The following is a 47,268-nucleotide window of genomic DNA, read 5'->3' as shown; positions in this document are numbered from 1 at the left end:
CTCATCGGCTTCTATGGCGCGCTGCTGCTGTTCTTCCCCGTCTTCCTCATCGTCAGGGCAAGGGCCGGTGTGCTCGCAACCCTGCTGATGACCGCAGGGGCCGCCGGCGTCATCCTCACCCTCGCATGGGCCCTCTCCCTCAACTTCCCGTCAGGCATGCTGCAGGACGCAATGGACCTGCCCTGGCCATTCCGCTAAGCAAAACCTGACCCGCCCAGAACAAACGGGCGGGTCATACCAAGGCTTTCGATGCTGACGCATCACACCTTGGAAATGCTCAAACGCCGCACGGGCTTAACCAGTCTTCGGCTTCAGGAGATCAAGATGGCGCAGACAGCCATTCCCTTCCATTTTTTCCGTGGCGGCACCTCGCGCGGCCCCTATTTCCGGCGGGAAGACCTGCCGCAGGACCGCGAGACGCTGGCGCGGGTTCTCGTGGCGGCGCTCGGCTCCGGGCACAAGCTGAACATTGACGGCATCGGCGGCGGTGCCGCGGTGACGACCAAGGTCGCCATGCTCTCCCGCTCCGAAACGAGCGGCTGCGATATCGACTACTTCTTCGCTCAGGTCAGCGTCGAGGACGGTCTCGTTGATTTCAAGCCCACCTGCGGCAACATCCTTTCCGGCGTCGGCCCAGCCGCCATCGAGATGGGCCTGATTGCCCCTCAGGGTGATGAAACCCGCATCCGCATCCTCTCGGTCAACACCGGCGCCAAGGTGGAGGCCGTTGTCCGCACCCCCGGCGGGCAGGTCGAATATGCGGGCGATGCCGCGATCGACGGCGTTCCGGGCACGGCTGCGCCGATCTATCTCAACTTCATGGATGTGGTGGGCTCCGCCACCGGCGCGCTGCTGCCCACCGGCAATCTGCGCGACGTGATTGACGGCATCGAAGTGACCTGCATGGACGTGGCCATGCCGATCGTCATCGCGCGCGCTTCCGATTTCGGCCTGAGCGGCGCGGAGACGGTCGAGGAACTGGACGCCAACCGGGCCTTCTATGACCGGATGGAGCCTATCCGCCGCAAGGCGGGCGAGCTGATGGGCATGGGCAATGTGGAAAAGTCCGTGACGCCGAAGTTTGCCCTGCTGTCTGCGCCGCGCAACGGCGGCACGATCACAGCCCGCTACTTCATGCCCTGGAACTGCCACCCCACCATGGCCGTCACGGGCGCGCAGTGCCTTGCCTCCTGCGTGCTCACCCCCGGCACTGTGGCCGAAGGACTGTTCACCGCTCCGCAGGGCACGCCTGCGCTGGTGCTCATCGAGCATCCCGGCGGCGTGATCGACGTGACCGTCGATTATGAAAACGGCCCCGGCGGCTTTGCGCTGAAGTCAGCCGGGCTGCTGCGCACGGCGCGCCTGCTCGCCAAGGGAGAGGTGATGGTTCCGGCAGAGGTGTGGGGCGGCAAATGAAGGTCCACATTCTGGACGACTGGTCCGATACCCTGCGCCACCTGCCCTGCTTTGGCCGGCTCAAGGGGCATGAGGTGACGGTCTGGACAGATCACGTGGAAGGGCCTGCGCTGGCCGAGCGGCTCAAGGAGGCGGAGGCTGTCTGCCTCTTCCGCGAGCGGACCCGTGTGACCGCTGATCTGCTTGAGGCCCTTCCGGGCCTGAAGCTGATTTCCGGCCGGGGTGCCTGGCCGCATGTGGATGTTGCCGCCTGCACGGCCCGCGGTGTCGCCTTTGCCTCCATGAAGCCGGCTGAGGTTCCCAACCACGCCGCGGCCGAGCTGACCTGGGCCCTCATTCTGGCAGCGCTACGCGGCCTGCCGGAGCAGATGGCAAGTGCCAAGGCCGGCCAGTGGCAGGCCGGGGTCGGCCGCACGCTGCAAGGCAAGACCATCGGCATCTATGGCCATGGCCGGATAGGCCGGCTGATCGCCGGTTATGCCGCGGCTTTCGGTGCCAGAGTGATCTGGTGGGGATCGGAGGCCGGACGGGCGAGAGCGGCCGCAGAAGGCGGAGAAGTCGCGGCCAGCCGCGAGGCCTTTTTCGCCGGATCGGACATCGTGACGCTGCATCTGCGCCTGACGCCGGGCACCAAGGGCATCGTCACGGCCGCAGACCTTGCCCTGATGCAGCCCCGCTCCATTCTGGTGAACACGGCACGGGCCGGGCTGATTGCCCCCGGCGCCCTGCGCGCGGCACTGGACGCGGGCCGCCCCGGACTTGCGGCGCTGGATGTGTTCGACGAAGAGCCGCTGACCGATGCCGGCGACCCCGTTCTGTCGCATCCGCGCGTGATCGCAACGCCGCACATCGGCTTCGTCACGGAGGAGGAGTTCGACCTGCAGTTCGCCGATGTGTTCGATCAGGTCAATGCCTTTGCCGCCGGCAAGCCGGTGCACCTGGTCAATCCGGAGGTGCTTTGACCCCAAAGAGGCGCGCCGCAACCGGCGCGCCCAGGATCACGATGACGATGCGGGTCAGATGGTGCAGGATGACGAAACCAAGATCCGCACCGGCCACGATCGCCAGCACCGTCATCTCCGCCTGTCCGCCCGGCGCAAAGGCGAGGAAGCCTTCCACCGGCTGAGCCAGGCCTGTGAGCGTGACAATTTCGGTGAAGATGGCCGCAAGCCCGGCCAGCAGCACGACGAAGGCAAGGCCGGACAGGATGAAGCTGCGCAGCTCGCGCAGCGTCACCCCCATGTACTGAACACCGATCCCGATGCCGATGAACAGCTGCGCGCCGAGGATCGCTTCAGCGGGCGGGCGGCTGTGAATGAGACCGCTCAACGACAGGACTGCGGTCACGATCATCGGCCCCAGGATCGACGCGCCGAATAGCCCGATCCGCTCCCCGCCTTTCCACCCGATGACGGCTGCCGCTGCCATCAGCAGAAGCTCGATCACCGGCAGATCCCGCATCGGAGCGCCGACGGCGCCCGAGAGACTGGCCCCATAAAGGGTGGTCAGAATGATGGGTGCCAGGGTGACAATGACCAGAACGCGGGTGGCATGAATGAGGGCCAGCGCCCGGACATTTGCCCCGGCCTCTTGACCGAAAATCACCATGTCCTGCAGGCCGCCGGGCATCGCCGCGTACCAGGCCGTCACCGGGTCATAGCCCAGGCGCCGGAAGAAGGGCACGCCGACAGCCCCGATCACCGCCACATATACCGGAACCAGGGCAACGCTGCCGGCCATCTGGGGAATGCGTCCGACCACCTCCGGCGTGATGGAGGCCCCCACGGCAACGCCCAGGACCGTCCGTGCCAGAACAGAAACCGTGCCCATGCCCTTCAGCGGTGCACCGGACAGGGCCGCCAGCAGGCATGCGGCCATCGGGCCAAACAGAAAAGGCAGCGGCAGACCGAGCACATAGAACACCGCCACACCCAGCCCCGCAATGGCGAGCGTCATCATCCTTTTTGTCATGCTTTTTGTCAGGTCCGCCGGCACATCTGCCTCCTTGCGCTTTCTTGTATCCAGATGTATACAGCCGGATACCAAAAGACACAAGCGAGTTCACCCGATGGCTGAAGACAGCGAAATCCCGCAGGGCCAGGCGGCCTACCGCCGCTTGCTGGAAGACATCCGCGATGGCGGCCTGGCCCCCGGCATGCGCCTTCGCGAGACCGAGCTGGCCGAGCGGCTGGGCATCAGCCGCACGCCGGTCCGCGAGGCAATCCGGCAGCTGGAAGCGGACGGCCTCGTCGTTCACCTGCCCCGGCAGGGCGCCTCGATCCGCACGCTGGATCATGCGGAAGTGGTCGAGCTTTATGAAATGCGGGCGGTGCTGGAAGGCACGGCGGCACGGCTGGCCGCACGCGCGGCCTCCAGCATCGAGCTGGCGGAACTCGCCGCCCTCAACAACGAGCTGGCGGCCGCACCGGCTGGTCCGCAGGCCCGCGAGCTGAACCGGCAGTTTCACCGCACCCTGTTCGATGCGGCACGCAACCGGTTTCTGCTGAAGTCGATCAGTGCCCTGCAGAAGACCCTGCTCATTCTCGGCCCCAGCACCCTGTCAGACCCGGAGCGCGCTGCGCTGGCCGTGGCCGAACATGCGGCGGTGCTGGCCGCCTTCGAGGCCCGCGATGGCGCGGGTGCTGAAGCGGCCATGCGTGCGCATGTGGAAGCTGCCTTGTCGGCCCGGATCCGCAGCATGCGCGGCCGCGAAATTCCGCTGGAGGATGACGTATGAAAGACTGGCCCGGCACATTTGACGTTGCTGTCGTCGGCGGCGGCAACGCAGCGCTTTGCGCTGCCATCACCGCTGCGGAAGCGGGCTGCAGCGTCCTGATCCTGGAAGGGGCTCCAAAGCCTTACCGGGGCGGCAACTCGCGCCACACACGCAATTTCCGCTGCATGCACAAGGGACCCGCCTTTCCCCTCACCGGCACCTACGAGGAAGAGGAATATTTCCACGACCTCATGCTGGTGACCAAGGGGAAGACGGATGAAGGCCTGGCGCGCCTTGCCATCCGCACCTCGGAAGAGTGCCTGCCCTGGATGCAGGAGCATGGCGTGCGGTTCCAGCCCTCGCTCTCCGGCACCTTGTCCCTGTCGCGCACCAACGCCTTTTTCCTGGGCGGCGGCAAGGCACTGGTGAACGCCTATTACAACACCGCCAGCGACCTGGGCGTGAAGATCGCCTATGAGGCGCAGGTCAAGCACGTGCATCTGGACGGCAGCCGCATCAGCCACCTGGAGGTGGAGATCGCCGGACAGCCGGTCACCGTTCAGGCCCGCACCTTCGTTCTGGCCTCGGGCGGCTTTCAGGCCGACATCGACTGGCTGGCGCGCGCCTGGGGGCCTGCGGCCCGCAACTTCCTGATCCGCGGCACACCCTATAATCGCGGCACCGTGCTGCGGGACATGCTGGATCAGGGTGCGGAGTCCGTTGGCGACCCGACCCAGTGCCATGCCGTCGCCATTGACGGCCGCGCCCCGAAATATGACGGCGGCATCGTCACGCGCCTCGACTGCGTGCCCTTTTCCATCGTGCTCAACAAGGATGGCGAGCGGTTCTACGATGAAGGCGAGGATGTCTGGCCGAAACGCTATGCCATCTGGGGCCGTCTGGTGGCCGCCCAGCCCGATCAGGTCGGCTATGCGCTCATTGATGCGAAATCGATCGACCTGTTCATGCCCTCCGTCTTCCCGCCGGTGAAGGCGGACACGATCGAGGAACTGGCCGCAAAGATGGGGCTGGAGCCGGAAGCCGTGCGCCGCACCGTCGACACGTTCAACGCCGCATGCCGCCCCGGCCACTTCCACCCGACCGAGCTCGACGGTTTGCGCACGGAAGGGCTGAATGTGCCCAAGACCAACTGGGCGCGGCCGCTGGATACGGCCCCCTTCTATGGCTACGAGCTGCGCCCCGGCGTGACCTTCACCTATCTCGGCCTGAAGGTCGACAGCCGTGCCCAAGTTTACAGCGCAGCCGGGCCCATCAGCAATCTCTGGGCTGCCGGCGAGATCATGGCCGGCTCCATTCTTGGCCAAGGGTATCTGGCCGGTTTTGGCATGACAATTGGCACTGTTTTCGGACGTATTGCGGGCAAGGAGGCCGCCGCCCATGCCGCTTGACACCACATCTTCCTTCGACGAGGCACGCCGTCAGATCGAGATCTGCAACGCCTGCCGCTACTGTGAGGGGTTCTGCTCGGTTTTTCCGGCCATGACCCGGCAGAAGGCCTTTGCTGATGGCGACCTGACGCAGCTGGCCAATCTCTGCCACAACTGCCGGGGCTGCTACTATGCCTGCCAGTACACCGCGCCGCATGAGTTCAACCTGAACATCCCGGCGGCTCTGGCCGAAGTCAGAGTGGAAAGCTGGGAGCGGCTGGCCCGCCCGCAGGCCATCGCACGGCTGTTCCAGACCCATGGCGTCCCCATGGCCGGGCTTCTGGCGGCCGCGCTGGCCTTCTTCTTCTGGGCTCTTACCGCCTGGAAGCCGCAGGATGGCGCGGGCTTCTATGCTCATCTCGCGCATAACACGATGGTGGCAATCTTCGTGCCCGCGTTTCTGGCCCCGCTCGGGCTCATTGCCCTGTCGGTGCGTGACTACTGGCGCGAGACCGGCGGCGGCCGTTTCCGGCTGATCCATGTGCTGCGGGCCTTTGACAATGCCGCGCGGATGAAGAACCTTTCAGGCGGCCACGGCGAGGGCTGCAACTTCGAGGACGGCGACCGTTTCAGCGACCGGCGCCGGGTGTTCCACCAGCTGATGATGTATGGCTTCCTGCTCTGCTTTGCGGCAACCGCCAGCGGAACCGTCATGCACTATGCCTTCGGCTGGGAAGCGCCCTACCCGCTGTTCTCCCTGCCCAAGCTGCTCGGCGTTCCGGGCGGCATAATGATGGTGGCTGGCGCCGCCGGGCTGTCCTGGCTGAAGCTGCGGGCCGACGCCACGCTTGGTGCGGTCCGGGTCTGGGGCGGTGAAATGGCCTTCATCCTGCTGCTGGGAGCCGTGGCTCTCACCGGGCTTGCGCTGTACGCCGCCACCGGCACGGACCTGACCGGACCGCTGCTCGCCATTCATCTGGCCTGCGTGATGGTGCTGTTCCTGCTGATGCCCTTCTCCAAGATGGTGCACGGCTTCTTCCGCCTCGCCGCCCTTGTGGCGGAAGCTGCCAAACCGGCCCCGGCCGGCGGAGAGTGAGAAGGAACGGGCATTTCCAGAGGTGGCCTCAAAACGCACGTTTGGGGGCCACCTCTTGCGTTATCCGTGCGCGAGTTGCACCAGCCGGTTGGCGAGCACCAGCTTTTCGGCAAGGGTGACAGCAAGCAGGCGGTGGAAGAGGAGGGCGAGCTCGCTGTCGGTGCGCTCCAGTTTTTCCAGGCCGGCGCGGCTCAGCCTGTAGACAGAGGCCTGTGTTTCCACCACCACATCGGCGGTGCGCTTGCCGTTGAGGCAGTGGCCGACCTCTCCCACCACCGCACCGGCCGTCATCGTGCGCAGGCGCAGGCTGCGGCCATCGGGAAGCGTCATTTCCACACGCACGCGGCCTTCGCCGACGAGGAACACGTCATCGGCCGGGTCGCCTGCCCGGATCAGTGCCGTGCCCGGCTCCAGCTCCAGCCGCTCCATGGCGCCTGCAAGATCGGCAAGGCGCGGATGCGGTCCCAGGATCGATTCAAGGTGATGGGATATCTCCGCCCCGGCCGGAAGCAGCTTTTCCTGCACCAGCAGCGCGTCCTCGCACAGTTCCAGCGCATGGTCGAGATCGGCCGCACAGGTGACGCAATGCGCGCTGTCTCCCGCTCCGGTTCCCGTATTCAGACCGGAACGGGCCAGCGCTGCGGCAACGCTCTGCGGCATGGCGCTGAAAATCAGGCGCACGCCTGCCCGCTCCGTCATGCCGTGGATCTTGGCAAAACCGGCGGCCGCGGCGGAGTCCATGCCGCTCATGCCGCTGAGATCGATGATGAGAAACCGCAGCGGCGTGCCGGAGGCCTGACCGGCCCGCTTGCGCACGCGGGCGACAACCTGCTCCATCGTACCGAAGAAGAGATAACCCTGCAGGCGCAGCACATGGATCTGCTCCCCTTCCCGGTCGAGCGCGCGCACGGCTTCTGCCGAACGGTCCACGCCGCTGCGCAACTGGCGGCCATCGGCAGCCATGCGCACCACCGGCAGGCGGGCATAATTGTAGACGAACATGACCACCGAGAAGGCCAGCCCCAGCATCAGGCCATAGAGGAAGCCCAGCACGGCGATGGAAGCCAGAATGGCCAGAACGATCAGCCATTCGCCCTGCGGCAGCTTGCGGCGGGCGGCGATGGCCCAGTGGTAAATCAGTTCCGCGCCCAGAAACATCATCAGCCCGGCGGCGAGGAACCCGGGCATGGCGGCAGCGAGCGTTCCGGCAAAGGCAAGGCTGATGAGCAGGATCACCCCGGCAGCAATGCCCGTCAGCCGGGTTGCTGCCTGCATTTTGGCGGCGAGCAAGGTGAGGCTGAGGCCGGTATAGCCCGGCGCGCCACCGAAACACCCGGCCAGAAGATTGGCAACGCCGCTTTCGCGCAGCTCCGCATTGGCATCCACCTCCCGGCCGAAAGCCACCTCCAGCCCGCTGGTGTTGAGCAGCAGGCCAATGATGTTGAGGATGGCGATGCCGATCATCACCGGGATGGCCTGCACGACGGCCGCCCAATCCGCCTGCCCCACGATCCAGAGTGGTGAGGGCAGGCTGACCATGGCATCGGCCGGAATATCCGGCAGCCATGTCCAGGCGCGTGCCTGATCCGCCGAGATGCCGGCTGCGGCCAGCACCGCATAGAATGCGGCAATGGCACCGGCCAGAGCCAGCGGCATGGTCAGCGGATGCGGCAAGCGGACAAGGCTGACCGCAAGCACCAGTGCCATCAGCACGGCAGGCAGCAGGGCGCCGAGGAAGACGGGGTCCTTCACGCTGGCGGACAGATCCGCCGCGAAACCGGCCGCAATCGCGGCAAGGCTGTGCTCCCCCGTAACCATGACGAGCGCGCCCTCGATCAACAGCCAGCCGGTGCCCGAGAGAAACCCGGCGATGACCGGATAGGGCAGAAACCGCACCAGCGTACCGAGCCGCAGCCGCCCGAACAGCAGGAACATCAGCCCGGTCACCAGGGTGCTGGTGCCCAGAATGGCCAGGATGGTCGCAATCTGCCGGTCCGTCTCCTGCCCTTCCATGCCAGCGAGGATGCCCGCCATGGAGGCGGCCAGAATGGCGATGCCGGTTTCCTGCACCAAGGCCACATTGCCCACATAGGGACTGCGCAGCGCGATATAGACCGACAGGATGACGCCGCTGAGCAGCAGCACCGCCACCCCCATGCCAAGCCCGGCGGCCAGCGGCCCGGCAAACAGCAGTGCCGCAAAGGCGACGCCCGTGCCCAGATTGTCGAGACCCGCCGTAAGGCCGGCGGTGATGGACCGCAGATGCTCTTTCATGATCACGCCTGCCCGCCCCGGTCCCTGGCACCTTCAATGAAAAAGGTCATTCTGAGCCGGGAAAGGAACTGGAGCTGAAACTGGCTGAATGTCATGGCAAACCGATGCAGCAAAACTATGAGGCCGGGGTCCTGCCGCTTCCGGAGCAATACACTCCCGCCGCCGCACGCTTCTCAAGGACAGGGCCGCGCAGAGGAGAACCGGTCCCGGTTGAGCGACGCCCTGCACGGCCCCGACGATACAGCATGAAGCTTCCGGCCGAGGCAAACGCATTTTTTCCATGAAATCTGCCGTTTGCAGCCTTAGCCCTGCAAAGTGGCCAATCCTGCGCACCTGCATCAACACCTGTTGAAGCTTGGCGTCATGCGGGACCGTGCCGCCGCCGCCAGCATCACCGGCATGCGGACAGGCAGGCCCGTGCCGGAACATCTCGCCCTGCACAGAATGCAAGCTCCCCGAGAGGCAGGAACGTTGGGAAATCCTTGAATTCTTCAAGTGAATTTACTGAAACTTAGAAGTCACCATATACATCAAGATTGCTAAATTTTGGGAGAAACGGGCTGTGTTCAAACTAGTCATGCTCGTTAAAAACCTCGATCATTGCCCCCTCATCATGCACAAGCTCGGCCAGTTTTATCCAGCCGAGCTGTTTGAGCACGGGGATGCACACCGTGCCGGCCTTTTCGCTGCCGATCTGGTCCTGATTGATCTCGCCGAAGCGGACGAAGCCGACATGGAGACGGTTCGCCAGGCGCTGTCCGAGACGCGCAATGTCACGAGCGTCGCGCTGGTGCGGCCCAACAACCGCCGGGATGAAGTGCAGGCGAATGCGCTTGGCACCACGCTCATATGGTCCCGTATCCGCCCGGTGAGGGCCGTGCTGCAGGAGGTGGAACGCCTGCTCGGCTCCTACAGCATGCCCGCCATTCCGGCAGATGTGCCGCCGGCAACGCGCAAGTCTGTGCAGGCCGTGAGCCGGGCGCTCGGTGATTGCATCACCTCCGCCATTTCGGATGAACCCTTTCCGGTTGCACAGATCGGCCGGGCCGTCGACCTGACCCTGTCGTCCTTCCGTGTGGAGGGGCTGGACGCCTGGACGGCCGCCGTGCAGATGCACCACAGCCACACCTATTGCCATTCCATGCTGGTGACGGGCTATGCGCTGGCCTTTGCCGATGTGATGGGCATGACGGCGGATGAAAGGGCCCGGCTTGGCGCTGCCGCGCTGCTGCATGACGTGGGCAAGGTGTTTATCCCGCTCTCCATTCTCGACAAGCCCGGCAAGCTCACGGATGACGAATTTGCCACCATCAAGATGCACCCGGTCAAGTCGCGCGAACTGCTCACCGGTCAGCCGGGCATTTCTGACGAAGTGGTCGACATCGCCGCCCACCACCATGAATATCTCGACGGCAGCGGCTATCCGGACGGGCTCAAAGGCGACGAAATCAGCCCCAGCGTGCGGATGCTGACCATCTGCGACATCTATGCGGCCCTCACCGAGAAACGGGCCTACAAGCCCGCCCTCAGCCCGCGTCAGGCCTATGGCATTCTGGTCGATATGGGCCGCAAGATCGACCAGAAACTGCTGAAAATGTTCAGGCAGGTTGCCTTTGAAGCTGACAGGGTGGCCAGCGTCAAACGCAAGGTCAGCGGCCTGTGATACCAGTCCCCGAGGGAGTTGGCCCTACGGCCTATTCGAGGGCGTAGAGAGAAACGGTGACAGCCTGGGCATGGCGGGCGCCGGTGCCCACGAACAGGGTGCGGTTGACCCATCCATAGCGCGGATCCCCCGTTTCCAGCCTTGCCTGCGTGCGCATGTAGTAGGACCCCGGCGGCACGCTTTCCCCCCGTGCGACGGCAGCCAGAATCTCCGCCGGACCATGGCGGAAGCCGTAGTTGATGATCTCGATCACCGCACCATCGTCCGTCTCCATCGCATAGCGCGTGTCCAGTTCGGCAAGGCCATCGGTGAAGATCGTCTGCCAGTCGGCTCCCAGGTTCAGGATACGGCCGTTGAGGCGCGGGCCCGTCACCTTTCCGCCAATGATGGGTATGATCCGCCGCTGGCCCGCACGCCCCGCGCCCATCTCCATGATGGGGGCGAGTTCGACCTCCAGATTGCAGACATGAACGAGTTGCGGAACCGGCAGGACAACGGGCGCGCTGGCGGGCTGGGGCATGGACTTTCCTCCGGTGAAGTGTATATTGTTAACCTCATAAACAACATAAGCAGGCGGTGCTTTTTCTTGCAAGACGCAAGGGATGCAGCAGCCCGGGAACCGGAGGAAACCCGCCCCATGGCAGGCGACGGGGAGAACAGCAACGGCGGGGCAGAAACAGCTGCCGTCACCGCCGAGCCGATGGACAAGCTTGACCAGCTGATCGGCTACAATCTGAAGCGCGTTTATATTCTCGTTCAGAATGACTTCCGTCAGGTGCTGACGGATGACGATATTTCCCCACGGATGTTCTCCGTGTTGTCCATGAGCGTGGAATCTGCGGGCATCACGCAGAGCGAAGTCGCCCGGCAACTGGGCATCGAGCGGTCGGGCCTCGTGTCCATCATCGATGACATGGAAAGGCGCGGCCTCTTGAACCGGATGCCGGTGGAGGGCGACCGGCGCGCCCAGGCGCTCCACCCGACAGAAGAAGGCCGGGCGGTCTACGAGCGGGCGCTGACCGCCGTCTTCGGCCATGAGGAGCGGATTTTCTCCGTCCTTTCCCCGGAAGAGCGGGCCAAGCTGCTGGAGCTGCTGATGCGCGTGCGCCGCTCCGTCGAGGGCGGCTGACGGCTTCTTGTCAGCTCCATGGTAGATAAAGACGAACGGCGCGGATCAACTCCGCGCCGTTCGTCTTTGCAAGTCCGGTATGTACCAGCCCGTCAATAAATCAGCCAGACCAGCGCCAGCGTGATGGGCGGGAACAGCACGAGGATGACGGTGCGCACGAGATCGGTCACCACGAAGGGCATGGCACCGCGGAAGGTATCGCCAATCGGGATATCCTTGGCGAGCCCGTTGATGATGAAGAGATTCATCCCCACCGGTGGTGTGATCAGGCCAACCTCGACGACGATCAGCACCAGAATGCCGAACCACAGGCCGAAATCATCGGGCGACATGCCGAAATCAAGGCCAACCATCACCGGATAGATGATCGGAACCGTCAGCAGGACCATGGACAGGGAGTCCATGATGCAGCCGAAGACCAGATACATCAGCAGAACGATGCTGAGCACGAACCACGGCGAGAAGCCCTGACTGCCGACCCACTGCGCCGAAATCTGCGGCAGCTGGGTCAGGGCCAGAAAGCCGTTGTAGACCGCCGCCCCCAGAACGATGAGGAAGATCATCGCCGTGGAGGATGCGGTGGACAGAATGGCCTTGCGCAGCTTCTGCCAGCTCATGCCGCCGGATGCGACGGCCGCGATGCCGGTGCCAGCCGCACCAACGGCGGCCGCTTCTGTCGGGGTGAAGAAGCCCAGATAGATGCCGCCGACAACCACGAAGAAGATGGTCAGCACCGGCCAGACGCTCACCAGCGCCGCAAGGCGTCCGGACCACGGCACCCGGTCCTGCACGGCGGCAGAATTGGGTGACACACGCACCCAGATGGCAATGGCGATGATATAGCCGACAGCAGCCAGAATGCCCGGAACCATCGCCGCGACAAACAGCTTGGCGATGTTCTGCTCGGTCAGGATGGCATAGATGACGAGGATCACCGACGGCGGGATGAGGATGCCCAGGGTGCCGCCGGCCGCCAGCGCACCGGTGGACAGGGAGCCCGGATAGCCATAGCGGCGCAGCTCCGGCAGCGCGACCTGTGCCATCGTCGCTGCGGTGGCGAGCGACGATCCGCAGATGGATCCGAAGCCGGCGGACGCACCGATTGCGGACATGGCAACGCCACCGCGCCGGTGCCCCAGGAAGGAGGCGGCGGCACTGAAGAGCGATGACGACATACCCGACAGGGTCGCAAACTGGCCCATCAGCAGGAACAGCGGCACGATGGACAGCGAGTAGTTCGAGAAGGTGCCGAAAGTCAGGTTCTTCAGCTGGTTCAGCATCATCATGTTGCTGCCCGTCACCATCCAGGCGCCGCCCAGCCCGACCGCCAGCATGGCAAGGGCGATGGGAAAGCGCAGAAAGATCAGGACCAGCAAAACCGGAAAGGACCAGAGCCCCAGCTCAACATTAGACATTTGCCGCTTCTCCCCCTGTCCTGCCCGTCAGCGCCCGGACAGAGCGCAGAACACAGAACACGGCGACATAGATGAAGGCTGCACATCCGGCGACACCGGCCGCATAGGCCTGCCAGACAGGAAACTGCAGAATGAAGGTGGTCTCGGCATAACGCATCTTGTCATGCATGCCGAGCCAGAGGCGCCAGGTGATTACCAGCGCTGCCCCAAGCATCGCCAGGTCGATGAGCACATCAAGCACCCGGTTCATGACCGCCGGATAGACGGGCTGCAGCAGATCGACGCTGGCATGACCCCTCATGAGGTGGCACCAGGGCAGAAAGGCGAAAATGGCAAAGCCGACGCCCATCTCGATCCACTCATAGTCGCCCCTGACCGGCTGCAGGCCGAAAGGGATCAGGATACGGCCGATGATCGAGACACAGGCAAGCACTGTCAGGACGATGAGCACGCCACCGCCCAGATAGGCCATCGCGCGCGCAACCCAGTCAGCGGTTCTGAAGTAGAGAGAATACACGGTGCATCATCCTGCTGGCGGGGGAAGGGCCGGACGGAAACCGTCCGGCCCAACAGATCACTTGGCTGTATTTTCCTCGATCAGCTTCTTGGCCTGATCGATGAGGGCCTGACCGTCGATGCCCTTGGTCTGCATGTCGGCAACCCAGCGGCCGATCACCGGCTGAGACGCTTCCTTCCAGCGGGCAACTTCCGTCTCATCAAGCGTGATGATGTTGTTGCCGGCCTTGACGGCGATCTCACGCGCCGGGGCGTCATACTCATGCATGACCTGGGCCGCGAAAGCCGAAAGCTTGGCGCCGGACTCTGCATCCACGATTGCCTTCAGGTCATCCGGCAGCGCGTCGTATTTGTCCTTGTTCATGGCCAGAACGATGGTCGCGGTGTAGAGCGATTCCTTGCCGCCAAACTCCGTATGGTTCTTGACCAGTTCGGCAAGGCGGATGGACGCGGTCACTTCCCACGGGATCACCGTGCCGTTGATGACACCCTTGGAAAGGGCTTCCGGAATACCCGGCAGCGGCAGGCCGACCGGCGTTGCGCCAAGTTCGGACAGCAGGTCGTTGATGACGCGGGTCGGACCACGCATGGTCTTGCCCTTCATGTCTTCCAGCTTGGCCACCGGCGCGATGGAGTGAATGACGCCCGGGCCATGCACCCATGCACCCAGGATCTTCACATCCTTGTACTCGTTGTTCTGGAAGTCGCTGTCGACCATGTTCCAGAAGGCAACGGAGGTGGCGACCGGATCGGTCATCATGAACGGCAGTTCGAACACTTCGGTCCGCGGGAAGCGGCCCGGCGTGTAGCCGACGACGGTCATGATCATGTCCACGACGCCATCACGCGCCTGATCGATCAGCTCCGGCGGACGTCCGCCCAGAGACATGGCATCGAAATGCTCGATCTTGATGCGCCCGCCGGACGCCTTGGCCAGTTCCTCGCTCCACGGCTTCAGGATCTTGGCAGGAACCGGTGCGGCCGGCGGCAGAAACTGGTGCAGGCGCAGGGTCACTTCCTGCGCCGCAGAGGGCAGAGCCGAAAGGGCCATGAGCCCGGCGGCCATCAATGCAACAAGTCCACGCTTCTTCATGTCTTTCCTCCCGTTTCACCACAGCCGGACCCCGGCTGCGGTGCATTCCTCCTCCAGAACCCTCAGCGGAAGCTGGGGGCCCTCTTTTCAAGAAAGGCCTTCAGGCCTTCCTGCGCATCCGGCGTCGTGACCGACATGGCCGCCGCCAGGCTTTCCACGAACAGGCCGTCGCTTCTCGACATATCATCGATGCGGCCGAGAGCCTGAATCATCAGATAGTTTGAGAACGGCGCATTGGCGGCAACGCGGGCGGCGATTTCCATCGCCTTGTCCAGCGCCTCACCCTCACCCACCACATAATGGGCAAGGCCGAGGGCAAGCCCCTCTTCCGCACCATAGCTGCGGCCGGTGAGCATCATCTCCCGCATACGGTCTGCGCCGATCAGCCGGCCGATGCGCACCGTTGCGCCCCCGCCGACAAAGATGCCGCGGCGGCCCTCCGGCAGCTGGAACCGCACCGAAGGCTCGGCGATGCGCACATGGGTCGAGGCGGCAATCTCCAGTCCGCCGCCAATCACAGCGCCCGTCATCGCCGAGATGACCGGCAGACGGCCATATTCGATGAGATCGGAAACCCGGTGCCAGTTGCGGGAATGATAGACCGTGTCCTCGCCGGAGCGCGCCTTGTGCTCGGCCAGATCAAGCCCGGAGCAGAAATGGCCGCCCGAGCCGGTCAGCACCACGGCCCGGACATGGGCTGGCGGGGCTGAAAAGAACCGGTCCAGCGCATCCACCAGAGCATCGCTCATGGCATTGCGCTTTTCGGGCCGGTTGAATGTCAGAACAGCAATGCCTTCGCGCTCCTCAACGCGCATGACATCCGTTCCATTCACTGCTTCACGCATCGGGTCCTCCCTCCCGATCCATGTGGATCGAGATTGTTATAGCAGTGAACAGTTTATTCTCATAGCGGTTTTTAAGGGTAAATGCGCATGGCCGGACGGGCTCAAAGACTGGAAAGAAGCCAGTCCCGCACCCGGGCGGCAGGGCTGCGTGGTGCCGGGCGGCGGGCGGACCAGAGCCGCAGCCCGCGCCGGAGAGTAACGCGTCCGGCAAAAGGCGCAACCAGCGTGCCTGCTGCCAGTTGCCGCGCCACCAGCGCCTCATGCCCGATCAGAACCCCCGCGCCGTTGATCGCTTCCTCCAGCGCGAGCGCATAAAGGGAAAAGACCGGACCAGCCCGCAAGGGCACATGCGGCGCATGGGCGGAAGCCCAGAGGGTCCAGTCATCCGCCCAGCTGGCATCCTGCAGGCAGGGCACTCCGGCAAGGCTGTCCACCCCCTCAAGTCTCGCGGCAAGAGCGGGCGCACAGACAGGGAAAATCACGTCCCGCGTCAGCCAGCCGCCAGCCTCCTCGCCATAGAAGAGGCACAGATCATAGGGGGCGCGCTTGAGATTGGGCGGCTCCTCCATGGCGGTGATGGAGATCGAGATTTCGGGCGCCGCCGCGCGCAAGGCCGGAAGGCGCGGGGAGAGCCAGAGCTGGGCCAGCGATGGCAAGGTGGCAATATGCACCTGCCGGGGCGCTGCTTCCGCCTGAAGAACGCGGGACGCATCCGCCAGCGCATCAAAGGCCGACGTGAAGGCCGGGCTGACCCGCTCTCCCAGCCGCGTGAGCTTCACCCCGCGCGGCGAGCGCTCGAACAGGTCTGCCCCCAGAGCCTTTTCCAGCGCCTTCACATGGGCGGTCACGGCACCGGGCGTGACACCAAGCTCCTGCGCCGCAGCCACAAAGGAGCCAAGCCGCGCCGCCGCCTCGAAGGCACGCAGGGCATTGAGCGGCAGATCCCGTGGTTTTGGCGGCGCGACAGCCATGCTAAGCCTCAATTTTTCTAAGCCTAGATTTTCCTTGATCTGAGTTGCCGTCAAGCGGCAAGACGCCCTAGCCTCGGGTTACCGAAGCCCCTTCACAGGATATCAGCATGACCAGCCTTGTCCGCCGCCCCTGGGTTCCCGCGCCTTGCGAAACCCGCGTCCTGGAAATCGCAGCCGCCACGGCCGGGGAAACTTCCGCCGGAACGGCAGAACGGATCGAGGCTTTGATCCGCCGCAACCTCACCATCCACGACGAGGAATGCTTCAATCTCAACCCGGCCACCAACGTGATGAACCCGCGCGCGGAAGCCGCTCAGGCCCGCGGCCTTGGCGGACGCCCGTCCCTCGGCTATCCGGGCGACAAGTACGAGATGGGGCTTGAAGCGATTGAGGAGATCGAGGTTATTGCAGCCGAACTCTCCACCGAAATCTTCAAGGCCACCCATGCGGAGATCCGCGTTGCCTCCGGCGCCATGGCCAATCTCTACGGCTTCATGGCGCTGACGAAGCCGGGCGACGTGATCATCGCCCCGCCCGGCTCCATCGGCGGCCATGTCACCCACCACGCGGCGGGCTGCGCCGGACTTTATGGCCTTGTGACCCATGCCGCGCCTGTGCTGGCCGATGGCTACACGGTGGATCTGGAGGCCCTGCGCAAGCTGGCGCTGGAGCTGCGCCCGAAGCTGATCACCATCGGCGGCAGCCTCAACCTCTTCCCCCATCCGGTGAGGGAAATCCGCGCGATTGCCGATGAGGTGGAGGCGCATGTGCTATTCGATGCCGCGCATCAATGCGGCATGATTGCCGGCGGCGTCTGGGCCAATCCGCTGGACGAGGGCGCACATCTGATGACGATGAGCACCTACAAGAGCCTCGGCGGCCCGGCCGGCGGCCTGATCGTCACCCGCGACGCGCAGATTGCCGAGCGGCTGGACCACATCGCCTTCCCCGGCATGACCGCCAATTTCGATGCCGGAAAATCCGCCGCGCTGGCGCTGACCATGCTGGACTGGCGCGACTTCGGCCCTGCCTATACCCGCGCCATGGCGGATCTGTCGCTGGCGCTGGCCACAGCCTTGAAGGCGGAAGGACTGCCCGTGTTCGAAACCCCGCGCGGCATGACGCAGAGCCATCAGTTCGCGCTGGAGGCGGCCAGCTTCGGCGGCGGACAAGCGGCGTCCAAAACCCTGCGCAAGGCAGGCTTCCTTGCCAGCGGCATCGGGCTTCCGGTTGCCCCGGTCGAGGGGGACATGAACGGCCTGCGCTTCGGCACGCCGGAACTGGTGCGCCGGGGCGTGACGCCTGCCACCGCCCCGGACCTCGCAAGACTGATCGCAGCGGCGCTGATGGGCGGCAAACCGGAAACGCTGGCCAGGGAAACCGCTGCCCTGCGGCGGCAGTTCACCGGCGTGCATTACGTGCACGCCTGAAGTGTCCGCCAGTCCGTCAAACTCTCCCGGCAGCGGCGGCGCAGAACTGGCGCAGCATCTGCCGGGACACCGGCGTCTCCGACACGGACGCAAGCAGTCCCTCGACATCGGCTCCCTTCGCCTCGAAAGACGAACGGCGGCGCTCGATGCAGCTGCGCATGAGATCCGGAAAGAACTCCGGATGGAACTGCACCGACAGCGCATTGCGGCCATAGCGCAGGATCTGATGCGGATCATGGGCGGAACGTGCGAGCACTTCTGCACCGGCCGGCAGCTCCAGCACGCTCTGCTCATGGGTAAGGAAAACATCGAACTGCTGCGGCACACCGGCAAGGGCCGTATCGGCAAGGCCTGCGGCCGAGAGCGTCACCGGCAGCTGCCCGACCTCCGGCCCGCCTGGATGATAATCCACCCGGCCGCCCAGCGCATGGGCCATGAGCTGATGTCCGTAGCAGACGCCGAAGAGCGGCAGGTCTTGCGCCATGGCGCTGCGGATCCAGTCCGCCGTGCGCTCGCTCCAGTCCTCGCGGTCGCTCACCATGGACCAGGAGCCGGTGATGGCAGCGCCCCGGACGTCTTCAGGCTCCGGCAGCGCTTCACCCAGATGCGGCTGCACCACGGACACATCCAGCCCCAGCCCTTCCAGCGCAGAGCGGAACCAGTCGCCCTGCTCGCCCCATTGCGTGCGCAGGTCCGCGGGCGGAGTGCCGGTCTGAATGATCAGGATTGAAGACATGCGGGAACGCCCCCTGTTGTGGCAGCTGAAATTAAAGGGGTTTTCCGGAGTTCGCCAGCAGCTGGGGACAACTTGCCAGAAGGCACAAAACTGTTCAGGCCCGCACAAGCTGCGGGCTGCAGATTGCCGTCAGCAACCCGCAGCCCTCAAGCCAGGAAAGGGAAAAGAAGAAAAGTTCAGACGCGTTCCATCGGAGCCGTGGCGCTGCGGCGGGCATCCTGCGCAGGACGGGCAGCAGCTTCCTGAGGCTGAGCCTTGAGCATGTAGCCGATGTAGCGCTTGGATTCGACCGGATCATACCCGAGGCGCGCCTTGAGCTTCTTGCGAAGCTTGGAGACGTGGCTTTCGACAACGCATTCATCGACTTCCTCGTTCATGAGGCCGTAGACGGCGTTGTAGATCTGGGTCTTGGTGACGCGGCGGCCATGGTTGCGCGCAAGATATTCCAGAATGCGGCGCTCACGGCGTGGCAGTTCGAACACATCACCCCCGACGAGGGCGTCCCGGCCATCGAAGAAGACCTTGATGCGGCCGACTTCGAGATTGTCCGCCTCGGTCATGGTGCGGCGGCGGATGGCGCCGACACGGGCGAGGATCTCGCGCACATGGATCGGCTTGCGCAGCACATCATCAACGCCGCAGGCAAACAGCTCCAGCGTCTGATCGAGGCTTGGCCGCTCATCCAGCGCCAGGATCGGAGCCTGATCACAGTATGACCGGATCAGCCGCGGAAAATCGGGCCGTTCCTCACATTCGCCCAAAAGAAAGGCCTCAATTGAGGCGAGGTCATCTTCTGAAGCGGTCTTCACCCATTCCGGAAGCTCGGACGGGGTTAGTGCCATACAGGCGAAACCTTCACGCTCGAAACCGGCGGCATAACCTGCCGTTACGATCTCCCGCGAGTCGACAATCACGAACATAGTGTTTTCCCCAACACAGCCTTGCAACCAACTGGTAGTGGGTAGAAGCGCCTACGTCAAATGTATCGTGCAGTTACAGCCGGAAAAGGTTGTGACTTTGGCGTATAATCCGTAACATCGCGGTTGAATATTTTATATAAATGCCAACTTGCGGCACCAAAGCGGAAAAATCGATAAACTTCAAATCAATCAGATATTGTGATTCGCACCTTCACGTGCCCTCACATCAGGGAACGTGCGTGAAATTATAATGACACAACCTGAGCAACGCAAGAGGCATGCTCACCCTATTCTTCCGTTGCGTCATTTTCTGCTATGAAGAGAGTGCTCTTGCCAGATCGCCGAATGGATCGGGCGATGGCAGGCCCCGTGCGTCCTGCCTCAGGAACTCATAGATCCGCGGAACCAGTTGCACGGCCTTGTCGAGCGCGGGATCACTGCCGGCCTGATATCCCCCCATCAACCGCAGGTCGCGGGTGTCTTCGTAGCGCGAGATCATGGCTTTCAGCCGCATAATCAGCTCACGCTCTTCCGGTGTCCAGGCATGCTGGGACAGGCGGGAGACGGACGACAGGATATTGACCGCCGGATAGCGGCCGGCGTCAGCGATGGCACGGTCGAGAACGATATGCCCGTCCAGCACGCCGCGCATCGTGTCGGCCACCGGATCATTGTGATCATCGCCATCCACCAGCACCGAGAAGACGCCGGTAATCGCTCCCTCCCCTTCTGCCCCGGGGCCAGCGCGCTCCAGCAGGCGGGTCAGGTCGGAGAAAACGCTTGGCGTATAGCCGCGGGCGACCGGCGGTTCGCCGGCGGCCATCGCCACATCGCGGGCCGCATGGGCAAAGCGCGTCGCGGAATCGATGATCAGCAGCACAGACTGGCCGAGGCCCCGGAAATATTCGGCCACACTCATCGCCGTGCGCGGGGCAAGGCGCCGCATCATGGCGCTCTCGTCACCGGTCGCCACGACCACCACGGACCGCTCCAGCGCATCGCCCAGCACGTCCTCGACAAACTCGCGCACCTCGCGTCCACGCTCGCCCACAAGGCCGACGACCACGGTGTCGAAATCGCCCGACCCCGCCAGCATGGCCAGCAACGTGGACTTGCCAACGCCAGACCCGGCGAAGACACCGATACGCTGGCCAACGCAAAGCGGTGTAAACAGGTCAATGACCTTGACGCCCGTGCGCACCGGCTTGCGGGCACGGGCGCGCTCCAGCATCTGCGGCGGCTCGTTGTCGAGGGACATGGCCGCGGCGCTGGTGCGCAAGGGTCCCTTGCCATCGGCCGCCTGCCCCAGCGCATTGACCACACGGCCTTTCCAGGCCTGATGCGGATGCACCGTCAATGCGCCCTTGCGCCAGGCGCGGGCGCCGATGCCGATATCAGCCAGGTTGCCGTAGGGCTTCACATAGACATCATCCTCATCGAGGCGGATGATCTCGCCGCGCCGCTCGCCGCCCTTGCCTTCGAGTGACACAAGATCACCGATGCAGACGGAGCGCGACAGCCCGGTGACGCGAATGACGCCAGGTGTCACCTGAATGACCCGGCCGCCGATGCGGACCGGATCAACTTCCTTGGAAGCTGCAGAAACGGCAAGCGCCAGCCGGTCAAGCGCGGGCATCGCGGATCAGATCCTTATGACGGTTGCGCAAGGTTTCCAGCACATCGAGCGGCAAACGGTTCGCCGGGTGCTGGATAACCGCATCCAGCGCGGCCGGTTGATCCGGACGCTGCGCCTCGCGCGTCCCGGAGCCGGACGACGGTTTGGCCAGAGGCACTGCAACGCTTGCCGGATCTGTGAGCCAGCGCGTGAGGTTCACCGGTGCTGCCGCAGCCTCGTCGCGCGAGCGGGCCACGCGCATGCCCAGCGGATCATCCGTGCCGGTGCCTTGTGAAGACGCAGGAATGGAGTCATTAGCCAGCTCATGAACTTGCGGTTTGGCTGAAGGAATGGCCAACTCATCCGGAGCCCGCGCAACAGCTGCTTCCGTGTTCTCCGTTGTACCCGGCGTTTGCAGGGCGCCTTCCACGGCAGAACCGGCCATGGCGTAACCAAGCATGCCGGCCATGCCAAGCGGACCGCCGAACGCCAGCCCATAAAGCGCGTGACCCGCGTGGCGGGCCCCGTCGGAGATCTGGTCCCCCGTCACATTCCGGTAGATCTCACCGATAACCGGCAGATGCTGGAAAGGATTGATGATATCAACGATATCGCGAAACCCCAGGCCGTTGCCGTCTTCACCGGTTGAAACATCCGCGGTCTGACGGGGTGAATTGACGCTGCCGGCGGTCACTTGCGGCTTGACCGGAGGCACAGCGCCCAGCGGCGTCACGAGGTCGCTCCCAGATCGCGCACGGCCTGCGACTGGGTGTCATTGCTGGTGTCGATCATCTTCGTCGCACTGTCGAAGGCGCGGGTCAGCATGATCAGCTTGGTCATTTCACGGATCGGATTGATGTTGGAGCTTTCCGTGTAGCCTTGCACGATGCTTGCCGTATCAAAGGCCTGCACCGGCTCTGCGGGCTGATCCGGGATGACGCCGGAGTTTTCGAAGCGGCGGAGCTTTGCATCTTCGGGAATGCGGAACAGGCCGACAGCACCGGCGATATCCTCGCCCTGTGTCACCGTTCCATCCGGCCCGATGCGCGGCATGCCCTGATTGAGATCGAGCTGGATCGGCAGGCCGCCGGCATCCAGCAGGTCATGGCCATTCAGCGTGCGCAGAACGCCGTCCACATCGATCTTCATGCGCCCGTCACGGGTGTAGGCAACCGTGTCTCCGGCGCGGATGGCAAACCAGCCGTCGCCATCAACGGCCAGATCCAGAGGATTGTCGGTCTTGCTCACCCCGCCCGCCTGCCGGGAGATATAGGTTTCACCAGCCGTGGCAAAGCTCACCGGATCAGCGCCTGCCTTGGACAGGACTTCGGCGAACTTCACCTCATCCGCCCGGTAGCCGGCCGTGTTCATGTTGGCAAGGTTCCGGGCGACCGTCTCCAGCCGGTTGGAAAGAGCGACCTGAGCCGACAGGGCGACATAAAGTGCGGACTGCATGGATCAAATCCCCCCAAGCTTCAGGCCCTGGATCTGTGCAAGCAGATCCTCGCCAATTCCAATGGTTCCATTCGTTCCGGACAGGATGATGTTCGGCACCGAGTTGACCGCAGGTGACCCGTTCTGGATGTCCCACATGATGGTGAAGCGGCGGAGAAACTCGTCAAGCTTCGCCGGATCCTGAAAGTCGTCCATGTTGAGACGCTGCTTCAGATAGGCGGCCTGCTTGTCGACGTCAGCCATCGCGAAGCTATCAGACAGGCCAAGCGACGTATAAACCACCTTGGCCAGAGCCCTGTCTGCGAGAATGTCATAAGGGCCAGTGATGCTGTCAGCCTTGCGTTCAAAATAAAGCGCAAGCCGGACGGCTTCGTTCTGATTGCCGGAACTCTCCTCAAGCGTCTGCCGGACATAGGCATCCACGACCGCCTGCTTGACGCGCTCGAACTTGGTCGCCGTCTCACCATATCTCTCGAAGTTGAACGTCTTGACGAACTCTGCATACCGCTTGTCGGTCATCTTGTTCGCAAAGGACGTATTGCTGTCGATCCCCTCTGCCAGAGCCTTCCGCATGAAGGCCTTGGCATAATCCATGTCTTCAAGACCGAAGGCTTTCATGGCGAACTTGAAAACCCGGGTGTTGTCCAGAAACTCATCGATGGATTTGATGTCTTCAATGGTCTTGAGATAATACTCGCTTTCCCGCTTTACCTGCGGATCCTTCGCAGTGGTTTCCATCGTGCGGGTGATGTCACGCGTGACCATCTGATATTGCAGCAGGGTCGTCATCATCGGCGCAGCCCCTCCGGAGAGCTTGTGCCCTTTCGCATCCTTCAGATGCGCCCGGACAGCTCGGCAACAGGAATCGGCACGCAGGGCGCACCTCTTGCGGCCAGTCTTGCCCTCAAGGCTTGCGCCGGGCTGACTGACCGCGCCGCAACCTCGCCTTGCAGCGGCATCATGGTTAATCCCGGCCCGCCAAAACCCGGCAAAATTCAACAGCCTCGGGCAAGCCTCGTCTCCTAGCGTGAGGGCATCGACATCCCACACGCACCAAGCAGGAGCTGGCTCGTGACAATCATGCTGGGTCTCATCATCGCAATGGCATCTCTTCTTGGCGGGTTCTACGCCATGGGGGGAAAGGTGCTGGTTCTGTGGCAACCGTTCGAGGTGCTGATCATCGTCGGGGTGGCGATTGGCACGTTCTTCGTCGCCAATCCGATGAAGACCATCAAGGACACCATGCGCTCCGTGCAGGAAGCGGTACTGAATTCGGTGCCGAAGAAGCGCGACTACCTCGACATTCTCGCTCTTCTCTATGCGCTGATGCGCGAGCTGCGCTCCAAGGGCCGCAACGAGGTTGAGCCGCATATCGAGAACCCGCAGGATTCCGAGATTTTCCGCGCATTTCCGACTGTTTACCGCAACAGGAACCTCACCACCTTCGTGTGTGACTACTTCCGCCTGATCATTGTCGGCAATGCCCGCGCCCATGAGATCGAGGCGCTGATGGACGAAGAGCTGCAGACGGTTCACCGCGACCAGATGAAGCCCTATTACGCCCTGTCCGCCGTAGCCGAAGCCTTTCCGGCAATCGGTATCGTCGCGGCGGTGCTCGGCGTGATCAAGGCCATGGGCGCCATCGACCAGTCACCCCAGATCCTGGGCGCCCTGATCGGTGCCGCACTTGTCGGCACGTTTCTCGGCATTTTTCTCTCCTATGCACTGGTGGCGCCTGTCGCCCACAAGGTGAAGGGCGTGCGTGAGGCACGGCTGCGTCCTTATGTGATCGTCAAGCAGTCTTTGCTGGCCTTCATGAATGGCGCGCCTCCGCAGATCGCGCTTGAGCATGGCCGCAAGACCATCTCGGCCTCCGACCGCCCCTCCATCGATGAAGTCGAAAACGAAACCATGAACTCTGGCGGTGTGGGCGAAAGCGCCGCGGAAATGAAGGGAGCGGCGTAAGTCATGCTTGATCACGCTGCCAACTCGTTCCATTCGGAACGCGCCCAGATCACCGACCGGCTGCTGGATGCCGCAGGCATCTCCGTCGACCGGCTGCCGATGCTGCCGGTGCTCTTCGACCGCATGGCCCGCGTCTTTGCCGATGCGATGCGCCAGAAGTCGGCCTCCCCGTCCTACATTTCCGTTTCCGATATCGGCAACGAGCGTATCGGCGATGTTCTGGATGTTTATGAATCCAACGCCCTGGTCGCCGTGCTCTATTCCCCGGAATGGGACACGCGCCTGCTGATCGGGTTCGACCGGGACTTCATCTTCACGATGATCGACGTGCTGTTCGGCGCCGATGGCACCGAGCCGCCGATCGATGAGGAGCGCACCTTCTCCTCCATCGAGACGCGCATTGCCCGCACGGTCTTTGAAGTGGCCGCCAATGCGCTGCAGGAGTCCTTCAGCCCCATCGCCGAGACGACGCTGAAGATCGAGCGCGTCGAAAGCCGCATGGACTTTGCCATCATCGGCCGCCGCAACAATCCGGCCGTTGTCGCACGCCTGCTGCTCCAGGCCATCGGCCGCGGCGGCGAGATCTTCGTCGTCATGCCGCACTCCACCCTCAACCCGCTGCGCCAGCGCCTGTCGCAGGTGCTGTCGGGCGAAATGGCGGGGCGCGACAAGCAGTGGACCCAGCATTTCCAGGCCGAGATCCAGCGCACGGAAGTGAAGCTACAGGCGGTGCTGGAAGAGCGTGAGCTGACGCTGGGCGAAATCGCCAATCTCAAGATTGGCCAGATCATCGAGCTGCAGGCCACCCCCCGCAGCCCGGTGAAGCTGGAATGCAACCAGCAGCCCATCTTCAACTGCCGTCTTGGCCAGCTGGATGGCTCCTACACACTTCAGGTCGAAGACCTGATCCATCTGGAAAAGGACATCGTTGATGATCTCCTATCTCGTTGATGCAGTTCTGCTGATCGCTCTGGCGATCACGAGCTTCAAGATGGTGACCATGTACCGGGAACTGCGCCGGCTGGGATCCTACCATGAAGACTACCAGCGGATCTTTGACCAGACGGCGCTTGCCCTTGATGGCATCGAGGTGTCGGTGAAGGAGCTCAATGTCCGCGGGGCGCAGGTGCTCAACGCACTTGGCGCGAGGATGGATGACGCGAGGGAGCTGATTGCCGAGATCGACGCCCTCACCCGGGAGGCCAAGCGCCAGCAGGCGGTGCTCAAATCCGAGCTGAAGCAGCTGTCGACCGAAGTCGCGATGCGCGCCAAGGCCGGCCATATGGAGCCTCCTGCCAGCGACATGGTGTCCACGGTTGTCGAGACGGTTCTGCGCAACACCGCATCGCCGGCGAGCGAACCTCACGGCCCCGCCGCGCCAACGGAAATGAAGGTTCACCGTCTGGATGACCTGGCCACCGGCCCGTTCCGATCCGTATCCATCCACCGCAAGGATGATCTGACATGAGCAGCAATGATATGAACGAAACCCCTTCCGCCAAGGCCGCAGGTGCGGCTGAATTCGCCAAGGTTGAAACCGGCGGATCCAAGAGCGCAAAGCTGACCAGCTCCGACCTGATGGGCGACGAGCGCAACCTCGACACGATCCTCGGCATTCCGATCAATATTCAGGTCGTGCTGGGCTCGGCCACAATGCTGGTCGCCAATCTGCTGAAGCTTGGCCGCGGCGCTGTCATTCCGCTCAACCACCGTGTCGGGGAGCCGGTTGATATCGTGGTCAACGGCCGCGTGGTTGCCCGTGGCGAAGTGGTCGTCGTCGAAGACGACAACTCCCGCTTCGGCGTTTCGCTGACCGAAATCATCAGCGCCCAGAACAGCCTGCTCGACGCCTGACACCAGCCCGTGCGGCGCATGAGCAATTTCAAGGCATGGCGCGCAAGCGTCTCAGATGCCTTGGCATGACTTAAGCTGCAGGAGAGACCGCGAAAATGAATGCGAGCACATCTGCCGAAAACCTCCTGCCGACGCGCACCCTGAAGGGCACGCAGAAGGTCGCGGCGCTTCTTCTGGCGCTTGGCAAGCCCAGTTCACGTCGGCTTCTGCAGCATTTCGATCAGGAAGAAATCCGCATGATCACGGTGGCTGCAGCCCAGCTCGGCACGGTGGCGGCGGAGGAGCTTGATCAGCTCGCGGAAGATTTCATCTCGCAGTTCTCTTCTGGCACAACGCTTTACGGCACGCCGAACGAGGTGGAAAAGATGCTGGAGGGTGTGCTGCCGGAGGAGCAGCTCTCCGACATCATGTCCGACGTGCTGGGCAATTCGAACCGCTCGATCTGGGACAGGATTGCCACCGTTTCGGAGACCGTGCTCGCCAACTATCTGATGAAGGAACACCCCCAGACGGCGGCGCTGATCCTGTCGAAGATCAGGCCGGCTGCCGCTGCAAAGGTGCTCAGCCAGCTGCCGCCGGATCTGCGCAACCAGCTCATGCGCAGAATGCTGTCGATCAAGGCCATCGTCCAGGAGATCATGCGCGACGTGGAAAAGACGCTGCATGAAGACTTCATGCTCAATCTTTCGGGCACGATGGAAGCCGATTCCTATGCGCGCATGGCGGACATCCTGAACAAGATGGACCGCGACCACATGGAAGATGCGCTCTCGAGCCTGACGGATGCACGGCCGAAGTCGGCGGAACTGCTGAAGGGACTGCTCTTCACCTTCGACGACATCATCAACCTGAACGCCCGCACGCGCATGGCCATCTTCGACCAGATCCCGACGGACCGGATTGTGCTGGCGCTGAAGGGAACCGACCGCGCCTTCCGCGAGGTTATCCTGTCTTCGATGACATCGCGCACGCGCAAGATCGTCGAACACGAACTGGCCGGCGGCGAACCGGCCGGACAGCGCGAAGTGCTTCAGGCGCGCTCGTCCATCACGGATCTTGCCCTGGAGATGGCTGGCCGCGGAGAGATCGACCTCAATCCGAAGCAGGAAGACAGCGCCGTCTTCCGGTAAGCCCGGCGCGCACTCCCCGGCAGAAGCCGGGGCAATGGCCCCCTGCCGCATGGCAGGGCAGAAGACTGGCTAATCGGTGGACGCGTAAATGTCAGATCAGGACGACAAGGACTCCAAAACAGAGGAACCGACAGAGAAGAAAATCAGGGATGCGATCGACAAGGGAAACATACCTGTTTCCAAGGAGGCCTCGATCCTCTCCGCCTTTCTGGCTGTTTTGCTGATTGGAAGCTTCGTCATTTCACCGGGTGTCCAGCGCCTCAGCGGCGGGCTCTCGGGTTTCATCGACAATGCGGGGGGATACAGCATTGGAAATGGATCGGATGCAATCCAGCTCACCCATGCCCTCAGCCTGGATCTGGGGCTGTTCCTCGCGCCCATCGTGGCGATGCTCATGGTTGCTGGCCTTGCGGCATCGTTCTTCCAGAACACGCCGAAGGTGGTCTTCACCCGCATCAAGCCGGAGCTGTCGCGCCTTTCGCTCGCCAAGGGCTGGAGCCGCCTCTTCGGCATGCAGGGGCTTGTCGAATTCGGCAAGTCGGTTTTCAAGTTCTCAGCCATCAGCCTGGTCGCGTTCCTGCTGCTGCGCTCGAACGCCAATGCGCTGGTGAATGCCATGTTCACCGACCCGTCCGCCCTGCCGGAAACCGTTCTTCACCTGTCGATGAAGCTGCTTTCGGGCATCTGTATCGCAACGATCCTCCTTGTGGCTCTCGATCTTCTGTGGGCCCGCATGCACTGGCGGAAGAACCTGCGCATGAGCAAGCAGGAGCTGAAGGACGAATACAAGCAGGCCGAAGGCGATCCGCTGGTGAAGGCCCGCCAGCGCTCGCTTGCCCGCGACAGGGCACGCAACCGCATGATGGCGGCCGTGCCCAAGGCGACACTTGTGATCGCCAATCCGACTCACTTCGCCGTGGCCTTGCGCTACGAGCGCGATGAAACGGCTGCTCCGATTGTGGTGGCCAAGGGGCAAGACCTGATCGCGCTCAAGATTCGGCAAATCGCAGAGGAAAACAACATTCCCGTCGTAGAGAACCGCGAGCTGGCCCGTTCACTTTATGCGAGTACCGAATTGGAAAGAATGATTCCGCCGCAATTCTATAGAATGGTTGCGGAAATCATCTGTTACGTGTATTCGCGCAAGACAGTGAAGGTCGTGTGATGCACGAGAGTTTTGAGGGCTTCAACATGAGCATGGGATCCTTCAGCCAGATGCCGCGGATTCCGGGCTCGGTGCGCTTGCGGGAAGAAGCTCTTGCACAGGCCGTTTCTGACGTTGCCGAAGAGCTGCGCCTGATTGACGTCACCGACTTCATCGCCTTTGTGCGTACGGAGAAGCACGCCAATATCTCTGATCTTGTGAAGTCCTCGACCGAACTCTTCTTCAAGAACGAGACGCTGCGCTACGGCCTCGGCGCCCATGTCGAGGCCGATTGGGACACGACGCCCGATGTCCGGCTGGACCTTGAATTCCGCAACAACGGGGTCTGGATCTATTTCAGCCTGACGCTGAACGCGCGCGGATCGAGCGTCGAGATCCACCACATCGAATTTGCCGACCCGTCGGAAGATCCGGAAGAGAACACCCGGCGTCTCATCGAGGCGCTGGCGGATGCACGCCTGAAGCCGCTGCCTCAATAGTGCAGCGTTCTTTCGAGAGCACGAATTGCGTCTCGAGCTTGCTCACGCGCCGCGCGGGCCGGCCATGATCAGTGCGCTGCCGGCCAGGATGACAATCGCCCCGGCAATATCCCACCGGTCGGGCCGCGCCGCCTCCACAAGCCAGAGCCACAGGATCGAACTCACCACATAGATCCCGCCATAAGCGGCAAAGGTGCGGCCGGCGGCCGGACTGTCCACCCGCGCCAGCAGGAAAGCAAAGAGCGCCAGCGCAAGCGCGCCCGGCAACAGCCACCAGGCGGATTTGTCCAGCCGCCACCAGGCCCAGACGGCAAAGCATCCGGCGATTTCGGCCAAGGCGGCACCAAGGAAAAGAAGGGCTGTCTGCATCTGATATCCGGCGGGTTGTACGGCAGGATAGATGCGCAGGACGCGCATTGCCAGCAGTCTCAGTTGCCGCCCGTCCAGCGCAAGGGATGGTACAGCAGGGCAGATGGATCAGCAGAATGGATAAGGACGGGGGGCGAAAGGCCCGGGGTCACGGCCCGGCAGCATTGCAGGCATCACGGATGCCTGGGCAGCTCCGGCGTCACCCTCAATGCGACAGGACGTCGGACTTCGTGAAGTAATTGAATTCTTCCACCAGGATCTCCTGCACGAGCTTGTTGCCAAGCCGTGTGTTCACCGCATCCCGGACCCTGGTCTTGAGGCCTTCGATATCATAGCGCTCAAGCCTGCGGAAATTCAGCTTCTCATCAGTGTAGAGAAGACGGAAGGCCTCATCGATGATGAAGGGCTGCGGTTTCACCGGGCTCTTGCGCAATGCATCGCCATCGGCTGTGAACACAAGCTGCACCACCACATATCCCTGCAGCGCGCCATTCTCGATGATGGGCACGTTGATGGCCCGCAGCTGCTCGTAGTCAATACCGACCATGAGGCGCTCGTCTCTCGCTGCCCCGTTGCCGTCCTGGGTCATCCAGTAGACAGCGGCATAGGAGGCGCCAAGCGTCGTCAGGCAAACCCACAGGCCGGCAAAGAGGAGCCGCATCATGGGCGGACCCTCGCGTGATCCAGGGAGTAGGTGCCGTCAGAATCCGCTTCGAGCATCGCCTGGGAAATCATCCCGGCAATCTCGCGAACCGCATCCAGATGCAGCGAAAGCACCTGCATGTTGGCTTCCAGCGCCGCACGCAGACGTCTCAATTCGGTCGCGACGGCCACGTCACGCGCACCATCACCGCCAGGCGCAAGCAGTGTCCGGCTGGCGCGGGCGAGCTCCAGCAGAGCCTGGCTCTTGCGGAACTCAAAGGCGCGAAGATCTGCCGTGCCCTGTTCGCGCAAGGCTTCCGTTTCGGCCTCAACCACCGTATGCGCCTTGATGATGGCCATGATCAATGTGTCATTCACATAGACCGGCAGCGGTTCAGGCGAAGTAATCTCTGCGTTTTCCTCATCAGACATGTCAGGCTGCAGCTCCATCAGGCGGTTTCCCGCTTGCCGAGGGTCTTGGCGATAAGCTCCGCGATACCGATGCCGCCACGTGCGGCCATCTGATTACCGATCTGCTCAGCCAGCATGGATTTCCAGATGCCTCCGGCCGTGCCGGAGCCAAATACACTTTCCGCGTCTTCAGGCAGAATTCCCTCCACCATCTGCTGCATCATCAGCGCCTCAAACTTCTGGGCCGGCGACAGCGCACGCGTGTTCAGGGCCGTGTCGTTCAGCATCGCCACGCGCGCTGAACCGGTGGAGCCGATGGCAGGCGTAAAGCCGTCGACGGGCCACTGCGAATTATCCAGCCCGCGCCCGCCCGAAAGGCCGGCGGCCGCCATGGCATCCTCGAACAGGCCGCTGTCACCAGACGCGGCATAGCCAAGGCTCTCAAGCTTGGCGGCCGCGGCCCGGATCTGCTGCGGATCCGCGGCACGGGCGACATCGAGGACGATGTCGGAAATGGGAGAAATCGCCATGGCAAAGGTCCTCGTTACGCCTTCATTGCCTTGGAGACTAGGTCGTCCAGCTTGTGGGAGGCTTGCGTTGCCCCGCCCACATGACGCTCCAGAATCTCGGCGAGGCTCAGGTGCTCGTCCGTCTGGCGTTCAAGCTTGGCCACGGTTTCAAGGCGCCGCTCGGTGACCTTCAGCATCCGGCCCTGGCGAGCCATTTCCGTTTCAACCTTCTCCCGGGCAGCAGTAAGCTGCGCCTGCTCCTCGGCGATGGTCTTCAGGCGCTGCGAGGCATTGCGGATGAAACGGTCGTGCATGGCGAGGTCGCCCTCGGACAGGGCGCGCAGCACGCGGTCCTGCTTTTCGGCAAGCTGCTCGTCCTGACGGTCGAGATTGACCAGCATCCAGGCTGACAATTGATGGATCTGGCGCTGCAGCTTGAGAATGCGCCCGATTTCCTTGCTGTTCTTCGACATTGTTGCCTCAACCGAATCTGAGCCAGGTGGCATAGCCGTCCAGAAAAAGCGTGATCGCCTCACCCAGGATGACAAAGAGAAAGTACATGCCGCCCGCAATGAGGAACGGGGTGGCAATGAAGTAGACCGGGATCTGCGGCGTCAGCTTGTTCAGAAGCCCGAGGGCAAAGTTGATGACGACGGCGTAGATCACGAAAGGGCTGCCGATGCGCAGGGCAAGCCAGAATGCCTCGGACAGCCGGTCGGTCAGCTGTGCCAGCCCGGCCGCCGGGTCGATGGGGGCACCGGCCGGCAGGGCGTTGTAACTTTGCGCCAGCGCCCGGAAGAGTTCCCAGTGCTGGTTGGTGATGAAGATCATCGCGGTGGCTGTCAGCGTCATCAGGCTGGCCAGCGGCGGCAGGGACTCGTTGCCCTCGATGGCCATGCCCGGCATGTTCGACAGGCCGATGGACATGGCAATGAAGGTGCCGATCATCTCCAGCCCGGCGATGAAGCAGCGCCCCATGATGCCGATCAGCAGCCCCGTGAACAGCTCGCTCAGGATGAAGCGCCCCACCGTCTCGAGATCTGCGGCCGGCATCGCCGCCTGAATCACCGGAACCAGCATGGGCGCAAGCGCCAGCGAAGCCGAGATCGCCACGAAGAGCCGCACCTTCAGCGGCACGCGGTCGCTGCCGAAGCCCGGTATGACCATGAGGCAGGCGCCGATCCGGCAGAACAGCATGAAGGCTGCCAGAATCGCCTCGACGCCAAACTGGGACAAGACCGCCCCGGCCATGATCAGGACACGCTGCCAATAGTTTCCACATCCACCCCTCGCGCGATTTCAAGATGTGAGAGCACCGGCAGGGTCGGGAACATGCGTTCCACGATCATGCGCACATAGGGGCGGGCATCAGGTGCCGCGACAACGGCAAAGCGCTTGCCGCCGGCGACCAGCGCCTTGACGGTCTGGGACATCTGGGTGCCAAAGTCCTCGACCAGCTGCGGCTCGATGTCGAACTCGATGACCTCGCCCTTGCTGTCGCGCTTCAGGCTCTGGTGGAACGCCAGGTCCCAGCGGTTGCCAAGCCGCAGCACATGCAAGGGGCCGCCTTCGGCCAGATCACCGCAAATCTGCTGGGCGATCCGCATGCGCACATGCTCCACCACCTGCTCTGCGCGGCGCACATGCGGCACGATCTCCGCGACAGCTTCGAGGATCAGATGCAGGTTGCGGATCGAGACACGCTCGGACAGGAGCAGCTTGAGCACCGCCTGAAGGCCGGAGAAGGAGATATGCGACGGGCAGATATCCTCGATCAGCTTGCGGTATTCCGGGTCCAGCCGGTCCAGCAGATTGCGCATGTCCTTGTAGGAGAGCAACTGCGGCAGGTTGTTGCGGATCACTTCCGAAAGATGCGTCAGGATCACCGTGTTGTTGTCGGCGGGCATGAAACCGTCGCGCTTCAGCTCGTCCTGATAGGCCATCGGCACCCAATAGGCCGGCATGCCGAAGGCAGGCTCCCGTGTCGGCTCGCCCAGCATCGGCAGCGGATGATCGTCACTGGCCATCACCAGAAGCTCGCCGACCTTCACCTCCTGCGCTGCCACGACCGTGCCGTGGATCTTGATCTGATAGCCTTTCGGCGGCAGCGTCAGGCTGTCCGAGACCCGGATATCGGGCACGACAAATCCATATTGCTCGGCGAACTTGCGGCGCATGCGTGCGACACGGCGCGCCAGCTCGCTGTGGCCGACCAGAAGCTGGGCGGCCACCTGCTTGCCGAGGCAAAGCTCGATTTCCGCCGTCTTGAGGGATTCCTTGACGGATTCCTTGCTCTCGCGCTGCGCCTTGGCTTCCTCCGCATCAGCCATGGCCTTGGCCATCTTGCGCTTCTCTTCCAGCTTGCGCGGGATCGTGTAGCCGATGAAGGCCATCAGGCCGCCGAGCAGGGCGAAGGGAATGGTCGGCAGCCCCGGCATCAGGGCCATCACGCCCATCAGCATCGCCCCGACGAACAGGGCACGCGGATAGGCACCCAGCTGCCCCAGCACCGCCTTTTCGGCCGTGCCGCGGGTGCCGCCCTTGGAGACCAGCAGACCGGCGGCCAGCGACACGATCAGGGCGGGGATCTGCGAGACGAGACCATCACCGACCGACAGCTTGACGAAGACATCCGCAGCTGTTGACAGATCCATGTTGTAGCGGGTGGTGCCGATGACAATGCCGCCCAGAATGTTCACGGCCGTGATGATGAGACCGGCAATGGCATCACCGCGCACAAACTTGGATGCACCATCCATGGCACCGAAGAAGGAGCTTTCCTCTTCCAGTTCCCGGCGGCGCGCCTGGGCTTCCTTGTCATCGATAAGACCGGCGGAAAGATCCGCATCGATCGCCATCTGCTTGCCGGGGATCGCATCCAGCGTGAAACGCGCCCCCACCTCGGCGATACGGGTCGCGCCTTTGGTGATGACGAGGAAGTTCACCGTGACCAGGATGGCAAAGACGATGAGACCGATCACGAAGTCGCCGCTCATGACGAATTGCGAGAAGCCATAGATCACATGGCCGGCAGCCGTCACACCCTGGTGCCCGTCCGACAGGATGACACGGGTCGTCGCGATGTTGAGCGCCAGGCGCAGCATCGTTGCGATCAGCAGGACCGTCGGAAAGGATGAGAAATCAAGCGGCTTCTGGATCCACAGGGAGACCATGAGGATCAGCACCGACAGGGCAATCGACAGGGCCAGCCCCGTGTCGATCATGAAGGCCGGGATCGGCAGGAAGAGAACGGCGAGGATCAGCGCGATGCCAATCGCAAAGCCGATATCGCGGCGGCTTTCCGGCTTATCCGGTCCGCTCGTTGATACGACTGTCTCGGACATACCCACTCCCGGTCACTGTATCGCTGGACCAACTGTGCCCGGTGAAGCTTGCGCGAACATGGAGCGCCGGGAAGCCGGCCGGCAGAGGCGCGCGTTTGGAAGGCTGGAGCTCTATTCCAGCTCATACCAAGGCGCTGAGATGCTGACGCATCACGCCTTGAAAAGGCTCAAACGCTGCACGGGCCTGGTATCACAGGCTCAGCGGCAGCCAGCGTCAGAAGCCGGTTTCGATCCGGCCATAGACCAGCGCCGTGAGCGAATAGATCTGGGCCCCGATGAAAGGCCCGGCAATGACGATCATGGCAAGGATGGCGACGATCTTCGGAATGAAGGTCAGCGTCACTTCCTGCACCTGCGTCAGGGCCTGCATCAGGGCAATCGAGACGCCGACAACCATGGCCGGAATGATCGCCGGTGCGGATCCGGTGATGATCGTCCAGATCGCGGTCCGCACCAGGTCAAGGGCGTCAGCCTCGTTCATGATCAGGAGATCTTCACACCCGGGCCGAGCAGGATGCCCTTGCCGTTGTCCAGGCCGAGAATGGTCCCGTCGGAGTAGACTTCCACCGACTTGACGATCCCTGTCGTGCCGGCGGCATCAGTCACCGTGCGGCCGATGAGGTCATTGACCTGACCGAAGGACATGTTCGCCAGCATGGTTTCCAGCTTCGTGTTCATCTTGATGGACTGCTCCACCTGCGAGAAGCTGGCAAGCTGCGCCAGCTGCTGGGTGCTGTCCACCGGCTCGGTCGGATCCTGGTTCTTCATCTGCGCCATCATCAGCTGCAGGAAGGCATTGTAGTCCAGCATCAACTGATCCCGTGCCGCAGTGCTGGCAGACTGGGATTGGGCTGCGCCGGTACCACCGACGCCCGAAACTGTCGTCATCTTCGCCTCCTCAGGCTGCTACAAAGCCGGCGGCTGCCGGTTCTTCCGGGAGACTGCCCGACATGATGGACGCCTCTACCGGATAGAGATTCCTGATGGTCTTGAGGGCATCGAACAGCCGTCCTTCTCCCATCAGCTCGTCGACCTGGCCCAGACCCGAAACGATGTCCGGATTTGTGAAGGTCCTGCGGGTGGACGCCAGCAGCATGTTTGCCAGATCCCGCGCCTGCGGCGCGCTGGCCGGGTCCATGAGCATGGACTGCAGCACGAAATAGAGCTGACGCAGCGGCGTCGTCGTCTCATGCGCCTGCAGAACGTGATTTTCCAGCAGGAAGACGCAATTGTTGAGCAGCTCGACCGATGTCTTCCGGTCGACGCGGATTACCGCACCATTGATGTAGAGCCGTTCACCGGCTTTCAGGGCAATGTGCATGGCAGTCACCCCCTCAGGCTGTCACGGATGATCCCGTTGATCTCGATAATGGCGTCGAAGCTTTCCGTCTCGTACCGGCGCAGGCGCTCCAGCTCCTTGAGCACCCAGATGCCGATGGAGATCAGGTCAGCGCGGATTTCCACCGGCAGGTCGTTGCTGTTCTCGGACAGGCTTTCCAGCAGGAACGTCCAGACCCGGCGCGCGTTGAAAATGGCTTCGACAGCCTCCCGGGACCGCACACCCTTCTCACGCGCCAGCTCGAGCTGGCTGATGACGATCCCGAGCGCCTCACGCTCATCCTGACGCGGGTCGTTTCCGAACTCATCCATCGTCTGGGCATAGGAGGACTTGTACATGGCACCTCTCTGGTGTTGGCTGCCGTCCGGCAGCGGGCCGCAAGCGGCCGCGCCGGTAAAATGGGTCACAGATAGTTGAGGATGCTCAGCTTCTGCATGCGGGCGCTGACCGCATAGGTGGTTTCAAGCTGGGTCAGCGCGGTGTTGAGCCGAACAGCCGTTTCCTCCGGATTGACGCTTTCGAGCGAGATGATCTGCTTGTTGAGAATGTCGGTCTGCAGTTTCAGCCGCGTGGACGCCTCCGAAACACGTTTCTGTACGAGGCCGGTCTTTCCCTGAATATCGGAGATACCGGCAACGGCATCGCCGAGAACCGAAATCGCCTTGTCGAGCATCGTCTTGTAAGTACCTTCGGAGAGCCCGGAGGTCCCGAGATCACCGATCATCGTGAAGGCCATGGCGAGCTGCCGGAAGGCTTTCTCATTGGCACTGAGGGACGTCAAAGCCGACTCGCCCGGCGAAATCACCGTGCTTGCAAGCTCATTGGTTGCATTCGACCAGTCCGCCCCCCACTGGGGATCTTCAAAGAGAGACGCAAAAGCCCCATCAAGGAAAGTCTGCATCTGGGCAGGCGTTATGCCCGCAGCGGCGGGATCGTCCTGGGTGAAACCAAACTCGGCCAGGAAGGCCGCATCCAGGGCCGCCTTGTTGTCTGAAGCCGGCGTTGCGAAATAGTCGTTGATTGGCGCTTCAGCACTGTTGATGCCGCCGAAGACATAGGTTCCGCTGACTTGAGTGTTCAGGCGGGCAACCAGCAGCTTGAGATTGCTTTCGGCCATGCTCTGCGCAACGACCGCCGATCCGTTGCTGTCCCGGACGCCAACGAGGGTCGAGAGCAGATTTTCCGCCGAACTCAGCATGTCACCAAGAGCCGTTTGGGTAACATCCAGCCTGGAGGAAGCAAGTGCGTTGGTATCGATGATCGCACTCAGGCGGAAGAATTCCGACCGCACCATCACAGCATCACCGGTGCGCCGCCCCAGATCAAGGCCGACGTCTGCCTTGCGGCCTGAAGACATTTCGACTTGCAACTGGGCAACGTCCGCAGTCTGACGCATCAGCAGGCTGCGGGAGTTGTTGGACATCGTAAAGGTGGAGATGTAGGTCGTCTTCATGGTTTACCTCACAGAGTCCAGCAGATCCTGGAGCATTCGATCGACAGCCGAGATGAGCTTGGCCGCAGCGCCATAGGCGCGCTCGATATCGAGAAGCAGGGTCATTTCCTCATCAATGTTCACGCCCGTCGCATTCGACAGGGCACTTGATGTGCGGGAAACGATCACAGACTGAACTTCCAGGTCCGCTGCCGCTGACTTGCGCGCAGCTTCCAGCCAGCCCACAGAGGAACTCGCGTAGGACTTGAGCGATGCCGTGGAGTTCAATCCCAGAGACGGGTCAAAGCTCATCGGCGCGTTCATCGCCGAAACAAGGCCGTTGAGGCGGTCGGAGTAACCTGCAAACCCTTCCGGATTGTAGATATAGTCCGCACCTGCAAGCCCGCCGTCTCGCAACAGGTCCAGACTGCCACCCTGATCAGGGTCGGCTGCCGGGTTGATCATGATGCTGCCCGCAAGACCCGGAACGAGTGTGGCAGAGGCTGGAACGCCCGTTGCGCCTGCAAAGGTAAACAGCCCAGGCTGATCTGCGCTGCCGCCTCCGGTCTGGTCGCTTTCGGCAAAGGCTGCGATCAGTCCGCGTGCAATCTCATCGAGCTGGTTCTGATAGGTGACGGCAATATTGTCGCGCAGCTCGGTCAGGCCAAACAGGTTGCCGGATGAAATCGGCATGATGGCCGAAGATCCAGTCACCGGAACGCCATCGATAAAGATGGCATTGCCCACCGTCCCGGCCGTAAAGACATTGGTGGGCGCGAAGGAGACGGTACGGGCGGACGTTTCAAACAGGGTAACACCGCTGTCCGTATAGATCACGATGCCGCCATCCGACTGAGTGAGCGTTGATATGCCGACTTCCTCGGAGAGGGACAACAGGGCAAGATCACGGGCATCCATGGCATCGGAAACATCAGCGCCCGTTCCCAGCCCTTTGACGATAACCGAATTGAGGCTTTCGATCTGAGCAAGCAACTCGTTGATATGCTGGACCGAGCCCGCGATATCCGCATCGGCATCAGCACGAACGCCCTGAACCAGACTGGTGTATTCGTTCAGGAGTTTCGCCGTATCCTTGGCGGACTGCAGCATGGACTGCGCCAGGATGGAATTGCCTGGATCTGCTGCGTAGTTCTGAACTGCCGTTTCCAGCTTGCCGAGCTGCGCCGCCGAAGAGCGTTGCAGCTCGGTGTCACCGGTTGTGCCAGCCAGCTTCTCAAGCCCGCTGGAGATCACGTATTGCGACGAGACAATCGATGTTGAGCGTAGAAGCGACTTGTAGAGCCCTGCATCCATTGACCGGGCTATACCGTCTACCCGGACACCGCCGCCGGATCCGCTCGTGCTGACGATTGTGCTCAGCATGACGGACTTGCGGGTATAGCCCGCCTGCTGGGCGCCAGCGATGTTCCGCGAAATGGCAGCCGTCTCGGTCTGCCGGGCGGCTAGCGCGGATTGGGCCGACTTGAGAGCAACTGACAAGCTCATAATTGATGTCCCGTATCAGGCTGAAAAAATCAGCGGGCGAGATTCACAAGCTCTTCCAGCAGGTCGGAGCCTGCCTTGAAAACCTTGGAGTTGGCGGTAAAGGCGCGCTGGGACTCGATCATCGACGTCAGCTCACTGGCAATGTCGACGTTGGAGTCTTCCTTGGCCCCGACTTCCAGTTTGCCAAGGCCATTCTCACCCGGGAAACCGACGCGGATTTCGCCGGAGTCGTTCGAGGCGGTGTAGATGTTGCCCGACAGCACGGTCAGTTTGTCCGGGCTAGGCACGGTTGCCAGGGGAATGCGGTAGAGGGCCCGGCGGGTTCCGTCCGCATAAACCGCGCTGAGCGTGCCGTCGGAGCTGAACTCGACGCTTTCAACCGCGCTGGGTGCGTTGCCATTGCGCCCAACTTCGGCAATGGCGAAGTCTGCTGCAACAGAGGTGGAGCCGGACAAGTCCAGATCAAAGGTGCCGCCATTGGGAACGGCAATGTTGATCGAGGTGGCGCTGGCGGCTTCAAGCTTGCCGGTGGTGCGGCTGAAGGTAATTGACTGGGTGGAAAGGGGGCCGGACGAGTAGGGGAAGCCGCCACCCGGCCCCGCATCGGCCGCATTGAAGATCGTGACTTCCCAGTCCGAATCCGCTCCCGTCTCGGCCGTCTTCGAATAGTAGATGTCCAGCTTCACCTCGTTGCCGAGGTTGTCGAAGACGATCATCGACGTCTTGGCCGAATAGGTCGAGCCTGCGCCGTTGACCGACGGCAGATCAGCAGCAGCCACAATGTCCGCGCCTTCCGGAACGTTCGTCCACAGAAGAGCGCTGGTCGTTGGCGTTGCAATGAGCTGGTTCTGGGAGACGTTGATGCTTTCAAGCCCGCCCAGACCGTTGGCAACCGGCGTGGTGGCTACGCCATCGGTGATCGGATAGCCCTGCAGCTGATAGCCGGCGGTGTTGACGAGATAGCCGTCCTTGTCGATGACGAAGGCGCCGGCACGAGTGAGAACGGGCGTTCCGTTGCTGTCCGCAACAACGAAGAAGCCGTTACCATCAATGGCCAGATTGAGGCCCGATGTGGTGTAGCTGATCGGACCCTGGCTTGAAATCGAGTAGACCGTGTTGGCCTTCACAGCACCGGAATTGTACTTGCCTGAGCCCTGAGACAACACCATGGAGCTGAATTCGGTGCTGGCACGCTTGTAGCCGGTGGTGTTCGAATTCGCGATGTTGTCGGCAACCGTACCCAGCTTGCTGGACTGGGCATTCATGCCCGACACACCAGTGCGCATAACGCTGTAAAGACTCATGGAACGTCTCCCGTTTCCAGTTTCCTTGCCTGCCATTCAACGGCGCCAATCTTGCGTGAAGCTGTTGTGGTGGAGCGGGAGCCTCAAAATTCATCCGCGACTTATGCAGTGCCCCAAATAGAAAAACCCGGAAACAATTCCGGGTTTGCATTACAGTTCTTTTCTTTTTGAGGCATTTATTTGCAAAAAGCTTTCGCTTCCGGCGTCCATTTGCCAAATCCCGAGGCCACCATATTGGTGATGACCTTGCACACGTAGCGCTTCTGCGCCGGGTTGTTGTTGGGTCCGGCATGGTAGCGCGCAACAGCCATGGTCCATGTGCCCTGGCGGGCATGCAGTTCATTCAGGAACCTTGCCGCGTAACGTACGTTGGCCTGCGGCTCCAGCATATGCGCGACGGAGCGGAACTGCTTGCCGTGATAGTGGTGATTGATCTGCATGCAGCCCACGTCGATGAGCTTCTTGCCTTGCGCCCGTGCCGCCGCCACCTCGCGCTCGGCCGCCTTCGCATTTTCGGGAAACCTGGCAGCCCCCTCGATGTTGAGGGCATAAGGCGAAAGCGAGTTCCGCCGGCCTGTTTCCGTCAGGCCGACGGCGTAGAGCACGCCGAGAGGAATCTGATAAGCTTTTGCAGCAGCTGCCATTTCCCGCTCGCAGATGGCCTGCCCGGGAGCCGCCTGTGCCGGTGCGGAAAACTCGCCGCCCGCAAGAAGCTCAAAGATACAAAGCGCCGCTGCGGCCATCACCCGCCGTTGCATGCTGCTGACCCTCCGTGCCGTCGTTGCTGTTGTCTGCCTGGGCGGATGAGGCGGAGTTGCCGCCCTGACCATCCTTGCCGCCGCCCATGGCTTCTCCGAACTGGCCCTGCGCCATGCCGCCCCGGCCATCGCCGCTGGCCTGGCCTTGCGTGCCTTGCCCTGCCTGTGCGCCGGTCACCTGAAATGCCGGGCGGTCATCACCGGCGGCCTGAATGGTGATGCTGTCCGCCTTGTGGCCGGTGGCACGCATCATCTGGTCCAGCAACTGCCGGTCCTGCTTCAGAAGCTCTGCCGTGTCGGGATTGCTTGCCGTCATGACCACCTGCACGGTGTCGCCGGAGAGCTTCATCGTCACCTTCACCGTGCCCAGTTCCATCGGCTGCAGCTGGATCTCCAGCATCTTCACCGCAGGCGCATCCGGACGGACGCGGAAGACGGCCGCGGCTGCATCGCTGCGGGCCGTATCAGGCTGCGGCGGTGTGGTCAGCGCAGACGTGATCGCGGTTCCGATCTGTTGAGCCGGAGACAGGCGCAAGGACGGCGCAAAATGCGTCTCCTCACGTGTCACATTGACCTTGCCCATGCCTGCAGCAACCCGCAGCGCACCGGCATCATCCACCGGTTCTCCATTCGCAGGACCATCCGGCCGGATCAGGCGCGAAATAAGGCCGGCATCATCCAGCCCGGCAAGATCCTCACTGGTGGGCATGGCCGGGCCGGAGGGCATGGCCTGTTGTGCCTGAGGCTGGGACACTGGCTGCGGCAGCCCCCGGGGCGTTCCTTGCGGCAGACCGGGCTGCGGCGCCTGGGTCCAGGGGCCTGCAAGCTCCGCGGCCGCCCTCTGTGGGGCAGCAGCAGACGCATGGGCAACAGGTGGTTGGGTCTGCGCGGCAGACACGGGCATTTGTCCGGCAGCAGCGCCATCCGGCTGCGCCAACGCAGCCATCAGCGAGGCAGCGTTGCCGGGCATGGTTGCGCCATCCTCGGTATCCGGCTGGACAGGCACTTCGAACAGGCCCGCCAGCAGATCCGGCACGGCGGTTTCGCCTTGCGTCTGAACCGGCGCTCCGGCTGTGGTGCCATCTGCAGGAGCGGGCGTCTGTTCGCCGCCCTTTTCCTGCCTACCGTCCTTGGGGGTCATCTTGCGCATGAGGTCGGAGAAGCCATTCCCGGCATCCTCCTGCGCTCCGGACTTGCCCGCAGCAGCTTGGGAAGCCACCGCCGGTGCTGCCGCTGTGGCTGCAATCATGGCCATGATCAGAACCTCCCCTTCTGTTTGCTCATCAGATCTTCCGTCTGTTTCAGCAGCCGCTCTGCCTGCCCCATCACCGGTTTGCTCCAGGAGGCCTCAGCCGGTGGAGGCAGAATGGCATAGGCTCCGAACTCACCGATCACACCGCGTGGCGGCTCGGGCCAGTGACGCACGTGATTGAGAACGATGTAGGCCGCATCCATCAGATCCCGGTCCTGCGGGGTGAGGCTCTTGCGGTCGATCGACCAGAGCAGCTGACGCGTGCTGTGGATGTCCTCAGGGCGTAACGACACTGCGGCCTGATAGAGCTTCAGCTGAGTCTCGTCATAGGTGCCGGACATGGCCAACGGCATGGCCCGTTCCGAGGCCCTGCGGGCAATTGTCAGATGCCCGCCGGCCACGGCACGGCGGGCCAGGCGCAGATAGAAACCGCGGCGCGTGTCTTCATCAAATTCCGCCAGCAGACTTTCCAGCAGGGCAAAGCGGTCGTCATTCTCGCTGAACCCAAGCGAGTCCAGCGCCAGTCCGAAGCGCCGGCGGAAGTCTCCCTCATAGATCGAACCACGGAAGCGGCGCAGATAGCGGATGGAAAGCGACTGAAATCCCTCGATGTCGCCCAGCTTGCCGGCAACAAAGACCTCACGGCGCAATGCGGCCTCTTCAACCAGCGTGCCGGGCATGAGCAGACGGGCGATGGCAAGCAGACGCATCGCCTCTTTCGGATTGTCTGCCACTTCCAGAGCCGAACGCACCAGGGCAACCTGACCGCCCAGATTGGGCGCCATGTCCATGGGATCGTAACCGGACAGCAGGCGGCGGGCTTCTTCCGGCCGACCATCCACATAGGCCAGCGCGCCGCGCATGAGGTCCTCCTCGACGGCCGGTGCTGCCTTCAGCGTCAAAAGCCTGCGGACAACATTGGGATGCCCGCCACTCAACAGATGAATGACGGCGGCTCGGGCATTGCGGGCATCTGCCCAGGTGGACGGCGGGGCTGCCAGAAACACCTCATTCATATGCTGCAGCAGGGCGCGCTGTGCCTGATGGGCCTGGGTGTTGCCCTGCGCCACCTGCCCCTGCAGCATCTGCAGGGTGCGCACCATTTCGTAAGGCGCACTCTCCTGAGGCAGGGCGGCAATGTCCTGGGCTGCAGCTTGTGTCCCTGCCGCATCATGAGCCAGCGCAAGGGGCAGAGCCAGAAGGAGGGTCAGTGCCGTGCTTCGCACAAGTGCAAGGCTGCGGCCCGACGGAAACAAGGCCGCCATCACACGCCCTCCTCCATCAGGAAGATCTCGATGCGCCTGTTTGCCGGCGCATAGGGATCATCCGCCTGCTTCAGCTCGCGGTCGGCATAGCCCTCCACGCGCTCGATGCGGCTCGCGTCGACACCGCCCCGCACCAGCATGTAGAGAGCCATGTGAGCGCGGGAGGTGGACAGACGCCAGTTGTCATTGTTGGCCGACCTGAAGGGCCGCGCGTCCGTGTGGCCGCGGATGATGATCTTGCCTGTACGGGACGACAGGACGGCACCGATCCGCTCCATCAGCTTCACGAGCTCCGGCCGCGGCTCAGCCGAGCCAACTGCGAACATGCCGAAGTTCTCCGCATCCGTCAGGCTGATCAGGACACCGCCGTCCTGCCTCGAGACTTCAATGCGGCTGGCCGTCTCTGCCAGCTGGCCATTGGCAGAAGCGGTAATCGCCTCGCGGATTTCGGAAACGGCCGCTTCCGTGCGCGATACGGCCTGTTCTGCCTGCACCGTTTCGGGCGCTGTGGGTGCAGATGCATCAGCCACGGGGGCCTGCTGCGGCACTGCCGCCACCGCTACCGGTGCGGGCTCCGTCTCAGCGGCTGGCGCAACGCCCTCCTTCGGCTTGGGAACCGTGACCGCCGTCAAAGGAGCGTCAGGCTCGGTTTCGACGACCTGCGCGGCAGCTGTTCCCTGTGGCTGCGCCGGTGTCTCACCTTCATCCCCGGAAGCCGGGGCTTCAAAGGCAACGGTGCCAATGGCCGTCTGACCTGTCACTGACGCCGCGGCTCCGCCTTCCTGCACCGATGTCTTGCGGCCGGGGAGAAACTGCCAGTACATCGGATCAAACGGGTCGCGGAACGCATCGCCGCCCTGGGCACCTTCCGTCTGCTGCTGCCCGATACCTTCGGTTTCAGGCGCCACTCCGGCCTCCAGCTGATCCCCGAGCGTGCCGACCAGCTGATCCAGCACGGCATAGGGATCGCTGAAGAGCTGTGCCTCTGAGAGCGTGGGATTGAACTCTCCAGCCCTGCGCCCTGCAACAAGGCCATCCCGCAACGGCATAGAGCCGGTCGCATCGGAGCCGTTTGCGGTGCCGGGGCTCCCGTCCGGATCCGGCGTGGTCTCCATCTGCGCATCAATCTTGGCAGGATTGGTCACATCGGGCCCCGGCACATCGGGATCATTCAGTCCCTTGCGGGTCTGGGTCGTGGAGGTCAGCTTCACGGGATTGAAATACTGGGCAACCCCCTTGCGAACGCTCTCGTCCGTGACGTTGATCAGCCACATGACGAGGAAGAAGGCCATCATCGCGGTCATGAAGTCCGCGAAGGCAATCTTCCAGACACCGCCCTTGACGGTATCCGTCTCAAGCGACGCGCGGCGGCGGACAATGATGATCTCGTTAGCCTGCAGACCTGCACTCATTCTTCGGTCTCCCGGATCGTCTTGAGGCGCCTGAGCCAGTCCGCCATCTGCGTCTCGATGATCGTGTCTCCAAGCACAGCCTGCAGTTCCGGCGTATCGCCCTGCTTGACAATGACAGAGCCTGCCAGCGGCCCAAGCTCCTGCATGACCCGGTCAAGGAGATCACGCGGACCGCTGACCTCGAATGTGGCAGCGCTCCCCGTTAGCAATTCCTTGAGTGTCCCGGAGAAATGGCTGACCGCCTGCTCCCGGACGGCGTCCTTCAGGAACGGCAGAAGCACCTGCTCGACGGCATCAGACATGCGAGCCGACAGGCTGGCCACGGCATTGGCAATGCCATCGGAGAGTTGTCTTGCCTGCTCTTCTTCGAAAGCTTCACGTGCAGCAGCAGCCTCTGACCGGAGGGCGGTAACCTGAACCTCCAGATCCTCAGCCGCAGCAAGGCGCGCTTCCTCCCGCCCAGCCCGGACACCGCGCGCATATTCGGCGGCAAGCCGTTCTTCGAGGGTCGGCTCCGGCGCGCGTTCCACCGCCGGCATCACCTCAGCCATAATGACTTCGGCGCTGCTGAGATGCTGGAACACGGGACTGGAAAGCACCGGCAGGCGCGAGGCGATGGGTTTCGGGGTCATCAGGCGCGCTCCGCCTCATACATCCACTGCTTCAGGATGGCAGCGGATTGCTCCTCATTCAGCTCAAGCAGGGATTCCAGCTTCTTGATCGGCGACTGGTTGATCTTGTTCGTCAGGTCAGCCAGCAGCAGGGAGTGATCCGGTCCACCGAGTGCAGCCTGTCCGCCGAACTGTGCAGCCAGCGCCTCCGCAGAGCCATCCATGGTCATTTCGGCAATCTCGGCAGGCTTTTCTGTGCTCTGCGGGATCAGCACCGACAGAGCCGGACGCAGGCCGAACCAGATCAGCAGGCCGGCAACACCCAGGATCGCAACGGCATTGATGACATTACCCGACTGGCGGATGAGCAGTTCGGCGATTGACAGCGGCGGGGCGGCCTGCATGTCGCGCGCACCGGCGAAGAACTCGACCATCGACACCTTGATGGTATCCCCGCGGTTTGAGCTGACACCGGCGGAGGAGGCGACCAGTTCCTGGATCTCCTTCAGCTGATCATCAATCTGGTTCTGATCGGGACTGCCACCCAGCGCCTCGACAAGGCGCGCCCGGTCCACCAGAACGGCGATGGAGAGGCGCTCCACTTGGTAGCCCTCCTGCGAGGTCTCGATCACCTTGGTGGAAATCTCATAGTTGACCGTCTCTTCACGGCGCTGGTTTTCCTCACTGGAGCGCTCACCGCCGTTTGCCTGCACTTGCTCATCGGGGAGGTTCTGCTCCACCGTCGTCGGGGTCTGGGTGCTGGCGTTCTGCGAGGCCTCACTCTGGCGGATGCTGCGGGTGGAGCGCTCAACGCGGGAATCCGGATCAAAGATCGTCTCGGCCACGCGGCGCCGGTCCGTGTTGAGGGTCGCAGCCACACTGACCTGGAAATGGTCCAGCCCGAGGTAAGGAGTGAGGGTCTTGCGGATGCTCTCCTGAATGCGGGTGCTGATGGCGGTCTCGAGGCTGGCCATCTGGCCTGCGGAGGCATTCACAGGATCGGCGCCCGAGGCCAGAAGCGTGCCGGAGGTGTCGAGGACCGTCACTTTGTCCGAGGTCAGCCCAGGAACGGCTGCAGCCACAAGGTGCCGGATGGCATCTGCCGTGCGCACATCGTCCCGGTTGTCCGCGCGGATCACCACAGAGGCTGACGGCGGCTGCTGATCGCGGCGGAAGGAGCCCTTTTCCGGCATGACGATGTGGACGCGCGCGGCCCGCACGCCCTGCATCAACTGAATGGTGCGGGCCAGCTCCCCTTCAATGGCGCGCAGGCGGGTGACGTCCTGCATGAAGGAGGTGAGGCCCAGCGACCCCAGATTATCGAACAGCTCATACCCGGTGCCGGTGCCGCGGGGCAGGCCGCGCTCTGCCAGAAGCATGCGGGCGCGCGGTGCCGAACTGGGGCTCACGAGGACAGAGGTCCCGTCCGCGCTGACGTCGAAGAGGATGCCGGCGTCCTGCAGGGCCTGGCCCATGCGGCTCACGTCGTCTCCTTCAAGACCGGTATAAAGCGGCGTCATTTGCGGGCGGCTGAGATAGTAGGCCCCCAACCCCACCGTGACGACCGTGGCAATGCCGATGAGTGCAAGGGCAACAAGGCGCCTGACGCCCAGTTCCATGAGGTTTGCCCAGAGTTTTTCTGCATGTTCACGGCCCGGCATTCGACACCCCTGTGCTAGGTCGATGAGATCGTGCCCTGACTATCGCGGGTCTGGCTGGCGTGAGGCTTGCGGGCGCACAAAAGCAGAAAAGCCGCACCCTTGAAGGGCGCGGCTTCCTGTTTCAGGCCGGCTGGCGGCTTGAAATCAACGGAACAGCGAGAGGATGTTCTGGCTGCTGGAGT

51 protein-coding genes (1 of these 51 running past the window's edge) are annotated in these 47,268 nt (G+C 62.8%); 16 read left to right on the top strand and 35 right to left on the bottom strand.

What is annotated here, in order from left to right; genetic code table 11:
* From AC0CMF_RS14715 to AC0CMF_RS14705, 3 genes are all read left to right on the top strand, one after another.
* Positions 1-198: hypothetical protein (locus AC0CMF_RS14715; RefSeq protein ID WP_472482035.1), on the top strand; the 198-nt coding region annotated here is incomplete at its 5' end.
* A gap of 126 nt (positions 199-324) precedes the next feature.
* Complete coding sequence (locus AC0CMF_RS14710) at positions 325-1,416, top strand: 4-oxalomesaconate tautomerase (protein ID WP_050474449.1); 1,092 nt, start codon at positions 325-327, stop codon at positions 1,414-1,416.
* Entirely contained in the window at positions 1,413-2,378 is a 966-nt protein-coding gene (locus AC0CMF_RS14705) for a D-2-hydroxyacid dehydrogenase family protein (RefSeq protein WP_374630998.1), read from the top strand. Before AC0CMF_RS14710 ends, AC0CMF_RS14705 begins: the two co-directional genes overlap by 4 nt.
* Here AC0CMF_RS14705 and AC0CMF_RS14700 read toward each other — a convergent pair.
* Positions 2,359-3,387, bottom strand: a complete 1,029-nt coding sequence (locus AC0CMF_RS14700; protein WP_094463511.1) for an AbrB family transcriptional regulator — start codon at positions 3,385-3,387, stop codon at positions 2,359-2,361. The genes AC0CMF_RS14705 and AC0CMF_RS14700 overlap by 20 nt on opposite strands.
* Positions 3,388-3,484: 97 nt before the next feature.
* Between AC0CMF_RS14700 and AC0CMF_RS14695 the strand changes: the two genes are divergently transcribed.
* The 3 genes from AC0CMF_RS14695 to tcuB are packed head-to-tail and all read left to right on the top strand — an operon-like array spanning position 3,485 to position 6,616.
* Positions 3,485-4,153, top strand: coding sequence for a GntR family transcriptional regulator (locus AC0CMF_RS14695; RefSeq protein WP_186392960.1), 669 nt, complete (start codon positions 3,485-3,487; stop codon positions 4,151-4,153).
* A complete protein-coding gene (tcuA, locus tag AC0CMF_RS14690) occupies positions 4,150-5,541 on the top strand; it encodes an FAD-dependent tricarballylate dehydrogenase TcuA (RefSeq protein ID WP_374631001.1) in 1,392 nt (463 codons plus the stop codon). The genes AC0CMF_RS14695 and tcuA overlap by 4 nt, the downstream gene beginning before the upstream one ends.
* Entirely contained in the window at positions 5,531-6,616 is a 1,086-nt protein-coding gene (gene tcuB / locus AC0CMF_RS14685) for a tricarballylate utilization 4Fe-4S protein TcuB (protein ID WP_374631003.1), read from the top strand. Before tcuA ends, tcuB begins: the two co-directional genes overlap by 11 nt.
* A 60-nt stretch (positions 6,617-6,676) precedes the next feature.
* Here the strand turns inward: tcuB and AC0CMF_RS14680 are convergent, their stop codons facing one another.
* Positions 6,677-8,890, bottom strand: a complete 2,214-nt coding sequence (locus AC0CMF_RS14680; RefSeq protein WP_374631005.1) for a SulP family inorganic anion transporter — start codon at positions 8,888-8,890, stop codon at positions 6,677-6,679.
* A 562-nt stretch (positions 8,891-9,452) separates the two neighbouring features.
* Here AC0CMF_RS14680 and AC0CMF_RS14675 point away from each other — a divergent pair.
* Positions 9,453-10,553, top strand: a complete 1,101-nt coding sequence (locus AC0CMF_RS14675; protein ID WP_162936295.1) for an HD-GYP domain-containing protein — start codon at positions 9,453-9,455, stop codon at positions 10,551-10,553.
* Positions 10,554-10,584: 31 nt separating this feature from the next.
* Here the strand turns inward: AC0CMF_RS14675 and AC0CMF_RS14670 are convergent, their stop codons facing one another.
* Complete coding sequence (locus AC0CMF_RS14670; protein WP_374631007.1) at positions 10,585-11,073, bottom strand: DUF3237 domain-containing protein; 489 nt, start codon at positions 11,071-11,073, stop codon at positions 10,585-10,587.
* Positions 11,074-11,190: 117 nt separating this feature from the next.
* Between AC0CMF_RS14670 and AC0CMF_RS14665 the strand changes: the two genes are divergently transcribed.
* A complete protein-coding gene (locus tag AC0CMF_RS14665) occupies positions 11,191-11,682 on the top strand; it encodes a MarR family winged helix-turn-helix transcriptional regulator (protein WP_058898109.1) in 492 nt (163 codons plus the stop codon).
* A 92-nt stretch (positions 11,683-11,774) separates the two neighbouring features.
* Here the strand turns inward: AC0CMF_RS14665 and AC0CMF_RS14660 are convergent, their stop codons facing one another.
* The 5 genes from AC0CMF_RS14660 to AC0CMF_RS14640 form a co-directional block, all read right to left on the bottom strand.
* On the bottom strand, positions 11,775-13,097 hold the full coding sequence (locus tag AC0CMF_RS14660; RefSeq protein ID WP_122519168.1) for a TRAP transporter large permease: 1,323 nt from the start codon (positions 13,095-13,097) through the stop codon (positions 11,775-11,777).
* Positions 13,090-13,614 carry a TRAP transporter small permease gene (locus AC0CMF_RS14655; RefSeq protein ID WP_082206086.1) on the bottom strand — a complete coding sequence of 175 codons (525 nt, stop codon included), beginning with the start codon at positions 13,612-13,614 and terminating at the stop codon, positions 13,090-13,092. The genes AC0CMF_RS14660 and AC0CMF_RS14655 overlap by 8 nt, the downstream gene beginning before the upstream one ends.
* A gap of 57 nt (positions 13,615-13,671) precedes the next feature.
* Positions 13,672-14,706 (bottom strand): TRAP transporter substrate-binding protein, encoded by a 1,035-nt coding sequence (locus AC0CMF_RS14650; protein ID WP_058898110.1) that lies wholly within the window; start codon positions 14,704-14,706, stop codon positions 13,672-13,674.
* A gap of 62 nt (positions 14,707-14,768) precedes the next feature.
* On the bottom strand, positions 14,769-15,551 hold the full coding sequence (locus AC0CMF_RS14645; protein WP_050474425.1) for a crotonase/enoyl-CoA hydratase family protein: 783 nt from the start codon (positions 15,549-15,551) through the stop codon (positions 14,769-14,771).
* Between the two features lie 101 nt (positions 15,552-15,652).
* Positions 15,653-16,522, bottom strand: coding sequence for a LysR family transcriptional regulator (locus AC0CMF_RS14640; protein WP_058898111.1), 870 nt, complete (start codon positions 16,520-16,522; stop codon positions 15,653-15,655).
* A 107-nt stretch (positions 16,523-16,629) separates the two neighbouring features.
* On the opposite strand from AC0CMF_RS14640, the gene AC0CMF_RS14635 reads away from it, so the two are divergent.
* Complete coding sequence (locus tag AC0CMF_RS14635; protein ID WP_058898112.1) at positions 16,630-17,952, top strand: serine hydroxymethyltransferase; 1,323 nt, start codon at positions 16,630-16,632, stop codon at positions 17,950-17,952.
* A gap of 16 nt (positions 17,953-17,968) precedes the next feature.
* Here AC0CMF_RS14635 and AC0CMF_RS14630 read toward each other — a convergent pair whose 3' ends face one another.
* The 6 genes from AC0CMF_RS14630 to AC0CMF_RS14605 form a co-directional block, all read right to left on the bottom strand.
* Entirely contained in the window at positions 17,969-18,688 is a 720-nt protein-coding gene (locus tag AC0CMF_RS14630; RefSeq protein ID WP_058898113.1) for a glutamine amidotransferase, read from the bottom strand.
* Between the two features lie 176 nt (positions 18,689-18,864).
* Positions 18,865-19,608 (bottom strand): response regulator transcription factor, encoded by a 744-nt coding sequence (locus AC0CMF_RS14625; protein WP_050474421.1) that lies wholly within the window; start codon positions 19,606-19,608, stop codon positions 18,865-18,867.
* Between the two features lie 313 nt (positions 19,609-19,921).
* A complete protein-coding gene (gene fliI, locus AC0CMF_RS14620; RefSeq protein ID WP_058898114.1) occupies positions 19,922-21,244 on the bottom strand; it encodes a flagellar protein export ATPase FliI in 1,323 nt (440 codons plus the stop codon).
* A complete protein-coding gene (locus AC0CMF_RS14615; protein WP_058898115.1) occupies positions 21,231-21,956 on the bottom strand; it encodes a hypothetical protein in 726 nt (241 codons plus the stop codon). The genes fliI and AC0CMF_RS14615 overlap by 14 nt, the downstream gene beginning before the upstream one ends.
* Positions 21,953-22,678 (bottom strand): flagellar basal-body rod protein FlgF, encoded by a 726-nt coding sequence (gene flgF / locus AC0CMF_RS14610; RefSeq protein WP_050474418.1) that lies wholly within the window; start codon positions 22,676-22,678, stop codon positions 21,953-21,955. The genes AC0CMF_RS14615 and flgF overlap by 4 nt, the downstream gene beginning before the upstream one ends.
* Positions 22,679-22,681: 3 nt before the next feature.
* A complete protein-coding gene (locus tag AC0CMF_RS14605) occupies positions 22,682-23,470 on the bottom strand; it encodes a DUF1217 domain-containing protein (protein ID WP_050474417.1) in 789 nt (262 codons plus the stop codon).
* A gap of 279 nt (positions 23,471-23,749) precedes the next feature.
* On the opposite strand from AC0CMF_RS14605, the gene motA reads away from it, so the two are divergent.
* The 7 genes from motA to AC0CMF_RS14570 all read left to right on the top strand — a co-directional run bounded on the left by motA (position 23,750) and on the right by AC0CMF_RS14570 (position 29,271).
* Positions 23,750-24,643 (top strand): flagellar motor stator protein MotA, encoded by an 894-nt coding sequence (motA, locus tag AC0CMF_RS14600; protein WP_094463447.1) that lies wholly within the window; start codon positions 23,750-23,752, stop codon positions 24,641-24,643.
* Positions 24,644-24,646: 3 nt separating this feature from the next.
* Entirely contained in the window at positions 24,647-25,594 is a 948-nt protein-coding gene (locus tag AC0CMF_RS14595) for a flagellar motor switch protein FliM (RefSeq protein ID WP_050474415.1), read from the top strand.
* Positions 25,575-26,111: a hypothetical protein gene (locus AC0CMF_RS14590; RefSeq protein WP_050474414.1), complete on the top strand. Its 537-nt coding sequence runs from the start codon at positions 25,575-25,577 to the stop codon at positions 26,109-26,111. Before AC0CMF_RS14595 ends, AC0CMF_RS14590 begins: the two co-directional genes overlap by 20 nt.
* Before the next feature lie 110 nt (positions 26,112-26,221).
* Positions 26,222-26,497 (top strand): flagellar motor switch protein FliN, encoded by a 276-nt coding sequence (gene fliN / locus AC0CMF_RS14585; RefSeq protein WP_472482046.1) that lies wholly within the window; start codon positions 26,222-26,224, stop codon positions 26,495-26,497.
* Between the two features lie 95 nt (positions 26,498-26,592).
* Positions 26,593-27,627 (top strand): flagellar motor switch protein FliG, encoded by a 1,035-nt coding sequence (locus AC0CMF_RS14580; protein ID WP_050474413.1) that lies wholly within the window; start codon positions 26,593-26,595, stop codon positions 27,625-27,627.
* Positions 27,628-27,715: 88 nt separating this feature from the next.
* Positions 27,716-28,792 (top strand): flagellar biosynthesis protein FlhB, encoded by a 1,077-nt coding sequence (gene flhB, locus AC0CMF_RS14575; protein WP_122519162.1) that lies wholly within the window; start codon positions 27,716-27,718, stop codon positions 28,790-28,792.
* On the top strand, positions 28,792-29,271 hold the full coding sequence (locus AC0CMF_RS14570; RefSeq protein ID WP_019963520.1) for a hypothetical protein: 480 nt from the start codon (positions 28,792-28,794) through the stop codon (positions 29,269-29,271). Before flhB ends, AC0CMF_RS14570 begins: the two co-directional genes overlap by 1 nt.
* A 42-nt stretch (positions 29,272-29,313) precedes the next feature.
* On the opposite strand, the gene AC0CMF_RS14565 is transcribed toward AC0CMF_RS14570, so the two are convergent.
* From AC0CMF_RS14565 to AC0CMF_RS14465, 21 genes are all read right to left on the bottom strand, one after another.
* A complete protein-coding gene (locus AC0CMF_RS14565; protein ID WP_050474447.1) occupies positions 29,314-29,640 on the bottom strand; it encodes a YnfA family protein in 327 nt (108 codons plus the stop codon).
* 205 nt (positions 29,641-29,845) lie between these two features.
* Positions 29,846-30,304 (bottom strand): hypothetical protein, encoded by a 459-nt coding sequence (locus tag AC0CMF_RS14560; RefSeq protein ID WP_050474411.1) that lies wholly within the window; start codon positions 30,302-30,304, stop codon positions 29,846-29,848.
* The gene (locus AC0CMF_RS14555; protein ID WP_152967583.1) at positions 30,301-30,714 is read right to left on the bottom strand and encodes a hypothetical protein; all 414 of its coding nucleotides are present in this window, start codon (positions 30,712-30,714) and stop codon (positions 30,301-30,303) included. Before AC0CMF_RS14555 ends, AC0CMF_RS14560 begins: the two co-directional genes overlap by 4 nt.
* Before the next feature lie 17 nt (positions 30,715-30,731).
* Positions 30,732-31,223: a rod-binding protein gene (locus AC0CMF_RS14550; protein ID WP_050474409.1), complete on the bottom strand. Its 492-nt coding sequence runs from the start codon at positions 31,221-31,223 to the stop codon at positions 30,732-30,734.
* A gap of 14 nt (positions 31,224-31,237) precedes the next feature.
* Positions 31,238-31,675 carry a hypothetical protein gene (locus tag AC0CMF_RS14545; RefSeq protein WP_050474408.1) on the bottom strand — a complete coding sequence of 146 codons (438 nt, stop codon included), beginning with the start codon at positions 31,673-31,675 and terminating at the stop codon, positions 31,238-31,240.
* Between the two features lie 7 nt (positions 31,676-31,682).
* Positions 31,683-32,438: a flagellar biosynthesis protein FliR gene (fliR, locus tag AC0CMF_RS14540; RefSeq protein ID WP_374631018.1), complete on the bottom strand. Its 756-nt coding sequence runs from the start codon at positions 32,436-32,438 to the stop codon at positions 31,683-31,685.
* Positions 32,439-32,455: 17 nt separating this feature from the next.
* The gene (flhA, locus tag AC0CMF_RS14535; protein WP_472482022.1) at positions 32,456-34,546 is read right to left on the bottom strand and encodes a flagellar biosynthesis protein FlhA; all 2,091 of its coding nucleotides are present in this window, start codon (positions 34,544-34,546) and stop codon (positions 32,456-32,458) included.
* 214 nt (positions 34,547-34,760) lie between these two features.
* Complete coding sequence (locus tag AC0CMF_RS14530; protein WP_050474405.1) at positions 34,761-35,027, bottom strand: flagellar biosynthetic protein FliQ; 267 nt, start codon at positions 35,025-35,027, stop codon at positions 34,761-34,763.
* A 2-nt stretch (positions 35,028-35,029) separates the two neighbouring features.
* Positions 35,030-35,434, bottom strand: a complete 405-nt coding sequence (gene flgD / locus AC0CMF_RS14525; protein ID WP_050474404.1) for a flagellar hook assembly protein FlgD — start codon at positions 35,432-35,434, stop codon at positions 35,030-35,032.
* Positions 35,435-35,444: 10 nt separating this feature from the next.
* The gene (gene flbT, locus AC0CMF_RS14520) at positions 35,445-35,867 is read right to left on the bottom strand and encodes a flagellar biosynthesis repressor FlbT (RefSeq protein WP_050474403.1); all 423 of its coding nucleotides are present in this window, start codon (positions 35,865-35,867) and stop codon (positions 35,445-35,447) included.
* A 5-nt stretch (positions 35,868-35,872) separates the two neighbouring features.
* Positions 35,873-36,223, bottom strand: coding sequence for a flagellar biosynthesis regulator FlaF (gene flaF, locus AC0CMF_RS14515; protein WP_050474402.1), 351 nt, complete (start codon positions 36,221-36,223; stop codon positions 35,873-35,875).
* A gap of 65 nt (positions 36,224-36,288) precedes the next feature.
* Positions 36,289-37,338 carry a flagellar hook-associated family protein gene (locus AC0CMF_RS14510; protein ID WP_058898116.1) on the bottom strand — a complete coding sequence of 350 codons (1,050 nt, stop codon included), beginning with the start codon at positions 37,336-37,338 and terminating at the stop codon, positions 36,289-36,291.
* 3 nt (positions 37,339-37,341) lie between these two features.
* Entirely contained in the window at positions 37,342-38,823 is a 1,482-nt protein-coding gene (gene flgK / locus AC0CMF_RS14505; RefSeq protein WP_050474400.1) for a flagellar hook-associated protein FlgK, read from the bottom strand.
* A gap of 29 nt (positions 38,824-38,852) precedes the next feature.
* A complete protein-coding gene (locus tag AC0CMF_RS14500) occupies positions 38,853-40,127 on the bottom strand; it encodes a flagellar hook protein FlgE (protein ID WP_050474399.1) in 1,275 nt (424 codons plus the stop codon).
* 176 nt (positions 40,128-40,303) lie between these two features.
* Positions 40,304-40,870 (bottom strand): transglycosylase SLT domain-containing protein, encoded by a 567-nt coding sequence (locus AC0CMF_RS14495; protein ID WP_058898117.1) that lies wholly within the window; start codon positions 40,868-40,870, stop codon positions 40,304-40,306.
* Entirely contained in the window at positions 40,842-42,140 is a 1,299-nt protein-coding gene (locus tag AC0CMF_RS14490; protein WP_058898118.1) for a flagellar hook-length control protein FliK, read from the bottom strand. The genes AC0CMF_RS14495 and AC0CMF_RS14490 overlap by 29 nt, the downstream gene beginning before the upstream one ends.
* A 2-nt stretch (positions 42,141-42,142) precedes the next feature.
* On the bottom strand, positions 42,143-43,402 hold the full coding sequence (locus AC0CMF_RS14485; protein ID WP_058898119.1) for a hypothetical protein: 1,260 nt from the start codon (positions 43,400-43,402) through the stop codon (positions 42,143-42,145).
* A complete protein-coding gene (locus tag AC0CMF_RS14480; protein WP_374629154.1) occupies positions 43,402-44,814 on the bottom strand; it encodes a MotB family protein in 1,413 nt (470 codons plus the stop codon). Before AC0CMF_RS14480 ends, AC0CMF_RS14485 begins: the two co-directional genes overlap by 1 nt.
* Positions 44,811-45,446, bottom strand: coding sequence for a hypothetical protein (locus tag AC0CMF_RS14475; RefSeq protein WP_050474394.1), 636 nt, complete (start codon positions 45,444-45,446; stop codon positions 44,811-44,813). The genes AC0CMF_RS14480 and AC0CMF_RS14475 overlap by 4 nt, the downstream gene beginning before the upstream one ends.
* Positions 45,446-47,086, bottom strand: coding sequence for a flagellar basal-body MS-ring/collar protein FliF (gene fliF / locus AC0CMF_RS14470; protein ID WP_050474393.1), 1,641 nt, complete (start codon positions 47,084-47,086; stop codon positions 45,446-45,448). The genes AC0CMF_RS14475 and fliF overlap by 1 nt, the downstream gene beginning before the upstream one ends.
* A gap of 144 nt (positions 47,087-47,230) precedes the next feature.
* Positions 47,231-47,268 carry the 3' portion of a flagellin N-terminal helical domain-containing protein gene (locus AC0CMF_RS14465; RefSeq protein WP_050474392.1) on the bottom strand. Its footprint extends 883 nt past the window's final position, so 38 of the gene's 921 nt are visible here — the last part of the coding sequence; its start codon lies off the right edge, out of view; its stop codon occupies positions 47,231-47,233.

It is taken from the genome of Pannonibacter sp. CBAS1226, assembly GCF_055685825.1.
This window is presented reverse-complemented; position numbering and strand designations above follow the sequence as displayed.

Coding starts and splice junctions, on each gene's coding strand:
- AC0CMF_RS14710 (WP_050474449.1), top strand. CDS start 325: ATGGCGCAGACAGCCATTCCCTTCCATTTTTTCCGTGGCGGCACCTCG.
- AC0CMF_RS14705 (WP_374630998.1), top strand. CDS start 1,413: ATGAAGGTCCACATTCTGGACGACTGGTCCGATACCCTGCGCCACCTG.
- AC0CMF_RS14700 (WP_094463511.1), bottom strand. CDS start 3,387: ATGACAAAAAGGATGATGACGCTCGCCATTGCGGGGCTGGGTGTGGCG.
- AC0CMF_RS14695 (WP_186392960.1), top strand. CDS start 3,485: ATGGCTGAAGACAGCGAAATCCCGCAGGGCCAGGCGGCCTACCGCCGC.
- tcuA (WP_374631001.1), top strand. CDS start 4,150: ATGAAAGACTGGCCCGGCACATTTGACGTTGCTGTCGTCGGCGGCGGC.
- tcuB (WP_374631003.1), top strand. CDS start 5,531: ATGCCGCTTGACACCACATCTTCCTTCGACGAGGCACGCCGTCAGATC.
- AC0CMF_RS14680 (WP_374631005.1), bottom strand. CDS start 8,890: ATGAAAGAGCATCTGCGGTCCATCACCGCCGGCCTTACGGCGGGTCTC.
- AC0CMF_RS14670 (WP_374631007.1), bottom strand. CDS start 11,073: ATGCCCCAGCCCGCCAGCGCGCCCGTTGTCCTGCCGGTTCCGCAACTC.
- AC0CMF_RS14665 (WP_058898109.1), top strand. CDS start 11,191: ATGGCAGGCGACGGGGAGAACAGCAACGGCGGGGCAGAAACAGCTGCC.
- AC0CMF_RS14660 (WP_122519168.1), bottom strand. CDS start 13,097: ATGTCTAATGTTGAGCTGGGGCTCTGGTCCTTTCCGGTTTTGCTGGTC.
- AC0CMF_RS14650 (WP_058898110.1), bottom strand. CDS start 14,706: ATGAAGAAGCGTGGACTTGTTGCATTGATGGCCGCCGGGCTCATGGCC.
- AC0CMF_RS14645 (WP_050474425.1), bottom strand. CDS start 15,551: ATGCGTGAAGCAGTGAATGGAACGGATGTCATGCGCGTTGAGGAGCGC.
- AC0CMF_RS14640 (WP_058898111.1), bottom strand. CDS start 16,522: ATGGCTGTCGCGCCGCCAAAACCACGGGATCTGCCGCTCAATGCCCTG.
- AC0CMF_RS14635 (WP_058898112.1), top strand. CDS start 16,630: ATGACCAGCCTTGTCCGCCGCCCCTGGGTTCCCGCGCCTTGCGAAACC.
- AC0CMF_RS14630 (WP_058898113.1), bottom strand. CDS start 18,688: ATGTCTTCAATCCTGATCATTCAGACCGGCACTCCGCCCGCGGACCTG.
- AC0CMF_RS14625 (WP_050474421.1), bottom strand. CDS start 19,608: ATGTTCGTGATTGTCGACTCGCGGGAGATCGTAACGGCAGGTTATGCC.
- fliI (WP_058898114.1), bottom strand. CDS start 21,244: ATGCCCGCGCTTGACCGGCTGGCGCTTGCCGTTTCTGCAGCTTCCAAG.
- flgF (WP_050474418.1), bottom strand. CDS start 22,678: ATGCAGTCCGCACTTTATGTCGCCCTGTCGGCTCAGGTCGCTCTTTCC.
- AC0CMF_RS14605 (WP_050474417.1), bottom strand. CDS start 23,470: ATGATGACGACCCTGCTGCAATATCAGATGGTCACGCGTGACATCACC.
- AC0CMF_RS14595 (WP_050474415.1), top strand. CDS start 24,647: ATGCTTGATCACGCTGCCAACTCGTTCCATTCGGAACGCGCCCAGATC.
- AC0CMF_RS14590 (WP_050474414.1), top strand. CDS start 25,575: ATGATCTCCTATCTCGTTGATGCAGTTCTGCTGATCGCTCTGGCGATC.
- fliN (WP_472482046.1), top strand. CDS start 26,222: ATGGGCGACGAGCGCAACCTCGACACGATCCTCGGCATTCCGATCAAT.
- AC0CMF_RS14580 (WP_050474413.1), top strand. CDS start 26,593: ATGAATGCGAGCACATCTGCCGAAAACCTCCTGCCGACGCGCACCCTG.
- flhB (WP_122519162.1), top strand. CDS start 27,716: ATGTCAGATCAGGACGACAAGGACTCCAAAACAGAGGAACCGACAGAG.
- AC0CMF_RS14570 (WP_019963520.1), top strand. CDS start 28,792: ATGCACGAGAGTTTTGAGGGCTTCAACATGAGCATGGGATCCTTCAGC.
- AC0CMF_RS14565 (WP_050474447.1), bottom strand. CDS start 29,640: ATGCAGACAGCCCTTCTTTTCCTTGGTGCCGCCTTGGCCGAAATCGCC.
- AC0CMF_RS14560 (WP_050474411.1), bottom strand. CDS start 30,304: ATGATGCGGCTCCTCTTTGCCGGCCTGTGGGTTTGCCTGACGACGCTT.
- AC0CMF_RS14555 (WP_152967583.1), bottom strand. CDS start 30,714: ATGTCTGATGAGGAAAACGCAGAGATTACTTCGCCTGAACCGCTGCCG.
- AC0CMF_RS14550 (WP_050474409.1), bottom strand. CDS start 31,223: ATGGCGATTTCTCCCATTTCCGACATCGTCCTCGATGTCGCCCGTGCC.
- AC0CMF_RS14545 (WP_050474408.1), bottom strand. CDS start 31,675: ATGTCGAAGAACAGCAAGGAAATCGGGCGCATTCTCAAGCTGCAGCGC.
- flhA (WP_472482022.1), bottom strand. CDS start 34,546: ATGTCCGAGACAGTCGTATCAACGAGCGGACCGGATAAGCCGGAAAGC.
- AC0CMF_RS14530 (WP_050474405.1), bottom strand. CDS start 35,027: ATGAACGAGGCTGACGCCCTTGACCTGGTGCGGACCGCGATCTGGACG.
- flgD (WP_050474404.1), bottom strand. CDS start 35,434: ATGACGACAGTTTCGGGCGTCGGTGGTACCGGCGCAGCCCAATCCCAG.
- flbT (WP_050474403.1), bottom strand. CDS start 35,867: ATGCACATTGCCCTGAAAGCCGGTGAACGGCTCTACATCAATGGTGCG.
- flaF (WP_050474402.1), bottom strand. CDS start 36,223: ATGTACAAGTCCTCCTATGCCCAGACGATGGATGAGTTCGGAAACGAC.
- AC0CMF_RS14510 (WP_058898116.1), bottom strand. CDS start 37,338: ATGAAGACGACCTACATCTCCACCTTTACGATGTCCAACAACTCCCGC.
- flgK (WP_050474400.1), bottom strand. CDS start 38,823: ATGAGCTTGTCAGTTGCTCTCAAGTCGGCCCAATCCGCGCTAGCCGCC.
- AC0CMF_RS14500 (WP_050474399.1), bottom strand. CDS start 40,127: ATGAGTCTTTACAGCGTTATGCGCACTGGTGTGTCGGGCATGAATGCC.
- AC0CMF_RS14495 (WP_058898117.1), bottom strand. CDS start 40,870: ATGGCCGCAGCGGCGCTTTGTATCTTTGAGCTTCTTGCGGGCGGCGAG.
- AC0CMF_RS14490 (WP_058898118.1), bottom strand. CDS start 42,140: ATGGCCATGATTGCAGCCACAGCGGCAGCACCGGCGGTGGCTTCCCAA.
- AC0CMF_RS14485 (WP_058898119.1), bottom strand. CDS start 43,402: ATGGCGGCCTTGTTTCCGTCGGGCCGCAGCCTTGCACTTGTGCGAAGC.
- AC0CMF_RS14480 (WP_374629154.1), bottom strand. CDS start 44,814: ATGAGTGCAGGTCTGCAGGCTAACGAGATCATCATTGTCCGCCGCCGC.
- AC0CMF_RS14475 (WP_050474394.1), bottom strand. CDS start 45,446: ATGACCCCGAAACCCATCGCCTCGCGCCTGCCGGTGCTTTCCAGTCCC.
- fliF (WP_050474393.1), bottom strand. CDS start 47,086: ATGCCGGGCCGTGAACATGCAGAAAAACTCTGGGCAAACCTCATGGAA.